The sequence below is a fragment of the Eubacterium sp. ER2 genome, assembly GCF_000765215.1.
GTDB classification, from domain to species: Bacteria; Bacillota; Clostridia; order Lachnospirales; family Lachnospiraceae; genus Claveliimonas; species Claveliimonas intestinigallinarum.
This window is the reverse complement of record NZ_JPJE01000008.1, coordinates 1-57671: the sequence shown is the minus strand read 5'-3', so window position 1 is coordinate 57671 and position 57671 is coordinate 1. Positions and strand designations below refer to the sequence as shown.

Genomic DNA, 57671 nt, shown 5'->3' with positions numbered 1-57671 from the left:
GGCCCCACAGGGCGATCCCCCGATGGCTGCAGGCGTTGAGGAAGCGCTCCGGCGAGTATCCCTCCACACGTATCAGAAGGTATCCCTTTATATATCGGATCATGGACCTGATCAACTGCACATCCTCCCATCTGTCATTTATATTCAATACTGCTGATCAGCCCGGTGATCTTCATCTCTGTGTTCGTGTAATACTCTATGGACAGCCGCTTCCCGGTCAGCCGGATCTGGCCGCTCCTCGTGTTGATACGGATCAGCTCCTGGGTGTACTCCTGTATGCCCCGGTAATTTTCCACCCGAATCTCCTGCCTTCCCGTGGCAGTCAGGACCGGAAGGGACAAAAGCAGCTCCCTGGGCACCCCCGCCGCATCCGCTATGCGGCTGCGAAGCAGCATATCCTCATCCTTTTGCTCTCTTTTCATGCCGAAATGCCCCACATAGCTTTATACCTAGTCTATGCGGGGCATTTCTCCTCTATGCGCTCTCCGGTCAGATCTTCTCAAAATCCGCTGCCCCGTGCTTGCAGACAGGACAGATGAAGTCAGCGGGCAGCTCCTCTCCCTCGTAGATGTAGCCGCAGATCTTACATCTCCAGCCTGTCTTCTTCTCCTTTGCAGGGGCGGGCTTGATACTGGAGTGGTAGTAAGCGTAGGTAGCTGAAGCCGCGCCATCCAGCACCTCCCCGTCTGTCACGTCCGCCAGGAACAGAGTGTGGGTGCCCAGATCCATAGTGTCCACCACCTTTGCGGAAAGGTAGGCGTTGGTCCCCTCTGTGATGTAGTACAGCCCGTTGGCGGAGCGCTCTGCCGCAGCGTAGTCTGCGAACTTGTCCACGTCTCTTCCGCTCTGGAAGCCGAAATGCTTAAAGGTGTCAAAGGACGCCTTCTCAGACAGGATAGACACATTGAACACACCGGTGCGCAGGATCATATCATGAGTGTAGTTTCCCTTGTTCACAGTCAGCGTGATCCGATTTGGCGTGTCTGTTACCTGCCCCGCTGTGTTGGTGATGCAGCCGTTGTCCTTCTCCCCCTCCTTTGCGGTCACTACAAAAAGCCCGTAGCTCAGTTTAAACATTGCAGTCATATCCATCTTCCTTTTCCTCCTACTACTGTTCTATCTTTTATTTTTTGCAAATGACTATTCCCGTATGCGTCCCTTTTCCACATTGGGATCGATCCAGTTTTTCCTTGCGTACTCCCAGAGCTCCTCCGAGCCGGCGTGGGTGTTTCTGTTCCTTCCCAGGATCTGAGACAGCTCCACCTGGTGCTCCACCCAGGCCTTTCCGTCTGTGGCGGCGTTGAGCATCATGGGCTGTAGGTTGTCCATACAGCGGGCAAACCTGGCCTCCGGCGTCTCGCATGCCTCGAATTCCTCCCACAGCGCCTTCAGCCTCTCCCCCTGGTCAGAGGGCAGCAGCCCGTAGATCCTCTCCGCGGCCTTCCGCTCCCTGTCCTTCTGGGTCTTTTTCGCCTCCTCATCGTAGGCGTAGGTGTCCCCCGCGTCAATCTCCACAATATCGTGGATGAGAAGCATGGTGACTGTTTTGAGCACATCGATCCTCTCGTTGGCGTACTCCGAGAGGAGGATTGTCATGACGGCCATGTGCCAGGCGTGCTCCGCGTCATTCTCCTTTCTCTTTCCGTCCGACAGATAGGTCTGTCTCCCGATCAATTTTTCCCGGTCTATCTCCCGGATAAAAGAGAACTGCTTCTCTATTCGTTCCTGATCCATGGCAGTCATCCTTCCTTTTTGTCATTTTGTCTTATCGCCGCCGGGCGCCGCGGCCTGCTGTCACTGGGCGTCTTCCTGTAACGGGTTCCACAGCTGTCACTGGGCGTCCTGCCGGGCCGGGTATTCCCGTGCCGCGATCTGGGCCCCGTTCATATCCAGATACCGCACCACTACTGTGGGCTGTTCCACGCCCACCACATCCGTCAGGGAGTCCGCCACAGACTGAAACGCCTCATCCTGCTGATCCATCGCCTGCTCCATCAGAGGCTTCATCTCCTCTGTCATAGCCAGAGTCGTGTAGGTGTACTCGTAGATCAGGCGGTTGCCCTCGCCTTTGAGCGCAAAGTCGATCTCATCCGTCCTGATATCTTCAAGCGTGCTGTTCAGGATGTTCTGCATCAGATCTGAGGCCACATACTCCTCCATGCTGTCGTAGAGATAATAGGGCTCCTGCTCTGCCGCCTCCTGCGCTTCCTCTGCCGCTCTTTCGGCCTCCCGGGCCGCCTTTCGCTCTTCCTCCTCCAGGCGCTTTTCCTCCTGCGCCCGGGCCTGCTCCCTCTCCCGGTCGGCTTTTTCCCCGGCCCCGCAGCCCGCGGAGGAGAAGGCCAGCGCAAGGGCCAGCAGACTGCACAGGAGTCTTCCCGTAATCTTCCTCCTCATAAAGATATTTGTATTCATCTTATAGCAGAAGGGAAATATTGTCAATAAACGGTGTGTTTTTGCTGTAATATTCGGAATTTTTCTCCGTTCTTTCCATTTCAGTATGTATATGATAGACTATTCGGTGACATTCTTAAACAGAGAGGTTATTTGAACATGAACACAAACGAATTTATAGCAAGACCGGTCCGGGAGCTCTTTTTTCACTACCTTGTCCCGGCCATCTGCGGCACCATGGTCACATCCATCTATGTGCTGGCAGACACCATTATCATAGGAAAACGGCTGGGGGAGACAGCCCTCGCGGCCCTCAACATCGCCCTCCCCATCTACAATGTATTTTTCGGCCTGGGCCTTCTGTCCGGGGTGGGTGGGTCTGTCCTCATGTCCATCTGTCGCGGGAAGGGCCGAAGGGAGGAGGGGAACGCCTGCTTTACCGCTGCCCTGCTCCTGAACATAGTCCTGTTCCTTGTCTGCCTCGTCCTGTGTACGGCCTTTATGGAGGACCTGGCCCTGTTCCTGGGCGGCACGGAGGAGACTATGCCCTACATCATGGACTATATTCCCTACATCATCTGGGGCATGGGCACCTACTTCTTCTCCGCCTTTCTCCAGACCTTCATCCGGAACGACGGAGCGCCCAGGCTGGCCATGTGCGGCGTCATCGCAGGCGGCGTGACAAACATTATCCTGGACATTGTCTTCGTCTTTCCCCTGGATATGGGAATGGCGGGAGCCGCTCTGGCCACTGTCACCGGCTCCACGCTGACGGTGCTCATCCTGTGCACACATTTTTTCACAAAGAAAAATCAGCTCAGGTTCACCCTGAAGGGCTTTCGCCCGGTCTTCATGGGCAGGATCTTTGCAAACGGCTTTACCAGCTTCGTCATTGAGGCGGCCTCAGGGTTCACCATTTTCTTCTTCAACCTGCAGCTCATCCGGTATCTGGGCAACACAGGCGTCACGGTATACGGCATCATCAGCAACACAGCCCTGGTAGTGATCTGCCTGTGCAAGGGCATCGAGCAGGCGGCCCAGCCCATCCTGTCCATCAACCACGGGGCGGGCCTTGTGGAGCGTATACAGAAGGTACAGTCCCTGTCCCTGCGCACCTCCCTTGTGATCTGCGCCATCCCTGTGGTCCTGGGGCTTGCCGTGCCGAACCTTTTCACCTACATTTTCCTGAACCCGAGCCGGGAGATCCTGACTCTGGCGGCCCCGGCCGTGCGCATCTATTTTACCGGCTTTCTGTTTCTGGGAGTCAACATGGTGTTCATCTGCTACTTCCAGTCCGTGGCAAAGGCAGGGCGTTCCCTTCTCCTCTGCCTCCTGAGAGGGTGCATCCTGGTCATCGCCTTTGCCTACATCCTGCCCCTCTTTCTGGGCAGCACAGGCATCTGGCTGGCCTTCCCGGCCGCGGAGCTTGTCACCATGGCAGTGGGCATCTGCATCTATCAAAAGGAGCTGTCTTCTTCAAACATATAGAGTTCATGGAGAGCCCGGGTGGCGCAGATATACTTTGCCTGCCCAAGAAGAGGGTTCTCCTTCTTTTTGTCCCACACAGTGAACACCTGATCAAACTCCAGCCCCTTGGCCAGGTAGAAGGTAGTCACTGTCAGCCCCGGCTTAAAGGAGCTGCTGTCCCTGTCAATGTAGGACACGGAAAGTCCCCTCTTTTTCAGAAGCTGGCTGATCTCCCATGCCTCCTCCTCAGTCATGGCCAGCACGGCGGCCGTCTCAAAGCCGTCCTCTCCCTGGAGGCGCAGATTGTCCTCCACACCTGCGAGGAGCTGATCCAGATCCTCAAAGGATGCCTCCACCACCTCTTTTCCATGTCTCTCCAGCAGTCCGGGCACCTGGCTTCCGTTGAGCCGGGCCGCGTAGGAGGCGATCTCCACTGTGTTCCGGTAGCTCTTGTCCATGACGATCTTCCTCACCTTTCTCCCGAACACCTTCGGCAGAAAGGGAAGGACATCCTGCACATGGTCGTCCATAGTCTGGAATTTGTCCCCCAGTATGGTCATGCTGCAGGAGAAGAGCTCCGCCAGGATCAGGTACTGGATGTAAGAATAGTCCTGCATCTCGTCTATGACAAGATGCTTCACCCGCCTGTGGGCCCCTCTGCCAAGAAGCCTGTATTTGAGATACAGCATGGGGAACACGTCCTCATACTCCAGCACTCTCTTTTCACAGGGCACGTCCGCCAGGAGGGGATAGCCGCAGTCCTCCATGAGCCAGTTGTAAATCCTGTAGATGTCCTTTGTCACATACATGCGGTCGAATTTTTCCTGGACATACTCCCTCTCCTCATCGGAGAGATCCCTGTCCCTGAGGGTCTCGAACTCGTCCACAAAGTATTCCATCACTGCGTCCATCCGCTTCAGGAGAGGAATGTCCTGGAATTTAAAATAAAACAGCTGGATGAGCTCATTTTCCGTCTTCTTCAGTCCCTTGAACTCAATGTCCTTAAAGTCCAGCAGGCTGTCCTCCAGAATGGCGAGAAAGCCCTCCATCTGGGCAGCCATCACCTCCGACTGCTTCTCTTTGTAGATCCGCTCCCTCTCCTCATCCGGAAACTTCATGACCCGCTCCAGGTGATGCCACCGGTCCTCGCAGTCAGCGGCTGTACCCTTCAGCTCCTTGTAGGCAAACAGGTCAAAGCTCATCTCCTGCACCGGCTCCTCCCCCAGCTCCGGCAGGATGTGGGAGATATAGTCCGCAAAGACGCTGTTAGGCGACAGGATCAGCACGTCCGATGATTTCAGATTGTCCCTGTCATGATACAGAAGGTAGGCGATCCGGTGGAGTGCCACAGATGTCTTGCCGCTCCCCGCCACGCCCTGGATGGCCAGGATCTTATCCTCCGTGTTGCGGATAATAGCGTTCTGCTCCCGCTGGATCGTGCTGACAATATTTTTCAGCCTCACATCCCCGTTTGTTCCCAGCTCCGCCTTCAGTATCTCGTCGTCTATCTTTGTATCGCTCTCAAAGGCGTAAATAAGCTTTCCCTTCCGGATCTTGTACTGCTTTTTCGCGGTGATCTCGCCCTCCATGACGCCGACCGGCGCCTGGTAGGAGGCAGGCCCCCTGTCATAATCATAGAAAAGGCCGCTGACCGGCGCCCTCCAGTCGTAGATGAGAGGGGTCATGCCCGTGTCCTCGGCAAAGTTTCCTATCCCAATGTAGAAGATCTCCGCCTCGTCCTCGCCCTCGTAGACAAAATCCACTCTCCCGAAAAAGGGGGAGTCCAGCATCCTCCGGAACCGTCTTCTCTTGAGGAGAAGCTCATTGTTGGCGTTGGTCTGGTTCAGGAGGGCCTGCTGGTTATCATAGTCCTCATACCCATACTGGTCCATCTCCGTGTAGTTTTCCCAGTAGTAGTCGTGCATACTCTCAATATCTTTCTGTCCGGCCAGAATGGACTGATCCAGCTTCTCTATTCTGTTTTTCAGCTTTTGCGTAACTTCCTCAAGAAAAGAAATGCCTTCTGTGTATTGTTCGTTTCTGTTCATTACTCCTCTTCTCCGTTAATAGCTGTCATCTCCTCCTGTATCTCCTTCTCGCATGACTTCATGGCCAGGAGCGTCTTCTCAAACAGTTCATTCAGCTCCCACCCGAGCATCTGCGCCCCTTTCCGTATGATATCCCTGGAGCAGCCGGCAGCAAACCGCTTGTCTTTAAACTTCTTTTTTACGCTGGACACCTCCATGTCCGACACACTCTTTGAGGGGCGCATCAGGGCCGCCGCCCAGATCAGTCCCGTCAGCTCATCCGCCGCAAAGAGAACCTTCTCCATCTCGCAGGAGGGCTCCTCGTCCGAGCAGATGCCGTAGCCGTGGGAGCACACAGAGTGGATCATATCCTCCCCCACTCCGGCCTTTCGCAGAAGCTCCGGCGCCTTCTGGCAGTGCTCCTCCGGGTAGAGCTCAAAGTCGATATCGTGGAGAAGCCCTGTGATCCCCCAGTACTCCTCCTCATCGCCGTATCCCAGCTCCCGGGCGTACCAGCGCATCACCTTCTCCACTGTCAGACCGTGCTGAATGTGGAAGGGTTCCTTGTTATATGTCCTCAGAAGCTCCAGCGCTTCCTCTCTTGTCAGATTGCTCTTCATTTGTTCTAGCCTGCCTTTCTTCCATGTAGTCTGGTAAGTTTAAATGTTATTATACCAGATGCCGCCGCTGGTATCCAGATGTATATTATACTCTACATTTATATTGTGCAGGATTTATCCCGCTGGTTATAAGACTTATAATTCATTTTCCGAATTGCCGGTATACCTAACACTCTCAAGGATCGGCACGCACAGCGATCTGTTTTGAGAGCCAAAAAAGGTTGTCCTCAACCAGATGGACAACCTTTCATCTTTTGTAAATGCTGTTTTTCCCTTTTTACATATGCTTTTTGGTGACAAAAGAAAGCTTTAAATCCATCCCCATGCCATCAGCTCATTCTTTTTGCGTTAGATTTTGTGATGTTCTTGCTTCTACAATCGCTCGAATAATGTCAAATTCAGGCTGTAATGCATCATACTCTTTTCGAAATTCATCCTCTTTTAATTGTTGTAAAATTTCATTCAAAAAGTCTTTAAATTCGCTCATTACAACGATTCCTTTCCAGAAATTCTAATCGGTATTGCTTTGCCAATCTGAAACCTCAAAATCCTCCGACTTCATATTGCTGTAATAGCGCCCCTTCTCCGCCGTAAATTTAAGCACGCAGTAGTCCGGGTCTGTCACGCCCTCCTTGTAGAACAGCGTGTCTCCCTCCTGCCAGAGCCGCTCCTTCACCTCCGGATCCTCCAGCACCTCCACTGTGCCGGACAGGCTGACGCCCCTGAAATAGCGCCTGTCCATAAAGTAGATGCTGGCTTTCGGGTTATCCCGGAAGCATTTCACCTTGTTGGAGGATGTGTTGGTGGAAAACCAGAAGATCCTGATGCCCTCCCTCTGCCTTGGCTTCAGCATGGCCTTTGTCACCGGAAATCCCTCACTGTCTATGTAGCTTATAAAGCAGTTTCCCGCCCTGTCCGCCATATTTCCTATCGTCTTTTGGACATCTCTCATCATCTTCCCTCTCCTTTCCATTCCATCTCATACTCTCTTTCTCCGGTCCCCTCATCCAGCCCTTCCTGCCGGATGCGGAACCCGTTTCTCAGATAAAACCTCACGGCCCTCTCATTTTTCTGGTATACCCGGAGGGTGAGAGCGCTGCGGTTCTTCTTTGCGAAATCCAGGAGGGCGGCGCCGATACCGGCTGACCGCTTCTCGTCCCGCACAAAAATCCCCTCGATATAGTCCCCGCTAAGACCTATAAATCCGTCCGGGCGGCCCGCTCCCTCCTCCTCGTACACATAGAGGGCAGCGCCTGGCAGCAGGTCTCTTACAAGCTCCTGGTTGTCCTTCCAGTACCGCTCCGGAATAAAGCTGTGGGCCTGCAGGTTGCCCTCCAGCCAGAGTCCCATGACCGTCTCCAGATCCCTCTCCTCAAATTTTCTGATCATCCTCTCCTCTTGCCCCCCTTCCGCAATCAAAAAAATTCCTCTCTGACACCGTATTATACTGCATCAGAGAGGATTACTCAACCATACTGCCTTATCTATACTTTCTTTATCTATGCTGTCTTTTCCGGGCCGCTTTATCCTTACAGCGCTTCCCGGTAGATCTGGGCCACTTCCTCCTCCGTGAACACCTTGGGGTGGTTCTGGAGTCCGGCCGCGGAGACCTTGAAAGCGTTCTTTGTCATCCACTCCACGTCCTCCGGAAGGACGCCTTCCGCCGAGAGAGTTGTCCGCAGATCCAGGCTGTCCAGGAGCGCCTCGATGACAGCCACGCAGTCCTTCTCATCCGCGCCTCCCAGACATTTTGAGATGACGGCAAATGTCTCCGGAGCCGCCTCTACGGTGCGCCTGTAGATGACCGGAGTGAGGGCTGCCAGGCCCCTGCCGTGGGTGATGTTGCGCATGCCGCTGGCCGGGTGCTCCAGCCCGTGGGGAGCAGTCACCCCGGCCTGGTTAATGACCATGCCGCCGTATGTGCTGGCCAGGCAGACAGCGCTCCAGGCATCCATGTCCATGGCAGCTGGGTCTGTGAGCCCTTTTTTCTTCTCCTCATAGATTTTCACCAGATTTCCGCCGATGAGGCGGATGCCCTCCAGAGCCATGATCTCCGTGATCGGGTCACAGATTTTACTCATATAGGCCTCCATGCAGTGGCAAAGGGCGTCAAATCCAACGGACGCCAGGACATGAGCCGGCATGGTGGTCATCAGCTCCGGGTCAACGATGGACGCCCTGGCGATGACCGCGTTGTCCCGCAAAGATTTTTTGTCCCTTGTCTCGTCCTCTGTGAGCACGGCAAAGCAGTTGCCCTCGCTGCCTGTCCCGCAGGTGGTGGGCACAAGGACAAGAGGCAGCGCGCCGGCGCCTTTCTTCACCCCATAGATATAGTCGAAGATCGGTCCCTCATTGCAGGCCGCAAAGGCCACCGCCTTGCTGCAGTCCATGATGCTTCCCCCTCCAAGACCCACGATCACATCGCAGCCCTTCTCCCTGGCGATGGCGGCGCCTCGCATAGCGGTAGATGCAAGGGGATTGGGCTCCGCCTCGTCAAAGACAGTCACCTCCATCCCCTCTTTTTCAAGCAGCGCTTTCGCCCGATCCAAGAGCCCGGATCTCTTTGTGCTGCCTCTCCCCGTCACGATCATGGCCTTTCGCCCGTATTTCGCGGCCTCCTCTCCCAGTACTTCGGTCTTCCCGGCTCCGAAGATCAGATTGACCGGGAGATAATGGCTGAATATTGTCATCATGATAGCTCTCCATCCTTTCTCTGTTCCATTCTAAACAAATGCGGAAGCAAAAAGGGAGCTGTGATCTCATCTCACAGCTCCCTTGCCATATTTCCGTATTCATTTCCCAACGAGCCTATTATGATAGTTTTTCTTCCATCTGTCAAGACTCCGTCCAAAAAATCTTTCCTGTCACTGTCCAAAAAATCTTTCCTGTCACTTCGCCGCTGAGAAGGCGGCCGCCTCCTCCACCCAGCCGAGCAGCTCCTCATCAATCTCCTCCTCCCGGGACACAAGGACATGGTGGGTCCACCGGTTGGGATAGGGCTCGGTGGCGATGTCGATGCGGGGCGACTCCTTTTTACAGGCCAGCCCAAAGGTAATTACAATATAGACCGGCGGCCGCTCCTTCGCCTTTCTCACCTTCGCGAAGGAGACGCAGGCAAAGACATGTCTGTTGGTGTAGGTGATCTGAGTCTTCTGCACCTTGATGCGCACGTTCTCTACCCGGGAGAGAACCTCTTTCTCGAACTTCACATACAGAGGCAAAGCCTCCGGCATCTGCTCAAAAAACTGCAGCACTCTGTCATCCATCTTCCCGGCTCCTCTTTATTTCAGAAAGGTCTTGTAGTCCTCGTAATTCTTTGCCAGCAGATCCGGCGTATTCAGGCCGTAGGGACATTTGCTCATGCAATGGCCGCAGTGGAGACAATTTTCAATCTTCTTCATCTTCTCCTGCCACTCCTTGGAGAGCCATCCCTCCTGGGGCGCCCGGCGGAGCATCAGGCTCATCCTGGCACAGTTGTTGATCTCAATGCCTGCGGGACAGGGCATGCAGTAGCCGCAGCCTCTGCAGAAATCACCGGAGAGCTGCTTCTTGTCCTTCTCGATCTCTGCGAGGAGGTTCCCGTCAAGCGCAGGCGGACAGACCTGATAGGAGAGAAATTCATCCAGCTCCGACTCCCTCTGCACGCCCCAGATAGGAGCCACGTGGGCGAACTGCGGCTGGGCCATAAAGGCGTAGGCGCAGGCTGAATTGTGGATCAGTCCCCCTGCCAGCCCTTTCATAGCGATAAATCCCATATCCGCCGCCTTACACTCCTCTACGATCTCCAGGTCTGTATCTGACGCCAGATAGGAGAAGGGGAACTGCAATGTCTCATAGAGACCGGACTGGATCGCCTCCTTCGCCACAGCGATCCTGTGGTTTGTGATGCCGATGTGGCGGATCTTTCCCTGCTTTTTTGCCTCCAGAGCCGCATCGTAGAGACCGGACTCATCTCCCGGCTTCGGGCAGAAGGCCGGGTTGTGGAACTGGTAGATGTCTATGTAGTCTGTCTTCAGCTTTGTAAGGCTCTCCTCCAGATCCTTCCACATATCCTCTGCCGTCTGGGCAGCAGTCTTCGTGCTGATGACGATTTTGTCCCTTGTGTACTCAAAGGCAGCGCCCAGCTTCTCCTCGCTGTCCGAGTAGGCCCTGGCGGTATCAAAATAGTTGATCCCGTTGTAAAATGCCTTCTGCAGGAGATAGACAGCCTCCTTCTTCGTGATGCGCTGGATGGGCAGGGCCCCAAATCCGTTCTTGTTGACCTCGATCCCGGTCTTCCCTAAAATCACTTTGTCCATGCTTTGTTTCCTCCGTTTCTATTTGTACTTTTTGTGTTTTCCATAGCTTCTGTTCGCTTATGCTATCTGCTCATTTACCCTCTGCACCGGTAGCGCTCTTCTTTTGATCCAGACTGCGCACAGCCCAGGCGATGAACATGCCCCCGGCCAGATTGCCCGCCGAGACAAAGGCCAGCACCTTCAAAGCCTCCAGCGCGCTGATCCCGAACTGGAGCCAGCAGCAGGACAGGTAAAACATATCCGCCACGATATGCTCAAACCCGCAGAACACAAAGGCGGTGATAAAGAGCCACACATAGAAGATCTGGGCAAAGGAGCCGTTTTCATACCTGGCGCCGATAAGCACTGCAAAGGCCACAAAGAACCCGCAGAACACAGCCAGGATAAAGAGGCTCAAAGGAGCGTCCTGAAGCTTCGTCTCACCGATCCTGGCCAGAGGCTCCCGGATCGTCTCCTTAAATCTTGTACCCTGCACAGCGGCCGCCGCGATCAGCGTCCCTATGCCGTTGCCCGCCCAGGCCACCGCTACATCGCTCCAGTGATATCTTCTGTCATACACCATCAGCGGGCACACCCTTGTCACAAGCATGTTGTGGAGGTTGAGCACAAGGAGAATTCCCACCGCAAAAAACAGGCTTCCCACCAATGTGTTGGGGATTGCGAGATAGGTCATGGCTCCCATGGAAATAAACACACCGGCCATAACGCTGCTCATCCATTTTTCTTTCATGTCATTTTCCTCTTCTGTTCTTTTTTTCTGGTATCTCTTCTATCCAAGGAGGATATCCCTGAGCTTTTTCATGTCCATCCTCTCCAGGACGTGATCCGCCGCGGGGAATGGCTCCTCTGGCGAAATCTCTGTCCGCACGTAGACCGTGGCAAGCCCGGCCCTCTTCGCTCCCTCGATGTCGCACAGCCCGTCATTTCCCGTCATGACCGCCGTCTTCCTGGGAATGGCAAAGGCTGTGAGGAGGGACTCGTAAAAGGCCAGGTCCGGCTTCTTGCAGCCCTGCTCCGAGGAGATGAAAATGCCGTCAAAATACGGAGTGATCCCCAGAGCGTTCATCTCATACTCTGTGAATATTTTCTGGGCATTGGACAAAAGGTAAAGCTTTTTCCCCTTCTCCCGCAGGGCCTGGAGCATCTCCTTCGTCCCCTCGTAGAGCCTCAGATAGTCTATGGAGAGGATGCGGAAAAACTGACCCGCGTGCCGCACCAGAGGCTCGTCCGCCTCTGCCCCCTCCTCCAGGAAAAGCGACCGGAAGACGTCCTCGATCTGTATCTCCGGAAACGCCTCATGGGCGTCCCTCCTGACTCCTCTCTTGCCGGCGCTTTGCTCCTCTGTCAGCCGCCGGTAGGCCGCTCTAAGCTCCCCCGGCGTGTAGGCTGCGCCGTAAAAGGCGTAAAACAGAGCCAGTCTCTCCCACAGCTCCTCCTTTTCTTCGTCCGTGTGTATGTCCACAAGCGTGCCGTACAGGTCAAAAATACAGGTCTCGTACATTCCCGGCCTCCTTTCATTTTATCTTTTTTATTATACCCTCAATCCAGAGGATAGACAATATCTCTTTCTCAGTTCTCCTTCCCAGTTCCTGCTTTCTCAGATCCTTCACCTGCGCTCCTCCGCCTATCCCTCCATGGAGGCTGTCATGTCCCGGATCTCCTCCCTGGAGATGGCGCTGCTCCCAAAGGGGCGCATGGCCAGGGCCATGAGCTTCATAGGATTGTCGTCCGCCGCAATGCGGTTTGAACCGATCTTGCCGCACCGCTGACACCGGTGCAGGATGGCCCACTCCCCGTTCTTTCTCACCCACACGCCGATGGGCTCCATGCGTCCGTGACAGTCCGACGCCCTGTCCCCCGGCTCCTGGTCCAGATGCAGACTGTACAGGCAGTTGGGGCAGTGGTTCCTGTGGCCGCTCCCTGCTCCCGCCGGCACCACCGGCCATCCGCACACCTTGCACGTAAAGGGATCCATACAGGGATGTGTCCTGAAATACTTCTTGTCATATTTGCGCTTTTTATTTTCTCTGTTCATTTTTCCTTCCTCCTCTCCCTGACCTCCCATGATCCTTGTCAGCTCCTCCATTCTCTCAATGGGGAAGGGAGGGGAGGACAGGGGCTTTGACGCGATGGACATGACCTTGATGAGATTGTCCCTGTCTGACATCTCCACAGCAGTCATCTCCCCGCAGAGTCTGCACCGCTCCACGATCTCCCAGGCATCGCTCTCTCTCACCCAGATGCCTACCGGCTCCAGCATGCCCCCGCACTCGCATCCCTCTTCGTCCGTCTCATGTATGCCGGACAGGCAGTTGGGGCAGTGGTCCGGCCAGCTCTCTTTTTCGTCCAGGTTTGATGTCCAGCCACAGCTGGGACAGATATACTTTGTTTCTTCTTTCATGATCTTTCTCCTCCAAGTCGTCGATTTGCACCCTTTTATGCTCGGAACAAACCGGACAGGTCCTCTTCAGAATAAAAAAAGGACAACCCATTGATCCGGGTTATCCGTCTGTCTGCCCTGCTGTATCAGGCTCTGAAAAATCCACACAAAAATTTCGCAGAAAAATCCCGCAGGAAATAGAACTGCCTTTCAATAAAAAGCCAGCCTGATGTTACTATCCGCAGACAGATACAACAAATAAACCCATCTCAATGCTGAAGATGAGACAAAATCCGTTGTTCCTTTTGTTAGCGAATAGCCGACATCAAGCCACCTCCCTTGTTTTGCTCTCCACATCATAGCACAGCCGGCCTGTCTGTACAAGCCCTGAGCCCTCTGTTTTGTGCAGATTTTTTTATTTCTCTGTAAAAATCACAGTTTCACCATATTTTCTCTGTAAAATAAAAAAGGATATTTTAATGAAACGAGGTAAGATCACACTATGAAAAAAGAAAACCGAAAAATGGCACAGCAGCGGAGAGCCCGGGAGCGCCGGAAAAAAGAGCGCATACGGAAGCTCAAAAAACTCCTCATCATTGCCATTCCCTGCCTTGCCGTCATCATTCTCATTACAGCTATCGCTCTCTCCTCCCGGTCCTCATCCGGGGACAACTCCTCTGCCGACACGGCTGCGGAAGACACATCCGCCGCAGATGCGTCAGATACCGGCAGCAGCGATACGGACAGCCCCTCCTACTCAACTGACACCTCTCTCACTGTGGAGAGCGGAGACACTGTCAACATCGACTATGTGGGAACGGTGGACGGCGTGGAGTTTGAGGGAGGCAGCACAAATGGCTCCGGCGCGGATCTGGAGATAGGCTCCGGCTCCTACATCGACGGCTTTGAGGATCAGCTCATTGGCGCCCACCCCGGCGACACAGTGGACGTCACTGTCACCTTCCCGGAGGACTATGGAGTGGATGAGCTGAATGGAAAGGAAGCTGTGTTCACTGTGACAGTCAATGGGATTTACGAATAATATTTCTCCCGCCGCCCCATTTACCTTCCGAGAGCAAAAGCCCAGCCAGAGTGAGGACTGTCCCTGCTCCGGTCATCCACGTAAAGGGCTCCCGCAGGATCACTACTGAAGCCGCCACGGTAATGACGGGAACCAGATAAATGTAAACGCTGGTCTTGACCGCGCCCAGCAGCCTGACCGCGAAATTCCACGTGACAAAGCAGAGCGCGGATGCCCCTAATCCCAGAAAGAGGATGTTCCAAAGATAGACAGGGTTCGCAAACCGATCCAGCTCCAGCCTGAAATCAAACAGGAACAAGGCCGGAACCATGAACAGGATGCCGTAGAAAAAGATCCTTCTCGTTGTCAGGATCGTATTGTATCCGTATCCGCTAATCCTGCGCGTGAGAATGGAATAGCAGGCCCACAAAAAGGCGGCCAGCAGGGCCAGCAGATCCCCTGTCGGATTGAGCTGCAGGGCAGAGCCGTTGAAGCTGATCAATGCAATCCCTGCCATCGCGATGAGAAATCCCACAAAGAAAGCAGCCCCCAGCTTCTCCTCCTTCTTCAGGAGCAGATGGGACAAAATGGCCGTAAAAAACGGAGCCGCGGAAATGATGACCCCCACATTGGAAGCCATTGTATAGGTCAGCGCAATGTTTTCCATCAGGTAGTACAGACATACGCCGCACAGTCCTGCGGCGCCAAATACGATCTCCTGTCTGAGCGTCGTCCCTGTCATCCGGCGGGGGCAGACGATCAGGAGGGCCAGAAGTCCCAGGACAAATCGGAAAAAGAGGATTTCTACAGGCTGGAAATCCACCAGCAATACCTTTGTGGAGATAAAGGTAGTCCCCCAGATCAAAATTGTGAGCAGAGCCGCCAGGTGCCCTCTTGATGCTTTATTTTCCATGCTGTCTGTCCTCCGTTCTGTTCTTTTTCAAAAAAATATCCCGGTAGGCACCGGGCGTAAAGCCGATAAACCGGCTGAAATAATTTGTAAAATGGCTCTGGTCGGAAAATCCTGTCCGCAGGGCTGCCTCTGCCGGAGGCACTCCCTTCTCCAGCAGCTTCTTCGCCGCGCCAATGCGGATATTTTCAAGATAACAGTAGGGCGTGACTCCCTTTGCCCTGACAAATGCCCTCAGCAGCGTGGACTTGCTCAGCCCTGCCTGGCGGCATATCTGGTCCAGACAGATGCGCTCCCCATAATGTCTCTCCATGAACGCACAGGCCCTCTCGATCTCTTCCCGGCACTCCGGGACACATTCCTCAAAGGGCTGTCCGCATCGCCCCAGGAGCAAAGACAGCACAAGGAGAAGATTTTCTTCCTTTCCAAATTCGCGGGAGCCCTCCATGACAAGCCCGTGGAGAGGGCGCAGATAACAGGAGATCTCCTCGTCGCGGAGCACGGTTTCTGAAAATCCCGGAAGACTCCGCCTGCCTGTCACTTCCCCCATCAGATCCAGCATAGTCTCCTTTGAGATGTTAAATCCCCTGTAGTCCAGGGCTCCTCCGTCCACCTGAACACAGGCATGGCTGTCGCCCGGATTGAACAGGACCACATCGCCCCTGCGGATCATGTACTCCCGGTTCCTGCAGGACAGGCGGCGCTCCCCCTCCTCCACAAAGCCGATCACATAGTACTCATGGAAATGGTTGGGAAAGGGCTGGGCTATGCCCTTAAAACGGTAGGCTTCCAGTCCCAGCTCCTCATCGTACACCGCAGTCTTTGTCTCTTTTCTCATAGCCCGCCTCCCATTAACCCCTGTTCAGGATCTTGCATTTTATTCAGCCCTTCTATTGTAGCACAGGGCATGGCCGGAGGGCTTGTAAAATATCTTCAAATCTCTGTCTGCCTCTACAGATACGAAGTTTTCCTGTCCATCCACATAGAGCTCACTCATTTCTTTGTAGTAATTTTTTTCGCGTCAACATGCCGCAGAAGATATGCGTCCATGTCCTCAATACCTGTCATGGTCTGATTTAGCGACACACGCTTATCTTTTGTGTAAAACCTAACCTTTTGTATCATCTCCCAGCCGGAATCCATCTTAACCTTTCGGACAACCCTGGTTATATCGGACGCAGAAAACTGCCAGGTTCTTCCTGCCGCAGGCCTGACCGTTACGACAGCCCCCTCGGCTGTAATCCGGAACCTCCATATCTGAAGCGCCCAGGCAAGGAATGGGCTGGCGAGGAGAACAGTCACAATACCGAAACCTGTGGTAAATCTCAGACTTGCAACATCCAGCACAGCTATGAGCAGAGCAGGAAAAAGCAGGGACACGACCACCACGGCCACGATGACCAGATACGTTTTGGAACAGTATACCTCCGTTTTCAGTCCAAGCTCGTCTTCAAACATCACCTGGCCATCAGAGCTGAAAAAGAGTATTTTTGTGCCAGTGTCTTTTCCATATCGTGTCGCCTGATAACTCAGGTCAATCCTGTCCTGCTCTGTCGCCTCACCGCTGTGCCGGACCCATTCGATCGAGTCAGCCAGTGCGCAAAATTCTCCAAAGCAGACTTCCCCGTCAAATCTTGCGATATTCCCGGCATCATCTTCAATCTGTACGTAGCATTTTGTTCCTGTAACCTTCATATTACAGCGTCCCTTCCTGTGATGCGTCTCTCCTGATATGCTCCTCCGGCATAGGCCAATTCATACGCAGCTGTTGGCATATAACTAATCGAAGATTTTATTGGTTGTCAAGTTTGACATTCCCGGACCATCCCATTCGCAGGGTCTTTCCTTCAAATCCCCTTTTCCTGTATAACATATCTGCTGTTAATATATTTATTCTCACGTCCATATCTAATCTTCAATAGTGGTTAATCTTCTAACTCAAAATCCTCTTCGTTTACAAGGCCAAGGATAAATTTCTCGAAGCTATCTGCCAAAGGAGTGATTTTGTAGTCCCACTCCTGGTCCACATGCACTACTTTGGGTTCCCCGTCTGGACCGCACTCCCGATAATCCAGAAAAATCATATCATGTCCGGCACTGGGGCAGTCACAAATAGCCACTCCGATAGCAGGGTACTCCCATTCTTCAATCATAAACTGACTCCCAAACTCCCCACATAACGAATATGTTTTCTCTCTTCCAATACCGAAAATTCCTGTGATAGCTACATGGTCATCTGCCCAGCTGGTAGGCTCATCAGTAGGGAAACAGGTGTTGACAGGAATACCTCCGTTATGTTGCTTCATCAGCCAAATATAAGAAACTGGCAGCTTGTAGCCCAATTCCTGCTCAACGCTGGCGATCAGTTCATCAGACGGCAATTCGCTGACATATTCTTTCAGCGCGTACTCACTGTCTTCCCAAAAGTTTGTAAAATCAAATCCTTCAAACATTCTCTGCACACCCCCAAATTCCAATCATCGCTCTGAAAGCTCACCACCCATACCATATTACAACCAAATACGAAAAACCGCACTTACTTATGATATGGCTCCCCATTGATAATCCTGTAGCTCCTGTACACCTGCTCCAGCAGGATGACCCGCATGAGTTGGTGGGGAAAGGTCATCTTCGAAAAGCTGAGGGCAAAGTCCGACCTTGCCATCACCTCTCTGGCAAGCCCTATGGAACCGCCGATGACAAAGGCAATGCTGCTCTTGCCGGACAGCCCAAGGGCATTGATCTTGTCCGCCAGCTCCTCGGAGGAGAGCATTTTTCCCGCAATCTCAAGAGTGATCACGTACATGTCTTCTCTTATATGCTTCATGATACGCTCTCCCTCTTTTGCGCGGATACTTTCCTCTGCCGCCTCGCTGGCCTGGTCCGGCGTCTTCTCATCCGCCACCTCTATGATCTCCAGCCTGCAGTAGCGGCCAAGCCGCTTGCTGTACTCGGCGATGGCATCCTTCAGATACTTTTCCTTTATCTTTCCCACTGTGATCACTGTGATCTTCACCTATTCTGTCTCCTCCTGTTCACCCACACAAAATAAAACAAAAAAAGGGAGAGGGCCGGGCTAACCCGAATTCCTCTCCCGATCAGTTCACTTTTCAGTCTATTTCTGTGACAGCAGCTCGTGGATACCCTTGGCTCCTGCCTTTCCTGCGCCCATGGCGAGGATGACCGTGGCAGCTCCTGTGACCGCATCTCCGCCGGCAAATACGCAGGCCTTTGATGTCTGGCCGTTCTCCTCTTCAGCCACGATACATTTTCTCCTGTTTGTCTCCAGCCCCTTTGTGGTGGAAGCGATCAGCGGATTCGGTGTCGTGCCAAGAGCCATGATCACTGTATCCAGCTCGATCTCATACTCGGAGCCCGGGATCTCGATAGGACGGCGTCTTCCGGAGGCGTCCGGCTCTCCAAGCTCCATCTTGATCACCTTCATGCCCTTCACCCATCCGTTCTCATCCACAAGGATCTCCTTCGGGTTGGTCAGCAGGTTGAACACAACGCCCTCTTCCTTTGCGTGGTGAACCTCTTCCACTCTGGCGGGAAGCTCTGCCTCGCTCCGGCGGTATACGATGTGCACGTCAGCGCCGAGCCGCAGTGCTGTTCTGGCCGCATCCATGGCCACGTTTCCGCCGCCTACAACCGCCACCTTCTTACCTGCGGCAATAGGAGTGTCGTAAGAGTCGTCAAAGGCCTTCATCAGGTTGCTTCTTGTCAGATACTCGTTGGCAGAGAAGACGCCGTTGGCCGTCTCTCCCGGGATGCCCATGAACATAGGAAGTCCGGCTCCTGAGCCGATAAACACAGCCTCAAAGTCTTCCTCCTCCATGAGCTGGTCAATGGTAGTGGACTTGCCGATCACAACGTTAGTCTCAAACTTCACGCCCAGCTCCTTGACCTTCTCAATCTCCTTCTTTACCACCTTCTCCTTGGGAAGACGGAATTCAGGGATACCGTATACAAGCACGCCGCCCAGCTCGTGGAGGGCCTCAAACACAGTCACATCGTAGCCCAGCTTGGCAAGGTCGCCGGCGCAGGTAAGACCTGACGGGCCGGAACCGATGACAGCCACCTTGTGGCCGTTCATCTTCTCCGCTTTCTGGGGCTTGATATCATTTTCAAGGGCGTAATCAGCGACAAAGCGCTCCAGCTTTCCGATGGATACAGGCTCACCTTTGATACCCCTGATACATTTGCACTCACACTGGGACTCCTGGGGACATACCCGCCCGCAGATGGCCGGCAGGGCGGAGGACTCTCCGATCACCTTGTAGGCCCCCTCGATATCCCCGTCCTTCACCTTTGCGATAAATCCCGGGATATTGATAGACACCGGACATCCCTGGATACATTTTGCGTTCTTGCAGTTCAGGCAGCGGGATGCCTCCTCCATTGCCTCTTCCTTGTTATATCCATAGCAAACCTCGTCAAAGTTTGTCGCTCTTACCTTTGGATCCTGCTCTCTGACAGGAACTCTCTTTAACATATCTGCCATTATTCGTCACCTCCACAGTTGCCGCATCCGCCATGATGGGTATCGCCTTCCTGTAATTTCAGCAGAGCCCGGCCCTCCTGGGTCTTGTACATCTGCTGTCTCTTCATCGCCTCATCAAAATTCACAAGATGTCCGTCAAATTCCGGTCCGTCCACACAGGCAAACTTGATCTCGTCGCCCACGTGGAGACGACAGGCGCCGCACATGCCGGTTCCGTCCACCATGATAGGGTTCATGCTGACAACAGTCGGGATGCCCAGCTTCTTTGTGAGCAGACAGGTAAACTTCATCATGATCACCGGTCCGATGGCCACGCACAGGTCATATTTCTTTCCCTCGTTTACCAGCTCCTCGACCATGGTCGTAACCATACCCGCATGGCCGTATGTACCATCGTCTGTACAGGGGTAGTAGTTTCCGGCCACAGCTCTCATCTCATCCTCCAGGATGAGCATATCCTTTGTCTTGGCGCCGATGATGACATCCGCGTCAACACCGTGCTCCTTCAGCCATTTTACCTGGGGATAAACAGGAGCGGATCCAACGCCGCCTCCCACAAAGAGGATCTTTTTCTGCTTCAGGCTCTCTATATCTTCATGGACCAGCTCTGAGGGACATCCGAGAGGTCCTGTGAAATCCTGGAACGCATCTCCCGCCTTCAGGGCTGCAAACTTCTCTGTAGACGCGCCAACTGTCTGGAACACGATGGTGATAGTTCCTTCCTCCCTGTCATAGTCACAGATCGTCAGAGGAATTCGCTCTCCCTTTTCGTCCAACTTCACTATCACAAACTGCCCTGGCTCACAGTGCCTTGCGACACGCGGTGCTTCCACATCCATAAGATAGATCTTATCAGCCAGTTTTTCAGCTTTCCGTATCTTATACATCTTGCATCCTCCTAATCATCAAACTTATTTTATAATAATCCAAACATAGAGAAATAGCAATAATTTATCACTGAATTTGTTTTAATTTGTTTTAATAATCTGAAATGAGACAGGCGCCTTTTAATGGGCGCCCGTCCGCTTGATCCTGCGATCCGCTGTAAGATTTTTTAGAAATCAACCTCTGTTCCATAGTATGTACAGGTGAGAAGCTTCTCCATTGTAGCCGGGTCGATGGCACGCGGGTTGGAGCCTGTGCACGCGTCTCCCACTGCCAGCTCCGCAATCTTCGCAACCTTCTCCTTAAACTCATCCTCGTTGATACCGAAGTCCTTCAGCGTCTTCGGGATGTTCAGTCTCACGTTGAACTCATCAATCTTCTCGCAGAGGCTGTTGATGAGCGCCTTCTCTGATGTTCCCGGAAGTCCCATTCTGCGGGCGATCTCCGCATACCTCTTGGCCGCCGTCTCATCCTTCGCATTGTATTTGATTACGTAGGGCAGATAGATGGCGTTTGCGCAGCCGTGGGGAATATGTCCTGTTGAGAAGGCGGCGCCTGTCTTGTGTGCCATGGAGTGGACAATGCCCAGGAGAGCGTTGGAAAATGCCATTCCGGCCAGGCACTGCGCATAGTGCATCTGCTCTCTCGCCTCCATGTTGCAGTTGTAAGATGCAGGCAGATAGTCCAGCACCATCTCAATGGCCTGCAGGGCAAGAGGATCTGTAAATGGTCCGTGAAGCGTGGACACATAGGCCTCAATGGCGTGTGTCAGCGCGTCCATTCCTGTATAGGCAACCTGTTTTACAGGAAGCCCGGCTACGAGATCCGGGTCGACAATGGCGATGTCCGGTGTGATGTTAAAGTCAGCAAGCGGATATTTTACGCCGGTCTGATAGTTTGTGATAACGGAAAATGCTGTAACCTCTGTAGCTGTTCCCGATGTGGAGGGGATCGCCGCAAATTTCGCTTTCTGTCTCAGCTCCGGGAAATTAAAGGGGATGCACAGATCCTCGAAGGTTGTATCCGGATACTCGTAGAAAGCCCACATTGCCTTGGCAGCGTCGATAGGTGAGCCTCCGCCCATGGCAACGATCCAGTCTGGCTCAAAGGCTCTCATGGCCTCAGCGCCTCTCATGACAGTCTCAACAGACGGATCAGGCTCCACGCCCTCAAACGTCTGCACCTCCATGCCGGCCTCCTTCAGATAATTGACTGCCTTGTCCAGAAATCCCTGGCGCTTCATGGAGCCGCCGCCCACTACAAGGATCGCCTTTTTGCCCTTCAGGTTTTTCAGCTCCTCCAGGCTTCCCTTTCCATGATAAATGTCTCTTGGTAAACAAAATCTGCTCATTGCTGCTGCATCTCCTTTTTGTGATATTGATCGGGCAAAGCCGACCTTGTTAATTATTTATCAATATTATAGCTCTCTTTCTGTGCACATGCAATAACTTTCACAGAATTTGGAGATTTTTTTTTAAGAAATGCAACAAGGCCGACAGTCCTCAAAACTGTCGGCCTCTCTTACTGTTATTCTGACTTTTCTTTTTACATCAGGAATGGCGCAGCATGCTGGGAGTGATGGTCCCCTCGATGCCTGCCTTGGCGGCATAGCCCTTCAGGATCTTCCAAAAGCCCTGTCTGCTCATCTTTCTGCCGCTGATATTCGGGAAAAGCACGTCCGATCCATGTCCCTTGAGCAGCGGCTCCCGTCCGTTCTTCAGATACGCCTTCATAGCTTTCAGCGCCTGCTTGTCGATCGGGTACGCGTTCTGATTACCTGGAAAATGGCATTGCAGATAGCCCATCTCCAGATTGACATCCTGTATCTTGAGACTTACAAGCTCCTCCACCATGATTCCTGTGGAATACAAAAGCTCGATCATAGCCTTGTCCCGGAGCAGCTTTGGCGTCTTTCCATTTGGAATGGCAAGAACCTTCTCCACATCCTCCTTGGAGGCGCTCTTCGGCTCCCTGCGCTCGATCTTTGGACTGGTCAGCCCCTCTGACACATCCTCTTTGATATATTTCTTTTTGAAGAGATAGTTAAAAAATCCCTTGATTGAAGCCACATTTCTGGATATAGTCGTATTGGTCAGCTTCTGTTTCTCCATGTGAAGCATATAGGAGTTGAGGTTTGTCGCCGTGATCTGCGCCACTTCATGAATTCCCTGAGAGTCCAGATAACGCACGAGCTTCATAAGATCACGCCTGTACGCCATCTCTGTGTTCAGAGAAATCCCCTTCACTTCTTTTAAATACTCTACATACTCTAACACTATTTTTTCCATACTCTTTATCTCCCATCGTATACTCTAAATTATACGAAGAAATAACGAAAAAATCAAATTGTTTTTAGAAATATTTTCAGAAAAATTGGATTTAAATAACTTTCCGATATAATTCCAACTCCAATCGTCAGAATAGTACCCACTGTTTTGGCCGAATTCCACGATGCCCTGGGGAAAGAATAGAAATACCAGAGGACGATTCCGTACCCGGCGATATAGAAAAGCGCCTGAGGGATAATAGCAGCCAGACAGAACAGGATCCCCACAGGTCCCAGCTTGATCACAGCGGCGGTAAAAAAGAGTCCGCCCAGGAAGCCTGTCCAGACGAGCACAGCAGCCACGATCCATCTGCGGAGCTTCTTCATCTGCCCCATCAGGGCGATAACCCCCAGCAGTCCGGCGCGGACCGACAGGATGTACCAGAAATAGTCCTGCGTCTGGATCTCCGCCTGGGTGTACTGCTCCAGAAAATAATCGCTGAAAATGCCCGCCGCCAGTATATGATCCCGGGCCCCTGTGTTGGCGTACAGAATTCCTCCTACAAAGCCCGCCAGGCACAGGGCCAGGAATATTTTCCCATAACTGCGCATATCCACTCTTCCTCCCGCCGCAAAGATACTTCATTATATGCCGGCCAAGAGGAAATATGCCCTCTGTCCTTACTCTTTTCCCCTTCCCTTTACTCCTTGCCGTATTTTACCGCGTAGGCCAGGATGGCCGCCACGGTCTTGGAGTCCTGAATCTCCCCGCTGAAGATCTTCTCCTTCAATTCCGCCAGGGTACAGGCCTGCAGGTCGATATATTCATCCTCATCCAGATGCTGATGGGAGGGGATCAGGTCCCTGGCCGCAAACACCTCTATCCTCTCATTGCAGAATGCGACTGTGGTTCTGAGGACAAGAAGAGGCTCCAGATGCTCACAGCGGTAGCCCGTCTCCTCCTCCAGCTCACGGGACGCACAGGCAATCCCCTCCTCCTTCGGGTCATCCAGCTTACCTGCGGGTATTTCCAATGTAAATCTGTCCAGCGCGTTTCTGTACTGCTTTACCATCAGGATCCTGCCGTCCGGGAGCACCGGTATCACCGCCGCAGCTCCGTCGTGATGGATATAATCCCATTTTGCCGTGTGTCCGTCCGGGAACTGGACTGTATCCTGGTAGACATTGATCACAGCTCCCTCATATGCCAGCTTTCTGTCTATCCTCTTGATCTCATTGCTCATGTTTTCTTCCCTTTCTTTTCAATATAAAAGACCAGCCTGTTACGGCTGGTCTTCTGCTTTCGGTTTACATTTATTTGGCGTAGTCTGTTACCCTGGATTCCCTGATAACATTTACCTTTATCTGCCCCGGATATTCCAGCTCATATTCAATCTGCTTGGAAATATCTCTGGCCAGTAATACCATATCTGCGTCAGATACTTGCTCTGGAACTACCATAATACGAATCTCTCTACCTGCCTGAATAGCAAAAGATTTTTCAACACCCTTGAACTGGTTGCTGATATCTTCTAATTGTTTTAATCTGTTTGTGTATGTCTCAATCGTCTCTCTTCTCGCGCCCGGTCTTGCAGCGGAGATCGTGTCTGCCGCCTGAACGATACATGCGATCAGAGACTCTGGCTCAACATCGCCGTGATGTGCTTCCACTGCATTGATGACGGTCGGTGACTCCTTGTACTTTCTGCACAATTCAACACCAATCTGGATATGTGATCCTTCCACATCGTGGTCGATGGATTTGCCGATATCATGTAAAAGGCCTGCCCGCTTCGCAAGACGGACATCCAGTCCGATCTCCCCTGCGAGAAGTCCCGACAGCTGTGCCACCTCAATTGAGTGCTTCAGCGCATTCTGACCATAGCTGGTCCGGAATTTCATTCTTCCCAGAAGTCGTATCAGTTCCGGATGAATTCCATGCACGCCGACCTCGAGTGCCGCTGCCTCTCCTTCCTCACGGATCACTGCCTCTACTTCTTTCTGGGCCTTTTCCACCATCTCCTCAATTCTTGCCGGATGGATACGACCGTCCACGATCAGCTTCTCCAGAGCGATCCTTGCGACTTCACGCCTGATGGGATCAAACCCTGATAATACAACCGCTTCGGGTGTATCGTCGATGATCAGCTCTACTCCTGTGAGAGTTTCCAGCGTACGGATGTTTCTTCCTTCACGTCCGATGATCCGTCCCTTCATCTCATCACTTGGAAGCTGAACGACTGAAATCGTAGTTTCTGCCACATGATCAGCAGCGCATCTCTGAATGGCGGTGACAACATATTCCTTTGCCTTCTTGTCCGCCTCTTCCTTGGCCTGCGCTTCCATCTCCTTGATCATTTTTGCAGTGTCATGTTTAACATCTTCTTCAACAGTTTTTAACAGATATTCTTTTGCCTGTTCGGAGGTTAGTCCTGAGATTCTTTCTAGTTCCTGTACTCTTTGTCTGCTCAGCTCATCCACTTTCGCTTCACGAGCCTTAAGCTGCTCTTCCTTTGCTGTAAACCCTGCTTCCCGCTTTTCCATAGCATCGGACCGTTTGTCCAAAGCTTCCTCCTTGGAGAGGACTCTCTTTTCATAACGCTGTAACTCTGCTCTTCTCTCTTTTGTTTCTTTCTCGAGCTCATTCTTTGTTCTGATAGATTCTTCCTTAATTTCCAAGAGGGATTCCTTTTTCTTGGCCTCCGCTGTCTTCACCGCATCATCAATGATCTCGCGGGCCTTTGTCTCCGCACTTCCAATCTTTGACTCGGCATTCTTCTTCAGATTGGAGACTGTCACGAAATGACTGATAACCGCTGCTGCTATCACGAGAACCACAGCCACAGCAATGATTATAACATTCGGCACAGGAGCACCTCCTTATTAAATTTTCATTGTACAAATACAACAGTTAAATTTTATACTGTTTTCACAAAGATGTCAAGTATTCCAGTCGGAAACTTGTATCACTTGACGGACGTCCTCATAGCGGTATCCTTTCCGCAGAAAATAGGCGCATAACTTCTGCTTTTCCTGGAGTGTGGCACGCTCCGGATCAAAGTGTTTTTTCTCTGCCAGACGGCGGATCGCCTCCTGTGCGTCCTCCCGGGTGTAAGATTTTTCCAGAGCCTCCTCCGCCTGCTCGCGGGAAAGCCCTTTCCGAAGAAGATAGGCCTGCAGCTCCGCCCTGCTCTTCTGCCCTTTGCGGCTGTCCACAATGTTCTCCGCCAGGCGCCTGTCGTCCAGGTAGCCGAAAGACTTCACATAGTCCATCGCATTCTCCACAATGCTCTGCGGATACCCGCCCTCAGAGAGCTTCCTGCGCAGCGCCTCCTCGGACCGGTCGGATATCTCCAGCAGCTTCATAGCCCGTACTCTGGCGCGCTTTATGAGCAGCTCCCGGATCTCACTGTACTCCTTCTCCCCCAGGGGCTGTCCCTCCCTGATATGATAGCGGGACAGCTCGCCCCTGTACAGAACAAAGGCGGGCTGTCCGTCAAGGTACACTCTGTATCTGGACCTGGACCCAAACATGGCTTCTATCTGTGTGACTGTCATCTTCTATTCCTCTGCCTCAGCGTTCTCCTGCGTCTCTTCCTCGCTTCCGTCAATGTGGTAGTAGGCTCTCACCTTGGCCTCCAGCTCCTCCATCACCTCAGGGTGCTCTGCTAGATAGCTCTTGGCGTTCTCTCTTCCCTGTCCGATCTTGTCGCCGTTGTAGGCATACCAGGCGCCGCTCTTGTTGACAAGGTTGATGCCGGTGGCCAGATCCAGTATATCTCCCTCACGGGAAATACCCTTTCCGAACATGATGTCGAACTCCGCCTCCTTGAAAGGAGGAGCAATCTTGTTCTTCACGATCTTCACACGCACATGGTTTCCAACGATCTCTCCGCCCTGCTTCAGGGTCTCCGTCCTTCTCACGTCCATCCGCACGGAAGCGTAGAACTTCAGCGCCCGCCCGCCGGTGGTTGTCTCCGGATTGCCGAACATGACGCCCACCTTCTCGCGGAGCTGGTTGATAAAGATCACAACGCAGTTGGACTTGCTGATGACAGGGGTCAGCTTTCTCAGGGCCTGGGACATGAGTCTTGCCTGCAGTCCCACATGGCTGTCTCCCATGTCGCCCTCAATCTCCTGTCTGGGCACAAGAGCCGCCACGGAGTCGATGACAATGATATCCATAGCTCCGGAGCGGACCATCGTCTCCGCGATCTCCAGCGCCTGGTCACCGCTGTCCGGCTGGGATATGTAGAGCTCATCGATATCCACGCCGATATTCTTTGCGTACACCGGGTCAAGGGCATGCTCGGCGTCGATAAAGCCTGCAATACCTCCCCGCTTCTGCACCTCGGCGATCATGTGCAGGGCCACCGTCGTCTTACCGCTGGACTCCGGTCCGTAGACCTCCACCACGCGGCCTCTTGGCACGCCGCCCAGCCCCAGCGCCAGATCCAGGCTTAAGGAGCCTGTGGGAATGGTCTCCACATGGACATGGGCCTTGGGATCTCCCAGCTTCATGACGGTGCCTTTTCCAAAATCCTTTTCCAGTTTTGCAATCGCGGCATCCAATGCCTTCTTCTTATCTTCACTTGCCATAATCTCTTTCTCCTTATCAAGCACGAACGGATGTTCGCTCCTATGTACAATATAGTATTATAGTTGCCCTCAAATGTCAATAAAGTTTTAACATTTTCTTTTTCGGGGATGCCCCTCTCTGTCCTGTCTCTGCCCTGGGATATTCGCCGCATGATCACGCACAGAAGACGCGGCAGTGCACTGCCTGATCGAAATTTATAGGTCGCCGGAATGAACTTCCGGCTGAATTGTAGGTAAAGTATATCACGGTATTCTTTATATGTCAACTCATTTCTTTTTTATTTTATTGGCAATCCTTTTCCTTTTATGGATGGATACCTTCTTGATCAGGACCGGTCGGCGGGGGATTTTCCCCGCCGACCGGTCCCGCGTCTTTAGTGGGAGTTGATCCAGGACTGCCAGGCGGATACCGTCTTTGGCCCCATGCTGCCGTCCTGGGCAACGCCAAGGAAAGCCTGCATGTGGAGCACCGTATCCCGGCCGGCCCATCCGTCCACCGCCGCGCCGAACCTTCTCTGCATGGCCCGGACCATATCTGAACCGGGGCCATACCCGGTCTTCAGGAACTGCCAGCAGCCGGCATAGGCCGAGTAGAGGTACTTCCGGTTGGACTCCGGCTGGTAGCTGACAATCCCGTCCACCACCGTTCCAAAGTAGGCCTGCGTCCGCCTGACCGTAGCCGGGCCAAAGGAACCGTCCACTGCCAGCTTCTCCGGGGCTGCGGGAGGCGCCGTCACAGGGACGGAGGGCTCATCCGCCCCGCCGCCCGGATTGGCATACCGATCCCAGGCCGCCCCGTCCATATAGGCGATGTTTAGATCCAGATTGCCGTCGTAGCCGTCAAGCCGCCCGGTGGAGCTGTACTGGTAAATGGCCATCCCGGGGAAGGCGCCCGTGCCGCCGTCATCGGTCCAGGGAGACGCCTGGTAGCCGGTGGGACTGCTGTCCGCGTACTGGGCACACCACAGCCCGTAGTCACCGGCGGCGACGCCGCTCCAGTCGTAGGCCCTGCACACACTCTTGCTCATGTAGATCAGAGCCTTTACTCCTGTCAGCTCTCTTAGGCGGTCCAGAAAAGCCAGCGCGTAGGCCGGGCCCTGTTCCACAGCGCCGCCCTCCCAGTCCAGAGCCAAAAGGGAGGTGCCTACATATCCCTTGATATTCGCGTAAAAGTATTCTGCCTCCGCCTTCCCGGAGCTTTGCCCTGTGGCGTAATGGTACACCCCCGTCTTTCTTCCCAGACCTGCCGCGGTCCGGATAAAACCATCGCAGTATCTGTCCACAAATCCGGTTCCCTCTGTGGCCTTGCAGATCACAAAGTCAAAGGGAACCCGCGCAAGATCGATGCCTGCCTGGTGGTTGCTGATGTCAATGCCGTTCATGCTCATATGATCAGCTCACTTTTTGTCTCGTCACCTTATCTTATGCAGTTTCGCCTGTTTTTGACAAATACTGCCGGACAGGCCGGGCAAAGGGCGCAAAAAGACGGCGGCTCCGGCTTCTTACCGCCTTCGCCGCCGTCCTATCTAGTTCAGCACCAGCTCGTAGTTTCTTGTGGTGACTCCTGTCAGCCTGCCCTTCCCGTTGACCAGCACCGCCTTGAAGATGGTGTTGCCCTCCGGCATGTCGATGGGGCCTGTATACTTAGTAGAGGCCTCCGTGGGATCGCTCTTATCCATCGTATAGTAGGCCGTATAGCCGTCCGGCACCTGGATCACGATCTGCGTAGGCTGCTCATACTGACCTGTGGAGGGAGTCACTGCCGGCGCGTCCTCCACAGGGAACTCCACCGTGTACTCCTTCGTCACAGGGAGGCTGGGTATACCGGCCTCATTCACGGAGATCGCTGATACTGTGGTCGTCCCCTCCTCGATCTGGATGGGGTCAGTGTACTTCTGGCTGGAGGTGTCCGGCTCGCTTCCGTCCGTAGTGTAGTAGATAGCCTCCCCGTCAGACTCCAGTGACAGCTGCTGCACATCGTCAAAGACCTCGCTGTCATCCAGGCTGAAGCTGGGCCCCTCTGACACGTACTTGCTCAGCTCAGAGCGGACATCATCGGGGGCGTCCTCCAGGATCACAGATACCTCCTGGGGCTGCTCTGTATCTATATAGAACGCAATACAGGCCTCATAGATGGGCACCTCATCCGGGTAGGACTCCAGAGCATCCAGAAACATCTGTTCTGCACTGTCCTGGTCATCCTTTGCCAGATACACCTTGGCGAGGGCCGTGTAGGCCTCCCCTCTCTTCGGCGCCTTCCCGATGGCATTGTTAAAATAGCCCGCAGCCTGGTCATAGTTTCCCTCGGAAAAGGCCCGATTTCCCTGCCCGATCTGTCCTGCATAGGAATTGCGGTACAGGAAAAAGACCGCAGCGGCCACCGCCGCGATCAGGATAATAAATCCGAGGATGATCCTCCTTCTCAGCTTCTTTTTCTTCTCCCGCTTTTTCTCAGCCATTTTGCGGCGGCGCTCCGGGTCCACAGTCCCCGTCATGCGGGAAGTGCCGCCCCTCTTTCCGCCGTTCCCGGTATTTCGGGAAACCCGTCCGGTTCCGGTGCTGCGGGAAACACGCCCGGTACCGGAGGTGCGGGAGGTCCTGCCTCCCGCGGCGGATGTACCGCGCATGGTCCGGGTCTCGTCCCTTCTCCTTCGCTCCGCTCTCTGCCCTTCTCCCCTGCGCAGATCCGAAGTGTAGGATTTCTCATAGTCATAATCATCCAGAGGCCTGTCGCCTCCGTCTATTCCTCCCTTTACCTGTGCCGCCAGCACATCGTCGAGAGGATTGTAATCCGGCACAATGCGGACTTCCTTTCCGCACCTTTTACAGTATAACTGGCCTTCTGGTATCTCGCTTCCACAGTTTGTGCATCTCATCGCCCGATACCCCCTATTATTATGCCGCTTTCCCTCTGGGGCATTTTCTATCTCTCCTTAAAACAGTCCTGTGATGTGCCCGTCCTCCGATACGTCGATTCCGTTCGCGGCAGGTACCTTCGGAAGTCCCGGCATGGTCATAACCGCTCCTGTGAGAGCCACCACGAACCCGGCGCCCGCATTGACATAGACCTCCCGGATATGGATGTCGAAATTCTCCGGCCGGCCCAGCCTTGTGGCGTCGTCGGACAGAGAGTACTGGTTCTTCGCCATACAGACAGGGAAGCTTCCAAAGCCCATGCCCTCGATCTTGGCCAGCTGCTTTTCCGCTGCCGGCTCGTAGACCACGCCTCTCGCGCCGTAAATTTCCTTTGAGATAGTCTCAATCTTTGCCTTCAGGCAGAGGTTGTCCTCATACAACGGATGGAAATGGCTCTCTTTGTTCTCCAGAGTCTCCAGAACCTTCTCAGCCAGGGCAATGCCGCCCTCTCCGCCTTTCTCCCATACCTCTGACAGGGCGAACTCGCATCCCCTCTCCTCGCAGAAGCTGCGGACATAGGCAATCTCCGCCTCTGTGTCTGTGACAAAGGAGTTGAGCGTCACAACGACAGGTACATCATATTTCTGTACATTTTCTATATGTTTTTCAAGATTTACAATTCCTTTTGCGAGGGCGTCCAGGTTCTCCTCGGAGAGCTGATCCTTCGCAACTCCTCCATTATACTTCAAAGCGCGGACAGTTGCAACCAAAACTACTGCATCCGGTTTAAATCCTGCCATGCGGCACTTGATATCCATGAATTTCTCAGCTCCCAGATCCGCTCCAAAGCCCGCCTCTGTGATCGTGATATCGCTCAGCTTCAGAGCCATCCTTGTGGCCCGCACGCTGTTACAGCCGTGGGCGATGTTGGCAAAGGGGCCGCCGTGGACCAGAGCCGGTGTGTGCTCCAGTGTCTGGATGAGATTTGGCTTGATGGCGTCCTTGAGAAGAGCCGCCATGGCTCCTGTGGCGTGGAGATCATCCGCAGTCACAGGCTCCCCTTTGAAATTGTAGGCCACAATGATCCTGCCCAGTCTCTCCTTCAGGTCCTTCATATCGTCCGCCAGGCAGAGGATAGCCATGATCTCGGAGGCAACGGTGATGACAAAGTGATCCTCCCTGACCATGCCGTCGGCCTTTCTTCCCAGTCCGATGACAATATTCCGAAGGCTCCTGTCGTTCATGTCCAGGCAGCGCTTCCAGACAACCTGCCTCGGGTCGATGCCCAGCTCATTTCCCTGCTGGATGTGATTGTCCAGAAGTGCGGCCAGGAGGTTGTTTGCGGAGGTGATGGCATGGAAATCCCCTGTGAAATGCAGGTTCAGATCCTCCATGGGTACCACCTGGGCATAGCCTCCGCCGGCAGCGCCGCCCTTGATACCGAAGCAGGGTCCAAGAGAGGGCTCTCTGAGGGCGATGATCGCCTTCTGCCCCAGCTTGGCCATGGCCTGACCGAGCCCCACCGTGGTGGTCGTCTTTCCCTCTCCTGCGGGGGTGGGGTTGATGGCTGTCACAAGGACCAGCTTTCCATCCTTCCTGTCCCTGATCTTCTCCCAGAGCTCATCGGAGAGCTTTGCCTTGTACTTTCCGTAGAATTCCAGGTCCTCCTCCGGGATGCCGGCAGAGGCTGCCACGTCCCTGATGTGCATCATTTCTGCTTCCTGCGCGATCTGAATATCTGATTTCATACTTATCCATTCCTTTCCTTTTGTATTTTTATTTTCAAAGACGCTCCCGCGTCTTCTCTCACATATTTTCTTCCAGGTATTTTTCAAATTCCTCCATAGACATCAGCACCTTCCTGGGCTTTGTCCCCTCCTCGGGGCCCACCACCCCGGCCTCGCAGAGCTGGTCCATGATCCGGGCCGCCCGGTTGAAGCCGATCCGGAACATGCGCTGCAGCATGCCGATAGAGGCCTTCTCCTTCTCTATGATGAATTTGCCGGCCTCGGCAAAGTAGGCGTCCCGTCCGCCGCTGTCGCCGGAAGACTCACCGGCAGAGCCGCTTCCCAGCCCGGAGGCGGTGGAGTTGACCTCGCTGACGATCTCCTCGCTGTAGGAGGCCTCGCCGTTTTGCTTCTTCAGGTATTCCACCACAGCCTGAACCTCCTTGTCCGAGACAAAGGCTCCCTGGACGCGGGCCGGCTTCTGATAGCCGGAAGGGTAAAAGAGCATATCTCCCTTTCCCAGCAGCTTCTCCGCCCCGTTCATGTCGATGATGGTCCGCGAGTCCACGCCCGAGGTGACGGAAAAGGCGATCCTGGATGGCATGTTCGCCTTGATGAGACCTGTGATGACGTTCACGGAGGGCCTCTGGGTGGCCACTACCAGGTGGATGCCCGCCGCCCTGGCAAGCTGTGCCAGACGGCAGATGGCCTCCTCCACCTCGCCGGGAGCCACCATCATCAGATCCGCCAGCTCGTCCACGATGATGACGATCTGGGGCATTTTCCCGGGCTTTCCCTCCCTCTCCTCGGGAGTCATGCTCTCGGTCTTCTCGTTAAAGCCCTTGATGTCCCTGACATTGTATTTGGCGAAGAGCTCGTACCGCTTCATCATCTCCGACACCGCCCAGTTCAGGGCTCCGGCCGCTTTCTTCGGGTCTGTCACCACCGGGATCATGAGGTGGGGAATTCCGTTGTAGACGCTCAGCTCCACCACCTTGGGGTCGATCATGATGAGCTTCACATCCTCCGGCGATGCCTTGTAGAGGATGCTGATGATCATGGTGTTAATGCAGACAGATTTTCCCGAGCCGGTGGCGCCCGCTACCAGAAGGTGGGGCATCTTGGCGATGTCCGCCACCACCGGCTTGCCGGCGATGTCCCGGCCCGCCGCAAAGGCGATGGCCGAGGAGCTGTTTTTAAACTCTCCCGACTCCAGCAGATCCCGCAGGTGGACCACCGCGTTCTCCTTGTTGGGCACCTCGATTCCCACTGCCGCCTTCCCGGGGATGGGGGCTTCGATACGGATGTCCGCCGCCGCCAGGTTCAGCTTGATATCGTCTGTCAGTCCCACGATCTTGCTGACCTTCACACCCTGCTCAGGCTGCAGCTCATACCGGGTCACCGCAGGGCCGCAGCTGACATTGGTGATGGTCACGTTGACACCGAAATTGTGGAGCGTCTCCTGCAGCTTTCTGGCCGTCTCCCGCAGGTGGGCATCGGAGTCTCCGCCCGCCTTCTTTCCCTTTGTCAGAAGGGAGAGCGGAGGGGTCCTGTACTCCTTCTTCGGGGCCGCGTCCGTCTGGGCGGCCATCTGCTCCACCTGGGCTGCCTCCATGGCCACAGCCTCGGCTCCCATCTTTGTGGCCCTGCGGGATTTCTTCTCATCCCCGGCCGGCTCACCGGGGAGCTCCTCCTCAATTCGCTCCGGCTGCTGCGCCTCCTCCGCTTCCGGCTCCTCCAAAGCCTGGGCACGGTTGATGACAAAGGATGGCTCCTCCTGGGGCGCGAAGAGCTCCTCCATATCGGGGGAGGTGAGCTCCTTCACCTCGGGAGACTTTCCTTTTTCGCCCAGAGTGGTGTCGAAGGAGACGCCGGAGACATGCCGGTCCTTGCGCCGGCCTCTGGCCTTTTCCTCTTTCTCCAGAGCCTGGGCTTCCTTCTTTGCCTCCTCCAGCTCCTTCTTCGCCTCCTGCTGGCGGATGAGCCTTCTTGTCTCAGCCAGCTCCCTGCGCCTGGCCGCGTCCTCCCTGGCCCTTCCGTAGGCCTGGCCGCCTCTCTCCCTGACGCCCTTGATTGCCGATTTACCGGTGATGATAACCGCGCATATGATCATCAAAATCACCACCACCACGTAGGTACCCGCAGTTCCTATAGATGGGACGAGGATGCCTGTCACCGCTCCTCCCAGCAGTCCCCCCTCCTCCAGAAGGAGCTCCAGGAAGGTGGTGATGAGGACAAACAGCAGGAGGGCCGCCCCCGTCTTCACATAGGCCGCTCTGTTTCCTCTGTTGGATATGAGAAAGGTCACCGCCCCGAAAAGCAGGAACGGGACGAGATATGTACTGTAGCCGAAGAGATCTGACAGGAGAGCTGACACAGCGCTTCCGGCCGCTCCCCCGAGCCCGAAAGCGCTGAGGAGGAGAAGAATGCTCACCGCCAGCGTCAGCCAGATGGTGATCTCATCTGCCACAAAGCTCTGCTGGGCGCCTGTCTTCTTTCTCCCCGTCTTCTTTTTTCTTCTTCCGGTCCCTGACCTAGATGCCATTTTATTTCCCCCTTATTGTTTCTTACCTGTAAACCCTGCTGACGCTAACTCCCTTGCGCACGTCAGCAGCAGAAAAAGCCGGGCCGCTCTTTCAGGCGGCCGACTATATAAGCATATACAATATTAGTATACCATTTTCAAAAAAAACTGTCATCAGCTATTTTCATGGTTTTTGTCAGCGTTTTATGCCAGCCGGTGTATGTTGGCTTTGTCCGCCAATGCGCCGCGCGTCGATCATCTCGTGCAGCTTCCCAAGAGCGTCAGAGAGTCCTCCTACCTGGTCGATAAGCCCTTCCCTCACAGCCTCCTCTCCCTCCAGGAGGGTCCCCACATCCTTCACCAGCTGGGTGGAGTTGAGCATCAGCTCCTCGATCCTCTCCTGGCTCATGTGGGAGTGCCTGGCCAGAAATCCGGTGATCCGATCCTGGGTTCTCTCCATATTCCGGAAGCTCTGCATGACGCCGATGAACATGCCGTTTGACCTCACCGGGTGGATGATCATGGTGCCGCTGGGCACGATAAAGGAGTAGTCCGCCGCCACAGCCAGGGGCCCCCCGATAGAGTGGCTGCCTCCCAGTACGAGGGAGACTGTGGGCTTACTTAGGGAGGCGATCACCTCCGCGATGGAGAGCCCTGCCTCCACGTCCCCTCCCAGAGTATTCAGAAGGATGAGGAGCCCGTCGATGGCCGGACTGTCCTCAATCTCCGCCAGCATGGGCAGCAGATGTTCGTATTTCGTGGCCTTTGTACTGCCTGACACTGCCTCGTGGCCCTCGATCTCCCCAATGATGGTGATGAGCTTGATCCTGTGGGGAGTGCCCTCCCGGCCGCCGCCCTCCTCCAGGTCCATGGTCCCCATCTCCCTGATCTCCTCCTGCTTCTCTTCCTGGCTCTTCTCCGGTTCGCCTTCCTGTCTTTTCATCTCCATAAAAAAGCACCTCCATAGTGTTAGTATGGAAGTGCCTCTGTCTTTTTATGCATTAAATCTGAGCGAGAGCCTGCTCGATGTCCGCGATGATATCCTCCGCGTTCTCAATTCCCACGCTGAACCGGATCAGCTCAGGCTGTACGCCGGCCTCACGCAGCTCCTGGTCGTTCATCTGGCGGTGTGTGTGGCTGGCCGGGTGAAGGACGCAGGTCCTGGCGTCTGCCACGTGGGTCACAATGGCCGCCAGCTTCAGGTGATCCATCATCTTCTCCGCCGCGGCTCTTCCGCCCTTCAGGCCAAAGGTGATGACGCCGCAGGTGCCCTTCGGCATATATTTCTGTGCCAGCTCATAGTAGGAATCTCCCTCCAGAGACGGGCAGTGCACCCAGTCCACCTTCTCATGTCCCTTCAGGTAGCGGGCCACCTTCAGGGCGTTCTCGCAGTGTCTGGGCATCCGCAGGTGCAGCGTCTCCAGCCCAATGTTCAGAAGGAACGCGTTCTGGGGAGCCTGAATGGATCCCAGGTCCCGCATAAGCTGAGCGGTGGCCTTTGTGATGTAGGCGCCCTTTCCGAATTTCTGGGTGTACACGATGCCGTGGTATGTCTCATCAGGGGTGGTAAGTCCCGGGAATTTCTCCGCATGGGCTTCCCAGTCAAAATTGCCGCTGTCAATGATAGCCCCGCCCACACAGGAGGCATGTCCGTCCATATACTTGGTAGTGGAGTGAGTCACAATGTCGGCTCCCCACTCAAAGGGCCGGCAGTTGATGGGGGTGGCAAAGGTGTTGTCCACAATCAGCGGCACCCCGTGGGCGTGGGCCGCCTTTGCGAACTTCTCGATATCAAGGACAACAAGGGCCGGATTGGCAATAGTCTCTCCAAAGACCGCCTTTGTGTTGTCGCGGAACGCCGCGTTCAGCTCCTCCTCGCTGCAGTCCGGATCCACGAAGGTGGCGTCCACGCCCATCTTCTTGATGGTGTGGGCGTACAGATTGTATGTACCGCCGTAGAGAGCGGAGGCGCACACGATATGGTCTCCCTCCTGGGCAATGTTCATGACCGCATAGAAGTTAGCCGCCTGTCCGGAGGAGGTCAGCATACCGGCATATCCGCCCTCCAGGTCACAGATCTTGGCCGCCACGGCATCGTTTGTCGGGTTCTGGAGGCGTGTGTAGAAATAGCCTGACTCCTCCAGATCAAAAAGCCGTCCCATCTGCTCGCTTGTCTCGTATTTGAATGTTGTGCTCTGGTAAATGGGAAGAACCCTGGGTTCCCCGTTCTTCGGTGTGTATCCGGACTGGATACATTTTGTCTCTATCCTGTAATCGCTCATGTTTCCTTCCTTTCCTGCTCGTTTATGAGAACAAATATTTTTTCTCCAGATCCTCCACCATGGACGCGTACACTTCCCTGCACTCCTCCAGCCTGTCCGCCTGGATCAGTTCAATGCAGCGCCGCAGATAGGAGCTGTAGATGTCGTCGTATATCCGGGACGCATCCGCCTCTTTGTTAATGCGGTTGACGATAGTGGGGGCTACATTGTAGTACTCCTCCACGATCCGCTCCCCCTCCTTCGTGGAAATCAGGTAGTGATCCCTGTAATCCCGCAGGAGGTTCAGCTCATAGCAGTTGTCCCCCTGGTTCCTGCTGGCACAGACGGCGGTGGTGATATAGCAGGGATGGGACTTAAAGCCGTCCTTCAGGCTCTCAAAATCAGACCGGCTGATCTTCATGGTCACCGGCGGCTCGTTCCACCGCTCCACCATCCGGTCGATGATCCGGCTGCAGTGCTCATTTTTGTCGTAGCCCAGCACAGGCATGACAAAGGTGACCATGGCCATATTGTAGTCGATCATCAGGCCTTCTCTTTTATTCTTGCTCTTTACCGCCTCGATCTGCCTGTGGGCGTAGTCCGGGATAGCGCCTGCCAGCGCCTCCACCGTCTTCTCCTCGTCCTCAGCCTGTTCGCAGGCCTCGCTCAGGGCTGCCACCAGCTCCCGGTTCTTCTCCCAGCATTTCATAAAAGCATCCGCATAGAGCTTTCTCTTAAAAAACTGGCGGTAATCCTGCATTTCCACAAACAAATCGATCAGCTTCTGCTGTAATGCTTCCAATTCCATAGCATATCCCGCCTACATATCCCAGTTGTGGTAGACGTTCTGCACGTCGTCATCGTCGTCCAGCAGATCCAGCGTCTTCTGGATGTTCTGGATATCCTTCTCGTCAGAGAGCTCCACCCATGTCTGGGGGATCATGGTCACCTCCGCCTGAGCCATGGGGATGCCTGCCTCCTCCAGAGCAAGGCGCACGTTGCTGAAGTCATCCGGGTCTGTGATGATCTCGTAGCTGTCCTCCTCCTCGGCAAAGTCCTCGGCGCCTGCGTCCAGAGCCTGCATCATCAGCTCGTCCGGATCCCCCTCGTACTCCTCCTTGGCCACCAGGATCTGTCCTTTCCTGTCAAACATGAAGGACACACAGCCCGGGGTTCCCACATTTCCGCTTCCCTTTGTAAAGGCGCTCTTCACATTGGAGGCGGTGCGGTTCTTGTTGTCCGTCAGCGTCTCCACGATGATGGCCGTTCCTCCGGGGCCGTATCCCTCGTATGTAATGTGCTCGTAGTTGGAGGCGTCCGCGTCGCCCGCCGCCTTCTTTATATTTCTCTCGATGGTGTCGTTGGGCATATTGTTGGCCTTCGCCTTGGCGATTACGTCACGCAGCCTGCTGTTGTTGGCCGGGTCCGCGCTGCCTCCCTCCTTGATGGCAACCACAAGCTCTTTCCCTATCTTTGTAAAGATCTTTCCTTTTGCCGCGTCATTTTTCTCTTTCTTATGCTTGATATTGGCAAATTTTGAATGTCCTGACATTTTCCTCTCTCCTTGTATCTTCTATATTCACACTTTTTCTATTCTATCACTCCCCGCCCATTTTTTCAATCCTGACTGACTGGATAGCGTTGTTGTCCACCTTCAGCACGGTAAATCTGTAGCCCCCGAACTCCACCACGCAGTGCTCATCCTCCCCGGGGATCCGGTCAAGCTGCCCTGTCAGGAAGCCGTTTAGAGTCTCATATTCCTCTGTGTCCATGGAAATGCCCAGCATCTCCTCCAGATCCTCCAGGTCCGTAAAGCCGCTGGCCGTCACAGAGCCGTCAGCCTGTCTGACGATGGTCTCCTCCTCTTCGTCGTACTCGTCCAGGATATTGCCCATGATCTCCTCCAGGATATCCTCCATAGCCACAAGCCCTGATGTCTGGCCGTACTCGTCCAGCACGATGACCACGTGCTTCTTTTTCGCCTGCATCTCCTTGAAGAGAGTGTCAATGCTCTTGGACTCCGGTATGAAGGTGACCGGGCGTATGTACTCCTTCAACTCTCTGACCGGCTTTTCGCGCAGCTCCTCGTTCATGTAGCAGACCATGGCCTCCCGCAGATGCATGGTGCCGATGATCTCGTCAATATCCTCGTGGTAAATGGGAAATCGGGAGTGGTTCTCCTCCAGCATGAACTTCAGCGCATCCTCCAATGTCTCCTCCCCGTCAATGGCCACAATGTCTCTTCTGTGGGTCATGATGTCCCTGGCGTCCTTGTCCATGTACCGGAAAATATTTCGGATGAGCTCTGTGGCCTCCTGGCCGAGCTCGGGCTTTTCCCTCAGGTCCTCATCCTCCTGAAACATCTGTTTCATCCTCTGAAACAAGCTTCCTTCTTCCATAATCTCTCCTCTATCGCTCCTTTTTTGTATCTATGTATGAAGCTCAAAGCTGACCTTGAGCGCTTCATCTACTTTATCCATCAGTTCCCTGTCCAGGTGGCAGACCATGTCCTTCAGCCTCCGCTTGTCGATGGTGCGGATCTGCTCCAGCAAAATGACAGAGTTCTTTACAATCCTGTATCTGCTAGCATCGATCTCCACATGGGTGGGCAGCTTTGCCTTATTCATGCGGGATGTGATGGCCGCGCAGATGACTGTGGGGCTGTGCCTGTTCCCGATATTGTTCTGAATGATCAGCACCGGGCGCACGCCGCCCTGCTCAGACCCCACTACAGGGCTTAAATCTGCATAATAAATATCACCGCGTTTTACCTGCACTTTTTGTCACACTCCGATTTACTCAAGATACTGATAGTATTGCCAGCTTTCTCGGATGTATTCCAAATCGTGCGTGGATGCTATTCAAAATAGTCCATCTGCTCTGCGACCTGACCATTCCGGATGTACTCTCTGGGCACGCGTTTGCTGATATCGCAGACAAACTCGTAATTAAACCTGCCGGACAGATCTGCCAGGGTGTCTATGGAGACCCCTGTGCCCTTCTCCTCCCCCGCCAGGATGATCCGGTCGCCAAACTGTACGTCCTCTATATCTGTTGCGTCCACCATAAACTGATCCATGCACACCCGCCCCAGGATGGGGGCTTTTTTCCCATGTATCAGCACATATCCTTTACCTGACAGGCTTCTTGGATAGCCGTCCCCGTATCCCACAGGCACTGTGACGATCTTTGTCCTCCGTTCTGTGACATAGGTTCCCCCGTAGCTGACGAAGGTTCCCGGCTCCACCCATTTGACGTGGGACACATGGCTTATGAGCTCCATGGCGGGCTTTAAGGGCACCAGTTCCTTTTGCACCTCCCCGGAGGGGTACAGCCCATACATGGCGATGCCTGCCCGGACAAGATCCATGGCCGCCTCCGGCATGTCGATGATGCCGGCGCTGTTGGAGCAGTGGCACAGTTTAAACGCAACGCCCCTGTCCGCAAGCCGGGCCTTCATCCACAGGTATTTCTCCATCTGGCCCCGGGTAAATGCTTTATCCGTCTCATCTGCCTTGGAGAAGTGGGTAAACATCCCCTCCGCCTCAATGCCGGGAAGTCCGGCAGCCCGGGCAATGGCGTCCGCGCTCTCCTCGCTGATGAGAAAGCCCAGTCTGGACATACCGGTGTCCAGCTTGATGTGGATGTAAGCGGTCTTTCCCAGCCTTCCGGCCCTCTCGGAGACGTCCCGGGCCATCTCCTCCGTGTAGCAGGTCATGCGGATCTCCTGCCGGATCATCTCGTCTCTTTGCTCCGGGAAGGTGCACCCCAGCACAAGGATGGGCTTTTGTATCCCCTTCTTCCTGAGCAGCGCCGCCTCGTCGGGCGTGGCGGCCGCGTAGCCCCAGATGTAGTTCTTCTCCTCCATAACGTACTTCGCGATCTGGGCCGCCCCGTGGCCGTAGCCGTCCATCTTGATGACGCCGATCATCTTCGTGTCAGAAGGGAGTCTCCTTCTCATCATCTCCAGATTGTACTCGATCGCATCCAGGTCGATCCTGGCACAGATCCTGGTGTATTTCTTCATGCTCTATTCCTCCAGTCTTTTCAATACCGTCCCTACCGCGTCTGCCAGATCTCTTGCCAGCACACTGTATATGCCCTTCTCCTCCCGGGCCGCGTCCCCCGCAAGCCCGTGCAGGTATACGCCCAGAACCGCGCTGTCAAAGCAGGACATCCCCTGGGCCAGGAGCCCTGTGATGACTCCCGCCAGCACATCGCCGCTTCCGGCCTTTGCCATCGCCGCGTTGCCGGACAGGTTCACAAAGGGGTGCTCCCCCTGCCTGCACACGCAGGTCCTGGCGTCCTTCAGCACACAGGTGACACGGTACTCTCCCGTGAACTGGGCCAGCACATCCAATCGGTTCCTCTTCAGCTCCTCCACCGGCCTTCTTGTGACTCTTGACATTTCCTTCATGTGGGGCGTGAATACGAAATTTTCGTGGGGCAGCTTTCCCAGATAGCGGGTGTGCTCCGCCAGCAGGTTCAGGCCGTCCGCATCCACCACGCAGGGAACCTGCACGTTCTCCAGCGTAGTCTGCAGGATGCGCCTTGCCTTGTCACTTGTGCCAAGTCCGGACCCGATGCTGACTACGTCCGCCCAGCTAAGGAGCCTTAGGAGCTCCCTCTCGTCAAAGAAGTCATAGCAGCGGATGATGGCCTCCGGCAGCAGGGTCTGCAGGATGGTCCGGTTGTCCTCCGGCGTGTAGATCTGCACAAGCCCCGCCCCTGTCCTGTAGGCTGCCAGGGCTGCCAGATAAGCGGCCCCCGCCATGCCCTGGCTCCCGGCTATGATAAGGGCTTTCCCGTAATCCCCCTTGTGGGAGTCGGGCCGTCTCCTGGGAAGCATGCTCCCCGCGTCCTTCTCCTCCAGGGCGTAGGCCACCTTGCTGTCTCCCTCCAGGCCCGAGGTATCGACACCGATATCCCTCACGACCAACTCCCCGGCGTAATCCCGGCCGGGATCCAGGGTACATCCCAGCTTGGCGCACTGGAAGGTCACTGTCAGATCCGCCTTAAAAGCGCTCGTGGCCACTTCCCCGTTGGTGGTGGAGACGCCGGAGGGAACATCCACCGCGATCTTCACGCCTCCGGACCGGTTCATAGCCTGGATACAGGCGAGATAGCTCCCCTCCACCCGGCGGCTTAAGCCGGCTCCGAAAATGGCGTCTATCAGTATACTATATTCTCCTTCTTCGAAAGAGTTTCCCAGGACGCCTCCGGCCTCCTTGAAAAGCTCGATCTGCCTCTTTGTCTCCTCTGTGCAGTGGTCCGGATTTCCCACCATCACCGCAGTCACTCCGGCCCCCTTCTCAAGCAGCAGCCTTGCGATGGCAAAGCCGTCTCCCCCGTTGTTGCCGGAGCCGCACACCACGCACACGCAGGACAGGTCAAAGCCTCTGTCCATGACCGTCTCCACAAACGTGCGGGCCGCACGCTCCATCAGGATCAGCGACGGGATCTTTTTCTCCCGTATGGTATAGCTGTCCGCCGCCTTCATCTGTCTTCCGTCTGGCAGAAATAGCATAAAATCACCCTCCCTTTCCCTGCGCCACAGGCAGGTTTGTTTTTGAAGCCGCCGTCCTGCTGCGCTCAGACAGGTCCACGGCAACGCAAAAGACGTGTAAAGAAGGCCTGTCTCACACACGCCGGCTTTACACGTCTCAAAGTCCTGTTACTTCTCTGATTTTTTCTGTTCCTCTTTGTAACGGCTGATATTGTAGGACAGCCGCATCAGGCTCTCTGACAGGTGGACATTTTCAACGATCACATCATCCGGAAGATTCAGATCCGTATGTGCGAAGTTCCATATCGCCTTCACTCCGTACGACACCAACTGGTTGGCAACCTCAATCGCCTTTGCCTTCGGGATCGTCAGAATACCGATCTCTATGTCATTGTTCTTAACAAAGTCCTCCAGCTCGTCCATCATATGGATGGGCACGCCCCGGATCGTCATCCCCTTCAGTGTGGGATTGACATCAAAGATACCCTTGAGCACAAATCCCCGTTTTTCAAACGCCGCATAGTTCGCCAGCGCATGTCCCAGATTACCGGCCCCGATGATGACCATGTCATGATCCTCCTCCAGGCCAAGTATCTTTCCTATCTCTGTGTAGAGATATTTTACATTATATCCATACCCCTGCTGGCCAAAGCCGCCGAAGTTGTTCAGATCCTGCCGTATCTGGGATGCTGTCACATGCATTTTCTTGCTCAGGTCGTTGGAGGAAATGCGCTCCACGCCGTTCTCCAGCAGCTCCCCTAAATAGCGGTAATATCTTGGAAGTCTACGTATGACTGCCTGCGAAATTTCTCTGCCTTCCACTTTATCCACCTTCCATTTCAGTTTCTCAGATTTTATTATATAGAATTGTTACAATAAAGTCAATTTATTGTTCTCAAAAGTTCCTCAAATCAGCGCTGACAGCCTTCTGGAAATTGACACGCCGCAGGTTCCCCGATATAATAGTTAAGGCTTTAAAATGCACGGTTTTTACGCAGGAGGTACACCATGATACTGGCATGTCACAATATAGAAAAATCATTTGGGGAGGAGGTCATCGTGCGCGACGGCTCTTTCCATATAGAAGACCACGAGAAGGCAGCCCTGGTGGGAAGCAATGGGGCCGGGAAATCCACCATCCTCAAGATGATCGTGGGGGAGCTGCCTCTGGACGGCGGCTCAGTCACCCTGGCAAAGGGCCGCACCCTGGGCTATCTGGCCCAGCACCAGGACCTGACAGGGGGAAACACGATCTACGAGGAGGTGAAGACCGCCAAGGCGCAGATCATCGCCATCGAGAGGGAGATCCGGCAGATCGAGGAGGAGCTGCCCTCCCTCCAGGGGGATGCCCTGACAGAGCGGCTGAACACCTATCACCGGCTGACGGAGCAGTTTGAGCGGGAGAACGGCTACGCCTACGAGAGCGAGATCACCGGCGTTCTGAAGGGACTGGGCTTTGGGGAGGAGGATTTCTCCAAGGCTGTGGACACCCTCTCCGGAGGACAGAAGACCCGGGTCTCCCTGGGGAAGCTGCTCCTCACCAGACCGGATGTGCTGCTCCTTGACGAGCCCACCAACCACCTGGACTTAAACTCCATCTCCTGGCTGGAGACCTATCTTCTGAACTACCCCGGGGCTGTGCTCATCGTGTCCCATGACCGGTATTTTCTGAACCGGGTAGTGACAAAGGTGGTCGAGATCGAGCAGGGGAAGCTGACCACCTACATGGGCAACTACTCCGCCTACGCGGAGAAGAAAAAGCAGGTCCGGGAGGCACGCCTGAAGGAGTACATGAACCAGCAGCTGGAGATCCGCCACCAGGAGGCGGTCATCGAGAAGCTCCGCTCCTTCAACCGTGAAAAGTCCATCAAGCGGGCGGAGAGCCGGGAGAAAATGCTGGACAAGATGGAGCGGATCGAGAAGCCGGCGGAGCTGAAGACAGACATCCACCTGACGCTGGAGCCCTCCTGTGTCAGCGGAAACGATGTTCTCTCGGTAGAACACCTGAGCAAAGCCTTCCCGGATCAGACGCTCTTCACTGATGTCAGCTTCGACATCCGCCGGGGCGAGCACGTGGCCGTCATCGGCGACAACGGGACGGGAAAGACCACTCTCCTCAAGATCCTGAACGACGTGCTCCCCGCAGACAGCGGCAGCTTCACCCTGGGGGCCAACGTCCACGTGGGCTACTACGACCAGGAGCACCACGTGCTCCACATGGAGAAGACTGTGTTCGAGGAGATCTCGGACGACTACCCGGATCTGACGGGCACCCAGATCCGCAACATGCTGGCCGCTTTCCTCTTCACGGGGGACGATGTGTTCAAGCGGATCGGAGATTTAAGCGGAGGCGAGCGGGGCCGGGTATCCCTGGCAAAGCTGATGCTCTCAGAGGCCAATTTCCTGATCCTGGACGAGCCCACCAACCATCTGGACATCGCCTCAAAGGAGATACTGGAAAACGCCCTGAACAATTATACCGGCACGGTCCTCTATGTATCCCACGACCGGTATTTTATCAACCAGACGGCCACCCGCATCCTGGAGCTGGTGAACCACACCTTTGTGAACTACATCGGCAACTACGATTACTACCTGGAAAAGCGGGAGGAGCTGACCGCCGCCTACGCGTCCTCCTCTTCCGCACCCGCTTCAGCGAAGACCGGGAAAGCCGCACCCGCTGAGACAGTGTCCGAGGCCAAGCTGAGCTGGCAGGAGCAAAAGGAGGCCCAGGCCAGGGAGCGCAAAAGACAGAACGACCTGAAGAAGACAGAGGATCTGATCACCAGTCTGGAGGAGCGGGACGCACAGATTGACGAGCTCATGGCCACAGAGGAGGTGTACACCAACTCTGTGAAATGCCAGGAGCTGGCAAAGGAAAAGGCGGACATAGCCGCCCGGCTGGAGGAGCTGTACGAAAAATGGGAGGAGCTTGCGTAAGGCAGGCTCCTCCCTCTTTTGTAATGCAGGCGCATATTTTATGGCATTTTTTCTCTATAATATTTTCTTCTTCTTGAAGATCAGAATACAGACAATGATGACGATCAGGCTCAGCACGATAACCCCGGGATAGCCGTTCTGCAGCTCAGGCATATCCTTAAAATTCATGCCGTACCAGCCCGTGATCAAAGTCAGCGGAAAGAAGATGGTGGACAGGACGGTGAGGAACTGCATGTTGCTGTTCTGCCTTGCATCCACCTGAGCCTGGTACACGTCCCGCACCTGCTGGGCGTACTCCAGCAGGTGGGAGGTGCGGCTCATGAGTCGGTCTGCCCGGTCTGAGAGTGTCCCGAAGTATTTGAGCTGCTTTTTGGCGAAAAAGCCGTTCTCATTTTCCTCCAGCTCTCTCCCCATATCCATCATCTCGTCGTAATAGCTGCGCAGGTTCAGAAGCTTTCTCCTGATGGGCATCAGCTCCTGCTGGAAATTCTCGATCTTCCCCTGCATGGCGTCCTCCTCCATGTGCATCAGCGTCTTCTCGTACTGCATCAGCAGCTCCTGGTCCCTGCTCATGAACTCGGCAATGTAATTGTAGATAAACCGCTCCTTTGTCTCTCCCTGGTGAGCCTTTTTGCTCTTGATCCTGCGGATCAGCCGCATGGAGAAATCCTCGTCGTCCACCAGCACCACATGATTCTGGTTGATGAAAAAATAGATCCGGTAGCGGCTTCCCAGCACATCCAACAGCTTGGGGATACACAGGGTCCCAACCAGGCACTCCTGCTGTGTCTCCAGCTTGCAGAAGCCGATCTGTCCCAGCTGGATATCATTTTCATACTGGATGCCGGACAGGTCGAGAACCCGCCTGGAGTTCCGGGAGTCGGTGAGGAAGACCGCGGGGCACTGCTCCAGCCTCCACGCCTCCTCGTCCATTTTTTCCAGCCTCTCTCCCATCTTCCATATCATGCTTCTCAACACCTTTTCTCTCTATGTTATGCGCTTTCCGATTTTATGCTTTTCCGATTTTATGCCTTCCCCGCCTTCTCGTAGGCCTCCTGGTAAAAATACTCCTGGGCGTTCAGGGGCTCCTCCCCCTCCTTCTGGGCCACATGTCTGTACTCCCCGTCGCTGCAGGCCTCCCTGGCCTTCTGATTGTCTCTCAGCATAGTGTCAAAAATGGACTGCAGGCGCTCCTTTAAGTCCTCCTGGAGGACAGGGGCAGCCACCTCCACTCTGCGCACCGTGTTTCTCGTCATAAAGTCCGCAGAGGCGATGTAGTACTTTGCCCGCTGGCCCCTTCCAAAGATGTAGATCCTGGAGTGCTCCAGAAATCTGCCCACAATACTGATGATCCGGATGTTCTCCGTGCTGCCCTCCACGCCTGGGATGAGACAGGCAATGCCCCGGATGATCATGTCGATCTTCACGCCGGCACAGGAGGCCTCGATCAGCTTGTCGATGATCTTCTTGTCTGTCAGGGAGTTCAGCTTCAGCCCGATGTAGGCTTCCTCCCCGTTCTGAGCCCGGCTGATCTCCCCGTCGATCATATCCAGCACTCTGTTCTGGAGGCACTTGGGCGCCACCAGGAGCTTATCGGACTTCTCCACCACCTCGCCCTTGGAAAGAGCCTGGAACACAGCTGACGCCTCCAGCCCGATATCCACATTTGCTGTCATGAGCGACAGATCCGTGTAGAGGCGGGACGTCTTCTCATTGTAGTTTCCGGTTCCGATCTGGGTGATGTACTCTACCCGGCCCTCAGCCTTTCTGGTGATCAGGCAGAGCTTGGAGTGGACCTTGTAGCCCTCCAAACCGTAGATTACCTGGCAGCCGGCCGCCTCAAGCCGTCTGGACCACTCGATATTGTTTTCCTCGTCAAAGCGTGCACGCAGCTCCACAAGGACCACGACCTCTTTTCCGTTCTCAGCCGCCTCTATGAGAGCCTCAACCACCTTGCTCTGCTTTGCCAGACGGTAGAGGGTCATTTTAATGGAGATGACGTTCTCGTCCTCAGCCGCCTCGCTGAGCAGGCGGAGGAAGGGCCGGATGGACTCATAGGGATAGGACAGCATCTTGTCCTCCTCCTTGATCTGCTCTATGAGGCTTCTTCCCTCCTGGAAGGCGGGGGATTTCTGAGGCACTCTCTTCTCAAAGAAGAGCTCCGGATTTTTCCGCAGGATGTCCTGTATCTGGAAGAGGAAGGACAGATCCAGGGGCGCCTGGCTCCGGAACACGTGGGTAGAGTCCAGATCCAGATATTTGCAGAGTGTCTCCACCACATCCCCATCCATCTCCCTGGAGAGCTCCAGGCGGACCGGGGAGAGCTTTTTTCTCCTCTTGATCAGGTCTGCCATGAACTCCCGGTAGTCCAGGTCCTCATCGTAGAGGGCGTCCGCGTCAATGTCCGCATTCCTTGTTACACGGATCAGAGATTTGGCCTTGATCTGGTAGCCGTCGAACACTCTGGGAATATAGTGGAGGATCAGCTCTTCTGCCAGCATGTAACAGCCCTCCTGCCCCCGCACTGGGATCAGCCTCTCCACCATGGTGTTGGTGCAGGGGATAATGCCAAGTCTCTCCTTTTTGTTCTTCGTCTCAAGGACAGCCACCGCGTAGATCTCCTTGTTGCGCAGGAAGGGGAAGGGCTGTCTCTTTCCAACCACTGTGGGGGAGATCAGGGGGGCGATCTCCATCTGGAAAAATCTGGACAGGCTGTCCTTCTCCTCCTCGGAGAGACGGCCAAAATCTGTCAGCCGCACACCGCAGGGCTCCAACTTCTCCATCAGGGTGTTGTAGGCCCTGTCCCTTCTCCCGCTGAGCTCACGCACTTTTTTCAGGATCTCTCTGATCTGCTCCGCCGAGGTCATATGGGTCTTATTGTCCCGGATCTTTTTTCCCAGCAGCATCTGGTCCTGCAGGGAGCCCACGCGGACCATGAAAAATTCATCCAGGTTGCTCTGGTAGATGGACGCAAAGCTGAGCCGCTCGCACAGGGGCACCCGCTCGTCCTCCGCCTCCTCAAGCACCCGCTCGTTGAATTTCAGCCAGGACAGCTCTCTGTTCATAAACACCTGTTTTTTTGCCTTTTCTTTCTCCATCGTATCCTCCTCTTTTATTATTCCTTTGTATCTGCCCACTCGGCAATGTCGCCTCTGTAGATGTCCGCCAGCATGTCCGCGCTCAGGTCGTCAAGGGGATTGGACGCCTGCACGATGATCCGGATGCCGTCCTTTGCCACCGGGACCGGATCCAGCACATTTTTCTCGTAATCATACAGCTCTCTGGAAACCATAGCCATATCGCAGTCTCCTGTCAGGGTGTCTGTGATCCCCTGGGAGGAGTCTGATGCCGTCACCTGGATGTCCGCGCCCGGGTTTGCCTCCTCGTAGGCCTCAGCCAGCGCCTCCATCACCGGAGCCAGACTGGTGGATCCGTGGATCCGAAGTGTCCCGGCCGGCTGCGAGGAGAGGAACACATCCTTTCCCTCCCCGGCAGGTACAAAGAACTCTCCCACGATTTCCTGTCCCTTTCCTGTCACAAAAGTCAGGAAATCCTCCTTCAGCGCATTCTGATCGTCCGCACTGGCAAGGTAGAGGGTCCGGTCCAGCGGGTACTTACCGCTCTCAATAGTCTGGTCGTCCGCCTTCACGCCGTCCACCGCCAGCTCCTTCACGCTGTCGTCCCCGGAAATATCTGTGCCCCAGCTCACATAGCCGATGGCGCTCTTATCGCTTCCCACCGCCGCGATCACATCCTGGCCGGAGGTCGCAGTCTTTGCCGTCTCCAGAATATAGTCCCTGTCGTCCACGCCCTCCTCGTTAAGGCCCAGGGCCTGGGCAAGGCTGCTGCGGGTGCCGGACCCGCTCTCTCTGGTGATCACCTTGATCTGTCCGAGGGCTGTCAGCTCCTCAGCCTGCCTGTCGCCACCATCCGCCGGCTCGCTGCCGCTGCAGGCTCCTAGAAGGCAGGCCGCACCCGCTGCCGCCGCAATCGCTGTAATTGCTGTCATACGTCTCCATTTTTTCATTCGCATACATTCCTGTCCTTTTTATAATACATATTCTTCCCTATTATAAATGGTTTTCATGAATTTGTAATCCGAATTTATGTTAAATCTATGTAAAATTGACGCCGGGACATGCAAACTCGCCCAGCGCCATTTCAATCGTATCAATATCTTTCAAAATATCCCCTGTTGTACTGATAATATAGGTGAATATTCCCGGAAGGGCCGCAGTAGCAGTAATTGTGCCGGCATCCCGGCACAATTGCGCACCAGTTACGTTAATTGCAGACGTAATACTTTTGCAAAGTATTACGTCTGCAATTAAACTACGCCAGTTTTTCTGCAATTGCCAGAATAAATTCTTCGCTGTTGAGCACAGTGGGGTTCTCCATTGTGGTGATCAGCGCCAGGTCCTTTGTCATTTTTCCTTCCTCGATGGTGTCGATGGTGGCCTTCTCCAGCTTGTCCGCAAAGGCCATCAGCTCCTTGTTGCCGTCCAGCTCGCCGCGCTTTCTCAGGGCGCCGGTCCAGGCGAAGATGGTTGCCACAGAGTTGGTGGATGTCTCCTCGCCCTTCAGGTACTTGTAGTAGTGGCGCTGCACAGTCCCGTGAGCCGCCTCGTACTCGTAATAGCCCTCCGGGGATACGAGAACAGAGGTCATCATGGCCAGGGAGCCGAAGGCGGAGGACACCATGTCGCTCATGACATCTCCGTCGTAGTTCTTGCAGGCCCAGATGTAGCCTCCCTCGGATTTCATGACGCGGGCCACCGCGTCGTCGATGAGGGTGTAGAAGTATACGATGCCCGCCTTCTCGAACCTCTCGGCGTACTCTTTATCGTAGATCTCCTGGAAAATGTCCTTGAATGTGTGGTCATACTTCTTGGAGATGGTGTCCTTTGTGGCAAACCACAGATCCTGCTTTGTATCCAGGGCATAGTTGAAGCAGCTCCTTGCAAAGCTTGCGATGGAGTCGTTGACATTGTGCATACCCTGCACGATACCCGCCCCTGTGAAGCTGTGCACAAGCTCTCTCTCCTCGTGTCCGTCCTCAGCTGTGTAGACGAGCTCCACCTTGCCGGCTCCCGGGATCTTCATCTCAGTTCCCTTGTACACATCCCCGTAGGCGTGCCTTGCGATGGTGATGGGCTTCTTCCAGTTCTTCACACAGGGCTCGATCCCCTTCACAACGATGGGCGCCCGGAACACAGTCCCGTCCAGGATGGCACGGATCGTTCCGTTGGGGCTCTTCCACATCTCCTTCAGATCATACTCAGTCATGCGGGCCGCATTGGGAGTAATGGTGGCGCATTTCACTGCCACCTTGTATTTCTTTGTGGCGTTGGCGGAGTCAATGGTCACCTGGTCATTGGTCTCGTTGCGGTGCTCCAGTCCCAGATCATAGTACTCTGTGTTGAGCTCGATAAACGGCTCCAGAAGATGCTCTTTGATCATCTTCCAGAGGATTCTTGTCATCTCGTCTCCGTCCATCTCCACGATCGGGGTGGTCATCTTGATCTTTTCCATGTTCGTATTCTCCTTTTCTTTAAATAAATTATTTGGATCAGCGTTTTTATTCTTCTATATGAAGATTTTTCATCACCTTCATGATGTGTTCGTTGGCAAGTCGCTCTGCCAGATCCTCGTCTCTGGACTTGATGGCCTCCAGGATAGAGCGGTGCTCCTCGATGGATTTCTCAGCCCGGCTCTCCTCCTCCACGGACATGGTCCTGGCCATCTTCACATATTTGTGAAAATCTGACAGTACATGTTCCAGTATACGACTATTGGAGGCGTGATACAAGACCTTGTGGAATTTTCCGTCCAGCTCTGACACCTGCTGTGCCTTTTCTGCACCCTTTTTGTCCGCACTCTTTCTCTTCAGATGGAACTCAGACAGAAGGATCACCTCCTCCAGCTCCTCGATCTGCTCCTCCGTGATATACCTGGTGGCCCATCTGGCGCAGAGTCCCTCCAGCATGGACCGGATCATGTAAATATCGTGCACGTCCTTCAGGGAAATGCCGGTCACGTAGGCTCCCTTGTTGGGGATGATGGACACAAGGCCCTCCAGCTCCAGCTGGCGCAGCGCCTCCCGCACCGGAGTCCTGCTGACCCCCAGCTCCTCCCCGATGGCGGCCTCCCGGAGCTCATCATTTTCCTTGTAGACACCGGAGAGGATGTCCTCCCGCAGTCTGCGGAACACCCTTCCCCGGAGAGATTGGTCCTGGTACTCTTCCATTGCCTTTAGTCCTCCTGCGCTGTCAGCGTCACGCCTGTCCTGCGGCACGCGTCGTCAATGACCTTTAAGAGCTCCTCGTCTGTCAGCACCGTGACGCGTCCGCTCTCGTACTCCTGGTCTACCCAGTCCTTGACGATAGACACAAGCTCTGTGTTTTTGTCCACCTGTTTCCCCTCCGGCAGATGGAAGTAGGTGTTGATCCAGTGGGCAATGCCCGCCAGCCCGGAGGTGTTGGACACAGCCACAAGGGGCGGTCTGTTCAGGAATTTGTCCGTGTCAAATATATTGTAGATCTCCTCGTTCTTCAAAAGGCCGTCCGCGTGGATGCCGGCTCTCGTGACGTTAAAATTCTTTCCCACAAAGGGCGTTCTGGAGGGAATGTGGTAACCGATCTCCTTCTCGTAATATTCGGCCAGCTCTGTGATCACGGTGGTGTCCATGCCGTCCAGGGTACCCCTCAGCTGGGCGTACTCAAAGACCATGGCCTCAAGAGGCGTGTTTCCTGTCCTCTCCCCGATGCCGAAGATGGAGCAGTTCACGCCGCTTGCCCCGTAGAGCCAGGCTGTGGAGGAATTGCTGACCGCCTTGTAAAAATCATTGTGTCCGTGGAACTCAATGAGCTCGCTGGGCACGCCCGCGTGGACCCTAAGCCCGTAAATGATGCCCGGGATGGACCTTGGGATCACGGCTCCGGGGTAGTTGACGCCATATCCCATCGTGTCGCAGACGCGGATCTTCACCGGGATCTGGTACTCCTTCATCAGGTTCATGAGCTCCAGGCAGAAGGGAATGACAAACCCGTAAATGTCTGACCTGGTGATGTCCTCCAGATGACACCTGGGGCTGACGCCGGTCTCCAGACACTCCCTTATAACGGAGAGATAGTGCTCCATGGCCTGCCTTCTCGTCATTTTCAGCTTATAGAAAATATGGTAGTCCGAGCAGCTCACAAGGATACCCGTCTCCTTCATGCCGATCTCCTTCACCAGCTCAAAATCCTTCTTGCTGGCCCGGATCCAGCTCGTGATCTCCGGAAACTGGTAGCCCTTCTCCATACACTGGTACACGGCGTCCCTGTCCTTTTTGCTGTACAGGAAAAATTCGCACTGGCGGATCTTGCCCTTCGGCCCGCCCAGCCTGTGAAAATAGTCGTAAATGTCCACGATCTGCTTCGTGCTGTAGGGCGCCCTGGACTGCTGTCCGTCGCGGAACGTGGTGTCTGTGATCCAGATCTCGTCCGGCATGCTGTGGGGCACGATCCTGTCGTTAAATGCAATCTTCGGTATCTCGTCGTAGTGGAAAAGATTTCTGAATACGTTCGGCTCTTTTACGTCCACGAGGGGATACATATGCTCCTCAAGCTGAAGCAGATTTGTGTGTTCATCAAGGTAAACCTTCCTGTCCTGCATGTGTCATCTCTCCTTTAGATTATTCTTGTATAATTGTATACAATCATACAATTGATGTCAATAACAATTTCCGATAACTTGTAATAATAGATGATATTGCAGTTGCCAGTATACATATTACGTGTTATAATATAATAAATATAATTCACTATTGCTATACAACACATTATTCTTTTGAATCAATACACGCATTTCTTTTGAATAATACTGTCTTTTCAGTTTATAATTTTAATAATCCTTGAACTTGCCTAAATAATAAGATGAGAAAGAAGGGGTAAATATGGTTGTTTTATTTACTGTTTTATTATTTCTCTTTTTTATATTTCTTTTCTTGTGTTTTGTCTGTGCTGCCGCTTCAAAAAGAAATGGGCAGCAGGATAGTTCCGACCAGGAGCAGGAAAAATATATTCGGCTTCACAGAAAGGGCTGACCCTGCTATGCTGATGGCTCAAGATTTATACAGACGATTTCCGATGTATTATTAATTCTTGGAACTATATTTCCACTTCCCAGTCCCCTGGACAAGATCAATGTATGGCCGTTTTCTGTAAATATTCCCTCTGTATATTCAGGAAAGAAACCTTCATCCTGACTGTAAAGCCCACCTATTCCCGGAACGATAATCTGTCCTCCATGTTCATGTCCGGAAAGGACCAGATCAACATTCCACAGCTCCAGGCCTCTCCATAGAAGCATGCCTGCTGGTATGTGACACAAAAGGAGTTTAAAATCATCTGATTCTTCATACTGCTTTAAAAACTGATATTCATCTCCGTCGCCCCTCGGTTCGATCATACCATATTGGGACGCTCCGCCTATATTTATCATTGTATTGCCAATCACTGTCTCTATAAATTCATTGTCTAATACAGTTGCTCCTGCTTTTTCTATTTTGTCTCGTATGGATGTCTGATAATAATCTTCATAGTCTTCTTCATGGTTCCCATAAGAGAAATAGACTGGTGCCATATCAGATAACTGTTTAACAAGATTTTCAACAACATCCAGAGACTCTTCGTTCCTGTTGAGCATATCTCCTGTCATACAGATGATGTCCGGAGTCAGCTCCTCTACCATTTTAATCAGCTTCTCATTATCTTTTCCAAAGCTTCGATTGTGCAGATCTGAGAGCTGTACGACTCGGATAGTCTCTTGAATCTTGGGTGAAATAACTGTATACTTCTCTACAACCAGCTGATATTGCGATAGATAAATCCAGATACAGACGCCAACGATTACTGTCAGGTATAAAATTCTGCTATATATCCAAAGCTTGTTTTTCTTCTTTCTAATTTTTCTAATCATAAAATCCTCCTGCTCTTCACACATTCTAATGTCTGTTATGCTTGTTATACTGTCTTTTATCCTATATAATAATAGATAACAAAACAGAAAATATTGAAAAGGAAATCTTTAATAATGAAATTAATCGAATTATATCAAAAGAAAATATATCCAAATCTTCAATACCTGTTCACAAAATTTGACTCTGTTAAATACAGAAATTATGTTGTCTCTCTTCCGGAAAACTTTGCCTCTGATATCAGTCAAAAATACCAGAAAGTTATGCGCATTTGCGAAGGAGAGTACGAGTATGAATATTTCAACTTCTGCTACCTTAATAATGTCCTGTCGCTTGTCATCTTCTGCCTGCGCAGTGGGTTCCTGCCCTCTATAGAAATCAATCACTCAAAATCCTCTCAAATCCAGTGGACTTGGTATTTCGAGCAGCCTTTCCATATAGAACCGACTATCCCATGTCAGGAGGAAATCTGCCCTCGACGCAGTGCTTCCTTCCAGCCCCATTTTGAAGATATATATAATCCGGAAATGATAAAGCTCTGGGGAAAGATATACAACCAGTGTATGTGCTTCAACACGAGTACATACTCTTATATTCAAGAAGAATACCGCTCTCTTATATCCCCCTACAAACGAGTGCTGGGAATCATCTGTAGGGGGACAGACTACACCTCTCTTCATCCGCCTGGCCATCCGGTTCAGCCTTCCGTCCAAGAAGTGATTTCCTATTGCCAAGAGCATATGAAGAATACACCTTATGATGCCATCTATCTAGCCACAGAGGAAAGAAAAATACGAGACGCCTTTGCAGCAGCATTTCCTGGTAAAATACTTGAAAATAAAAGAAAATATTATGATGATATCTATTATAGCGACAACTCCATTCAATATATAAAAGATGTACATTTCCAAAGAGAAAATGATGACTATTTATCCGGACTTGAGTACCTTTCTTCTATCACTCTCCTCTCCAGATGCACATCACTGGTAGGCGGAAACTGTACAGGGACAATGGCCGCTGTCTTTCTGAACAGCGGCAGATATGAACATGTCCACATTTTCGACTATGGACTTTATCCCTTTAAGGAATAGTCAGGAATCACTCCCAGCACAGAGATGTCCAGATATCTTTGGACATCTCCCTTATCATTAATTTTTCTCTGGCCAGATGTAACGATAATAAGAAAGAAAAACAGCAAAGCGGCGGACAAAGCAACAGACTGAAGGACAGACCGCCACAAAACAGGGTAGGCTTGTCTACGGGGCAAATTGGGTTTGTCAGAGACGACAGCCCACGGCACACCTGTCGCCTCCTCAGCCTTTTCTACCGCATGAAAGCAGAGTTTTTCTGCAATCTGCTGTGTCTGGGATGGCTCCGTTCCAGCCACCAAAATGTGAACGATTCTGCTCTGATAATCTGACGACACATAGATCAAGTCCTGAAGCGCCTTGGCGTTAAGAATATCTTCCATACCCATGTCTGTAATCACATTCTCCAACACCGATCTACTTTGCATAATCTCAATAAAATCCTGTGTAAGCTGCTGGCTGGCATTCAAATCATCCGAAAGGATTTCTCCATCTGCCCGGATAGGTCGCACATAGATTTCTGCTGAAGAATAATATACTTTCTGTGTCATAAATCCGGCTATGATTCCTCCTGTTATACTTGCCAGAACAATCCACAGTAAAACAACTCTTTTATATTTTTTTATATATTCTACAATTTCTTTTATCTGTAGAATCAGTTCATCCTTTTCCCTCAATTCTCACACCTCCTTTGCTCTACATGCCAAAGGCAGAAAGATAAAACCAGACATACCGTCAATACAAGGCTGAAAACAGCCGTCTCTCCAACATTCCAGGCGGCAGGCATCAGCTTCCAGATTATTTCCAAAAGCAGCGGGTGCATGCCATAGACAACAATGGACGTCTCCCTGCAAAAGCTCCCTACTCTTTCCCATTTACAGGCAGGTCTTTGCAACGCAAGCATCAAGATCGTACATACAAGAGGCATAAGGGAGAAAGAGAGCGTTGTTCCTCTATCTGCTCCTATAAAGAGAGCCAGACCTGTTTCAGCTGTATTCACAACAAGCCACCATGGGCAGCATAGCAAAGACCTGCTTCTTTTGACTGTCTGCCACTGTATTTGAGTGTGCCAGATTACGGCACCCATCATAGTAAAAGGTATAGCATCGCATAGAAAACGCCGCAGATAATCAAAATAAAAATTTTCCTCCAGTGTTTCCAGGACAGGAAGCAGACTGACAGCCGCCACATTCCATGTGTAGGTCAACGCTCCCCCTGCAAAGAAAAGCAGGGAGACAGCCGCCACATATTTCCATATTTTTCTCTTTTCACATATATATAGCACACACAGAGATGCAATCGCACTGGGGAAATACCATAAGTGGTAGTAAGCGCCATAAAATAGAATCCGCTGGATCAAAAGCTTTGCCAATTCCGCTGCGCTGAAATCAGCATAGCTTCCTTTTAAAGCATCCCATAATATATAAAAAACAGAAAAAACGGCATAGTATCTCATTAGACCACAGACTGCTTTTCCCAGATACCTTTTTTCGCCTTTCCATTTAGACGCGAAAAAATAGCCTGACACCGCAAAGAAAAAAGGGACCGCAATTCTGGAAAGTATTTCTGTCAGAAAGATCCCCGCACTCTCCGACAGATCAAAGAGCGGTTTGATATGAATAGACACAACCAGGCAGGCGCAGACTAGTTTAATCATATCTATAGAATTGTTTCTTTTGATTTTTTTCTGTTCATCATTTTCCACTTTAACCATTTTCTTCCTGCCTTCTTTCGGATTCCATTTTTAGAAGCCATTTCTATGCTTTTTTCCAGAGAATACCGACCGGTATACTTGAAAAAAAGATTCCTAGAATACAGATCCCAGGGGGAAACTGTATAACTGCTGTTATATGTTGTCACGTCATCTATCCTGATTTCGTCCCAGCAGCCCAGAGGCCAGATTTTCTCCAGAAGCTTTTCCCCCTTTTTACTGTGCACGATCACAACCGAATACCCTCGATCATCCCGCCATTTCTCTGCAAGATATTCACATCCCCAGAAATCGCCCCCCGTAAAATCACTAATCCTGTTCTTTTCTCTGAATCTGCAAAAGAAACAAGATGGACGGAGATTTAGGTTTCTGAGGAAAGACTGCAGGTATACATCCTTTTTCATGGATCTTGCATACACCTCTCCGCTTTGAAAGGAAATGCGCATAGAGAACTCCCGCCATCCCAACGCCTTATTTCGAAACTCTACCCGTTCCACCTCCTGTGTACCTGCTGTTTTCCGGAGATATTTTTTAAAAATCTCCGGAGAGCTGACTCCATGGCAAATAAAATCAAAGGTGATCAGCCCGTCATATTCTCTCCCTAGAAATCGGTATAGTGCGGCTACCTGACAGGGCGTTCCAGAAAAAAGGACTGGCCTACCTGCTTCCAAAAAACTCTTTACGCTGGAGTAACAATGGCCTGTATCAGCCTGCAGATATTTTGACCCCTG

55 protein-coding genes and 2 pseudogenes (1 of these 57 running past the window's edge) are annotated in these 57671 nt (G+C 53.4%); 4 read left to right on the top strand and 53 right to left on the bottom strand.

All coding sequences use genetic code 11. From position 1 onward, the window contains the following. From NI21_RS0103615 to NI21_RS0103595, 5 genes are all read right to left on the bottom strand, one after another. A protein-coding gene (locus NI21_RS0103615) for a sporulation protein YqfD (RefSeq protein ID WP_242842806.1) crosses the window boundary here: on the bottom strand, positions 1-121 show its beginning. It extends 1187 nt beyond the left edge of the window; the window shows 121 of its 1308 coding nt (coding positions 1-121); its start codon is at positions 119-121; the stop codon falls past the left edge of the window. Positions 122-134: 13 nt separating this feature from the next. Further along, positions 135-422: a YabP/YqfC family sporulation protein gene (locus NI21_RS0103610; protein WP_052083894.1), complete on the bottom strand. Its 288-nt coding sequence runs from the start codon at positions 420-422 to the stop codon at positions 135-137. Between the two features lie 67 nt (positions 423-489). Further along, complete coding sequence (locus tag NI21_RS0103605; protein ID WP_033124880.1) at positions 490-1092, bottom strand: flavin reductase; 603 nt, start codon at positions 1090-1092, stop codon at positions 490-492. A 48-nt stretch (positions 1093-1140) separates the two neighbouring features. Next, a complete protein-coding gene (locus NI21_RS0103600; protein ID WP_033124879.1) occupies positions 1141-1734 on the bottom strand; it encodes an HD domain-containing protein in 594 nt (197 codons plus the stop codon). 96 nt (positions 1735-1830) lie between these two features. Next, the gene (locus NI21_RS0103595) at positions 1831-2394 is read right to left on the bottom strand and encodes a DUF4854 domain-containing protein (RefSeq protein WP_138303044.1); all 564 of its coding nucleotides are present in this window, start codon (positions 2392-2394) and stop codon (positions 1831-1833) included. 156 nt (positions 2395-2550) lie between these two features. Between NI21_RS0103595 and NI21_RS0103590 the strand changes: the two genes are divergently transcribed. Continuing rightward, on the top strand, positions 2551-3879 hold the full coding sequence (locus NI21_RS0103590; RefSeq protein WP_033124877.1) for an MATE family efflux transporter: 1329 nt from the start codon (positions 2551-2553) through the stop codon (positions 3877-3879). Here the strand turns inward: NI21_RS0103590 and NI21_RS0103585 are convergent. The 11 genes and pseudogenes from NI21_RS0103585 to NI21_RS17215 all read right to left on the bottom strand — a co-directional run bounded on the left by NI21_RS0103585 (position 3849) and on the right by NI21_RS17215 (position 13204). Then, a complete protein-coding gene (locus NI21_RS0103585) occupies positions 3849-5906 on the bottom strand; it encodes a UvrD-helicase domain-containing protein (protein WP_033124876.1) in 2058 nt (685 codons plus the stop codon). The genes NI21_RS0103590 and NI21_RS0103585 overlap by 31 nt on opposite strands. Next, entirely contained in the window at positions 5906-6505 is a 600-nt protein-coding gene (locus tag NI21_RS0103580) for an HD domain-containing protein (protein WP_033124875.1), read from the bottom strand. Before NI21_RS0103580 ends, NI21_RS0103585 begins: the two co-directional genes overlap by 1 nt. A 334-nt stretch (positions 6506-6839) precedes the next feature. Next, the gene (locus NI21_RS16275; RefSeq protein ID WP_369792762.1) at positions 6840-6992 is read right to left on the bottom strand and encodes a hypothetical protein; all 153 of its coding nucleotides are present in this window, start codon (positions 6990-6992) and stop codon (positions 6840-6842) included. 24 nt (positions 6993-7016) lie between these two features. Then, on the bottom strand, positions 7017-7457 hold the full coding sequence (locus NI21_RS0103575; RefSeq protein ID WP_033124930.1) for a pyridoxamine 5'-phosphate oxidase family protein: 441 nt from the start codon (positions 7455-7457) through the stop codon (positions 7017-7019). Beyond that, positions 7457-7894 carry a GNAT family N-acetyltransferase gene (locus NI21_RS0103570; RefSeq protein ID WP_033124874.1) on the bottom strand — a complete coding sequence of 146 codons (438 nt, stop codon included), beginning with the start codon at positions 7892-7894 and terminating at the stop codon, positions 7457-7459. The genes NI21_RS0103575 and NI21_RS0103570 overlap by 1 nt, the downstream gene beginning before the upstream one ends. 140 nt (positions 7895-8034) lie before the next feature. Then, positions 8035-9195, bottom strand: coding sequence for an iron-containing alcohol dehydrogenase (locus tag NI21_RS0103565; RefSeq protein ID WP_033124929.1), 1161 nt, complete (start codon positions 9193-9195; stop codon positions 8035-8037). A 198-nt stretch (positions 9196-9393) separates the two neighbouring features. Then, the gene (locus tag NI21_RS0103560) at positions 9394-9771 is read right to left on the bottom strand and encodes a DUF5655 domain-containing protein (RefSeq protein ID WP_033124873.1); all 378 of its coding nucleotides are present in this window, start codon (positions 9769-9771) and stop codon (positions 9394-9396) included. A 15-nt stretch (positions 9772-9786) separates the two neighbouring features. Beyond that, positions 9787-10803 (bottom strand): aldo/keto reductase, encoded by a 1017-nt coding sequence (locus NI21_RS0103555; RefSeq protein ID WP_033124872.1) that lies wholly within the window; start codon positions 10801-10803, stop codon positions 9787-9789. 70 nt (positions 10804-10873) lie between these two features. Further along, positions 10874-11536 (bottom strand): annotated as a pseudogene (locus NI21_RS0103550) (formate/nitrite transporter family protein); the annotation flags it as partial. Between the two features lie 36 nt (positions 11537-11572). Further along, positions 11573-12304, bottom strand: coding sequence for an HAD family hydrolase (locus NI21_RS0103545; protein WP_033124870.1), 732 nt, complete (start codon positions 12302-12304; stop codon positions 11573-11575). Positions 12305-12427: 123 nt separating this feature from the next. Further along, positions 12428-13204 (bottom strand): RNHCP domain-containing protein, encoded by a 777-nt coding sequence (locus NI21_RS17215; protein WP_081957956.1) that lies wholly within the window; start codon positions 13202-13204, stop codon positions 12428-12430. 754 nt (positions 13205-13958) lie between these two features. On the opposite strand from NI21_RS17215, the pseudogene NI21_RS16975 reads away from it, so the two are divergent. Next, positions 13959-14210: pseudogene (locus tag NI21_RS16975) on the top strand (FKBP-type peptidyl-prolyl cis-trans isomerase); the annotation flags it as partial. On the opposite strand, the gene NI21_RS0103530 reads toward NI21_RS16975, so the two are convergent. From NI21_RS0103530 to NI21_RS0103400, 27 genes are all read right to left on the bottom strand, one after another. After that, a complete protein-coding gene (locus tag NI21_RS0103530; RefSeq protein ID WP_033124868.1) occupies positions 14206-15117 on the bottom strand; it encodes a DMT family transporter in 912 nt (303 codons plus the stop codon). The pseudogene NI21_RS16975 and the gene NI21_RS0103530 sit on opposite strands and share 5 nt — an antisense overlap. Continuing rightward, a complete protein-coding gene (locus tag NI21_RS0103525) occupies positions 15107-15952 on the bottom strand; it encodes an AraC family transcriptional regulator (RefSeq protein ID WP_033124867.1) in 846 nt (281 codons plus the stop codon). The genes NI21_RS0103530 and NI21_RS0103525 overlap by 11 nt, the downstream gene beginning before the upstream one ends. A gap of 155 nt (positions 15953-16107) precedes the next feature. Then, positions 16108-16809, bottom strand: a complete 702-nt coding sequence (locus NI21_RS0103520; protein ID WP_033124866.1) for a hypothetical protein — start codon at positions 16807-16809, stop codon at positions 16108-16110. Positions 16810-17039: 230 nt separating this feature from the next. After that, positions 17040-17567: an SMI1/KNR4 family protein gene (locus NI21_RS0103515; RefSeq protein ID WP_347562474.1), complete on the bottom strand. Its 528-nt coding sequence runs from the start codon at positions 17565-17567 to the stop codon at positions 17040-17042. A gap of 83 nt (positions 17568-17650) precedes the next feature. Next, the gene (rlmH, locus tag NI21_RS0103510; protein ID WP_033124864.1) at positions 17651-18130 is read right to left on the bottom strand and encodes a 23S rRNA (pseudouridine(1915)-N(3))-methyltransferase RlmH; all 480 of its coding nucleotides are present in this window, start codon (positions 18128-18130) and stop codon (positions 17651-17653) included. A gap of 99 nt (positions 18131-18229) precedes the next feature. Next, entirely contained in the window at positions 18230-19618 is a 1389-nt protein-coding gene (gene gltA, locus NI21_RS0103505; RefSeq protein ID WP_033124863.1) for an NADPH-dependent glutamate synthase, read from the bottom strand. Beyond that, on the bottom strand, positions 19618-20505 hold the full coding sequence (locus NI21_RS0103500) for a sulfide/dihydroorotate dehydrogenase-like FAD/NAD-binding protein (protein ID WP_033124862.1): 888 nt from the start codon (positions 20503-20505) through the stop codon (positions 19618-19620). The genes gltA and NI21_RS0103500 overlap by 1 nt, the downstream gene beginning before the upstream one ends. Positions 20506-20672: 167 nt before the next feature. Beyond that, a complete protein-coding gene (locus NI21_RS0103495; RefSeq protein ID WP_033124861.1) occupies positions 20673-21854 on the bottom strand; it encodes an iron-containing alcohol dehydrogenase in 1182 nt (393 codons plus the stop codon). Positions 21855-22053: 199 nt separating this feature from the next. Next, positions 22054-22791, bottom strand: coding sequence for a tyrosine-type recombinase/integrase (locus NI21_RS0103490; RefSeq protein WP_033124927.1), 738 nt, complete (start codon positions 22789-22791; stop codon positions 22054-22056). Positions 22792-22844: 53 nt separating this feature from the next. After that, positions 22845-23381, bottom strand: a complete 537-nt coding sequence (locus NI21_RS0103485) for a hypothetical protein (protein WP_033124860.1) — start codon at positions 23379-23381, stop codon at positions 22845-22847. Positions 23382-23470: 89 nt separating this feature from the next. After that, entirely contained in the window at positions 23471-24013 is a 543-nt protein-coding gene (locus tag NI21_RS0103480) for an NUDIX domain-containing protein (protein WP_033124859.1), read from the bottom strand. A 70-nt stretch (positions 24014-24083) separates the two neighbouring features. Next, the gene (gene rny / locus NI21_RS0103475; protein WP_033124858.1) at positions 24084-25637 is read right to left on the bottom strand and encodes a ribonuclease Y; all 1554 of its coding nucleotides are present in this window, start codon (positions 25635-25637) and stop codon (positions 24084-24086) included. A 72-nt stretch (positions 25638-25709) separates the two neighbouring features. Beyond that, positions 25710-26327: a regulatory protein RecX gene (locus tag NI21_RS0103470; RefSeq protein WP_033124857.1), complete on the bottom strand. Its 618-nt coding sequence runs from the start codon at positions 26325-26327 to the stop codon at positions 25710-25712. A 3-nt stretch (positions 26328-26330) separates the two neighbouring features. Continuing rightward, complete coding sequence (gene recA, locus NI21_RS0103465) at positions 26331-27368, bottom strand: recombinase RecA (RefSeq protein ID WP_033124856.1); 1038 nt, start codon at positions 27366-27368, stop codon at positions 26331-26333. Between the two features lie 374 nt (positions 27369-27742). Next, the gene (locus NI21_RS15985) at positions 27743-28756 is read right to left on the bottom strand and encodes a GH25 family lysozyme (protein WP_052083877.1); all 1014 of its coding nucleotides are present in this window, start codon (positions 28754-28756) and stop codon (positions 27743-27745) included. Positions 28757-28894: 138 nt separating this feature from the next. Beyond that, positions 28895-30244 carry a chitobiase/beta-hexosaminidase C-terminal domain-containing protein gene (locus NI21_RS0103455; RefSeq protein WP_033124855.1) on the bottom strand — a complete coding sequence of 450 codons (1350 nt, stop codon included), beginning with the start codon at positions 30242-30244 and terminating at the stop codon, positions 28895-28897. A 57-nt stretch (positions 30245-30301) separates the two neighbouring features. Next, positions 30302-31972, bottom strand: coding sequence for a formate--tetrahydrofolate ligase (locus NI21_RS0103450; RefSeq protein ID WP_033124925.1), 1671 nt, complete (start codon positions 31970-31972; stop codon positions 30302-30304). A gap of 58 nt (positions 31973-32030) precedes the next feature. Then, positions 32031-34496: a DNA translocase FtsK gene (locus NI21_RS0103445; RefSeq protein WP_033124854.1), complete on the bottom strand. Its 2466-nt coding sequence runs from the start codon at positions 34494-34496 to the stop codon at positions 32031-32033. 175 nt (positions 34497-34671) lie between these two features. Beyond that, positions 34672-35424, bottom strand: a complete 753-nt coding sequence (locus NI21_RS0103440) for a ClpP family protease (RefSeq protein WP_242842804.1) — start codon at positions 35422-35424, stop codon at positions 34672-34674. Between the two features lie 52 nt (positions 35425-35476). After that, a complete protein-coding gene (locus tag NI21_RS0103435; RefSeq protein WP_033124853.1) occupies positions 35477-36757 on the bottom strand; it encodes an O-acetylhomoserine aminocarboxypropyltransferase/cysteine synthase family protein in 1281 nt (426 codons plus the stop codon). 22 nt (positions 36758-36779) lie between these two features. Next, a complete protein-coding gene (locus tag NI21_RS0103430; protein WP_052083874.1) occupies positions 36780-37544 on the bottom strand; it encodes a CFI-box-CTERM domain-containing protein in 765 nt (254 codons plus the stop codon). A gap of 12 nt (positions 37545-37556) precedes the next feature. Next, positions 37557-38288 (bottom strand): YebC/PmpR family DNA-binding transcriptional regulator, encoded by a 732-nt coding sequence (locus NI21_RS0103425; protein WP_033124852.1) that lies wholly within the window; start codon positions 38286-38288, stop codon positions 37557-37559. A gap of 46 nt (positions 38289-38334) precedes the next feature. Further along, the gene (locus NI21_RS0103420) at positions 38335-39135 is read right to left on the bottom strand and encodes a hemolysin family protein (protein WP_033124851.1); all 801 of its coding nucleotides are present in this window, start codon (positions 39133-39135) and stop codon (positions 38335-38337) included. A gap of 30 nt (positions 39136-39165) precedes the next feature. Further along, a complete protein-coding gene (locus NI21_RS0103415; protein ID WP_033124850.1) occupies positions 39166-39513 on the bottom strand; it encodes a type II toxin-antitoxin system PemK/MazF family toxin in 348 nt (115 codons plus the stop codon). A gap of 80 nt (positions 39514-39593) precedes the next feature. Next, a complete protein-coding gene (gene alr / locus NI21_RS0103410) occupies positions 39594-40763 on the bottom strand; it encodes an alanine racemase (RefSeq protein WP_033124849.1) in 1170 nt (389 codons plus the stop codon). Positions 40764-40766: 3 nt separating this feature from the next. Then, the gene (locus NI21_RS0103405) at positions 40767-42263 is read right to left on the bottom strand and encodes a bifunctional ADP-dependent NAD(P)H-hydrate dehydratase/NAD(P)H-hydrate epimerase (protein ID WP_033124848.1); all 1497 of its coding nucleotides are present in this window, start codon (positions 42261-42263) and stop codon (positions 40767-40769) included. A gap of 147 nt (positions 42264-42410) precedes the next feature. Further along, positions 42411-43064, bottom strand: a complete 654-nt coding sequence (locus NI21_RS0103400) for a redox-sensing transcriptional repressor Rex (protein ID WP_033124847.1) — start codon at positions 43062-43064, stop codon at positions 42411-42413. Between the two features lie 186 nt (positions 43065-43250). Here NI21_RS0103400 and NI21_RS0103395 point away from each other — a divergent pair, with 186 nt between their 5' ends. After that, a complete protein-coding gene (locus NI21_RS0103395) occupies positions 43251-45182 on the top strand; it encodes an ABC-F family ATP-binding cassette domain-containing protein (RefSeq protein WP_033124846.1) in 1932 nt (643 codons plus the stop codon). A 54-nt stretch (positions 45183-45236) separates the two neighbouring features. Here NI21_RS0103395 and NI21_RS0103390 read toward each other — a convergent pair whose 3' ends face one another. From NI21_RS0103390 to NI21_RS0103360, 7 genes are all read right to left on the bottom strand, one after another. Next, positions 45237-46148, bottom strand: a complete 912-nt coding sequence (locus tag NI21_RS0103390; protein ID WP_033124845.1) for a CorA family divalent cation transporter — start codon at positions 46146-46148, stop codon at positions 45237-45239. A 59-nt stretch (positions 46149-46207) separates the two neighbouring features. Beyond that, positions 46208-48319, bottom strand: a complete 2112-nt coding sequence (ppk1, locus tag NI21_RS0103385; RefSeq protein WP_330635873.1) for a polyphosphate kinase 1 — start codon at positions 48317-48319, stop codon at positions 46208-46210. Continuing rightward, the gene (locus NI21_RS0103380; RefSeq protein WP_052083871.1) at positions 48298-49209 is read right to left on the bottom strand and encodes a substrate-binding domain-containing protein; all 912 of its coding nucleotides are present in this window, start codon (positions 49207-49209) and stop codon (positions 48298-48300) included. Before NI21_RS0103380 ends, ppk1 begins: the two co-directional genes overlap by 22 nt. A gap of 305 nt (positions 49210-49514) precedes the next feature. Beyond that, a complete protein-coding gene (locus tag NI21_RS0103375; protein WP_033124843.1) occupies positions 49515-50714 on the bottom strand; it encodes an NADP-dependent isocitrate dehydrogenase in 1200 nt (399 codons plus the stop codon). 46 nt (positions 50715-50760) lie between these two features. After that, complete coding sequence (locus tag NI21_RS0103370) at positions 50761-51429, bottom strand: GntR family transcriptional regulator (RefSeq protein WP_033124842.1); 669 nt, start codon at positions 51427-51429, stop codon at positions 50761-50763. A 5-nt stretch (positions 51430-51434) separates the two neighbouring features. After that, the gene (locus NI21_RS0103365; protein WP_033124841.1) at positions 51435-52838 is read right to left on the bottom strand and encodes a 2-isopropylmalate synthase; all 1404 of its coding nucleotides are present in this window, start codon (positions 52836-52838) and stop codon (positions 51435-51437) included. A 435-nt stretch (positions 52839-53273) separates the two neighbouring features. Then, positions 53274-54143, bottom strand: coding sequence for a metallophosphoesterase (locus NI21_RS0103360; RefSeq protein ID WP_033124840.1), 870 nt, complete (start codon positions 54141-54143; stop codon positions 53274-53276). Between the two features lie 114 nt (positions 54144-54257). Here NI21_RS0103360 and NI21_RS0103355 point away from each other — a divergent pair, with 114 nt between their 5' ends. Further along, positions 54258-55232 carry a hypothetical protein gene (locus NI21_RS0103355; protein ID WP_033124839.1) on the top strand — a complete coding sequence of 325 codons (975 nt, stop codon included), beginning with the start codon at positions 54258-54260 and terminating at the stop codon, positions 55230-55232. Here NI21_RS0103355 and NI21_RS0103350 read toward each other — a convergent pair. The 3 genes from NI21_RS0103350 to NI21_RS0103340 form a co-directional block, all read right to left on the bottom strand. Next, positions 55214-55906, bottom strand: a complete 693-nt coding sequence (locus NI21_RS0103350) for a YveK family protein (protein WP_033124838.1) — start codon at positions 55904-55906, stop codon at positions 55214-55216. The two genes, NI21_RS0103355 and NI21_RS0103350, sit on opposite strands and share 19 nt — an antisense overlap. After that, on the bottom strand, positions 55903-56943 hold the full coding sequence (locus tag NI21_RS0103345) for an acyltransferase family protein (RefSeq protein WP_081957953.1): 1041 nt from the start codon (positions 56941-56943) through the stop codon (positions 55903-55905). The genes NI21_RS0103350 and NI21_RS0103345 overlap by 4 nt, the downstream gene beginning before the upstream one ends. Beyond that, on the bottom strand, positions 56889-57671 hold a 783-nt coding region (locus NI21_RS0103340), incomplete at its 5' end, for a Coenzyme F420 hydrogenase/dehydrogenase, beta subunit C-terminal domain (RefSeq protein WP_052083869.1). The genes NI21_RS0103345 and NI21_RS0103340, both read right to left, overlap by 55 nt.

Bases quoted from the DNA above. Each gene is read 5' to 3' on its own strand.
- NI21_RS0103605 (WP_033124880.1), bottom strand. From the start codon at position 1,092: ATGGATATGACTGCAATGTTTAAACTGAGCTACGGGCTTTTTGTAGTG.
- NI21_RS0103470 (WP_033124857.1), bottom strand. From the start codon at position 26,327: ATGACAGTCACACAGATAGAAGCCATGTTTGGGTCCAGGTCCAGATAC.
- NI21_RS0103430 (WP_052083874.1), bottom strand. From the start codon at position 37,544: ATGGAATTGGAAGCATTACAGCAGAAGCTGATCGATTTGTTTGTGGAA.
- NI21_RS0103435 (WP_033124853.1), bottom strand. From the start codon at position 36,757: ATGAGCGATTACAGGATAGAGACAAAATGTATCCAGTCCGGATACACA.
- NI21_RS0103575 (WP_033124930.1), bottom strand. From the start codon at position 7,457: ATGAGAGATGTCCAAAAGACGATAGGAAATATGGCGGACAGGGCGGGA.
- NI21_RS0103500 (WP_033124862.1), bottom strand. From the start codon at position 20,505: ATGTATAAGATACGGAAAGCTGAAAAACTGGCTGATAAGATCTATCTT.
- NI21_RS17215 (WP_081957956.1), bottom strand. From the start codon at position 13,204: ATGAAAGAAGAAACAAAGTATATCTGTCCCAGCTGTGGCTGGACATCA.
- NI21_RS0103355 (WP_033124839.1), top strand. From the start codon at position 54,258: ATGAAATTAATCGAATTATATCAAAAGAAAATATATCCAAATCTTCAA.
- NI21_RS0103405 (WP_033124848.1), bottom strand. From the start codon at position 42,263: ATGCTATTTCTGCCAGACGGAAGACAGATGAAGGCGGCGGACAGCTAT.
- NI21_RS0103390 (WP_033124845.1), bottom strand. From the start codon at position 46,148: ATGATATGGAAGATGGGAGAGAGGCTGGAAAAAATGGACGAGGAGGCG.
- NI21_RS0103525 (WP_033124867.1), bottom strand. From the start codon at position 15,952: ATGAGAAAAGAGACAAAGACTGCGGTGTACGATGAGGAGCTGGGACTG.
- alr (WP_033124849.1), bottom strand. From the start codon at position 40,763: ATGAAGAAATACACCAGGATCTGTGCCAGGATCGACCTGGATGCGATC.
- NI21_RS0103565 (WP_033124929.1), bottom strand. From the start codon at position 9,195: ATGACAATATTCAGCCATTATCTCCCGGTCAATCTGATCTTCGGAGCC.
- NI21_RS0103555 (WP_033124872.1), bottom strand. From the start codon at position 10,803: ATGGACAAAGTGATTTTAGGGAAGACCGGGATCGAGGTCAACAAGAAC.
- NI21_RS0103600 (WP_033124879.1), bottom strand. From the start codon at position 1,734: ATGGATCAGGAACGAATAGAGAAGCAGTTCTCTTTTATCCGGGAGATA.
- NI21_RS0103375 (WP_033124843.1), bottom strand. From the start codon at position 50,714: ATGGAAAAGATCAAGATGACCACCCCGATCGTGGAGATGGACGGAGAC.
- NI21_RS0103345 (WP_081957953.1), bottom strand. From the start codon at position 56,943: ATGGTTAAAGTGGAAAATGATGAACAGAAAAAAATCAAAAGAAACAAT.
- NI21_RS0103360 (WP_033124840.1), bottom strand. From the start codon at position 54,143: ATGATTAGAAAAATTAGAAAGAAGAAAAACAAGCTTTGGATATATAGC.
- NI21_RS0103545 (WP_033124870.1), bottom strand. From the start codon at position 12,304: ATGTACGAGACCTGTATTTTTGACCTGTACGGCACGCTTGTGGACATA.
- NI21_RS0103520 (WP_033124866.1), bottom strand. From the start codon at position 16,809: ATGAAGGTTACAGGAACAAAATGCTACGTACAGATTGAAGATGATGCC.
- NI21_RS0103570 (WP_033124874.1), bottom strand. From the start codon at position 7,894: ATGATCAGAAAATTTGAGGAGAGGGATCTGGAGACGGTCATGGGACTC.
- NI21_RS0103440 (WP_242842804.1), bottom strand. From the start codon at position 35,424: ATGGAGATGAAAAGACAGGAAGGCGAACCGGAGAAGAGCCAGGAAGAG.
- NI21_RS0103370 (WP_033124842.1), bottom strand. From the start codon at position 51,429: ATGGAAGAGTACCAGGACCAATCTCTCCGGGGAAGGGTGTTCCGCAGA.
- NI21_RS0103395 (WP_033124846.1), top strand. From the start codon at position 43,251: ATGATACTGGCATGTCACAATATAGAAAAATCATTTGGGGAGGAGGTC.
- NI21_RS15985 (WP_052083877.1), bottom strand. From the start codon at position 28,756: ATGAGCATGAACGGCATTGACATCAGCAACCACCAGGCAGGCATCGAT.
- NI21_RS0103495 (WP_033124861.1), bottom strand. From the start codon at position 21,854: ATGAGCAGATTTTGTTTACCAAGAGACATTTATCATGGAAAGGGAAGC.
- NI21_RS0103480 (WP_033124859.1), bottom strand. From the start codon at position 24,013: ATGAGCAATGAGATCAAGAGGATAGACAGAAAGCTGGCATATGAGGGA.
- recA (WP_033124856.1), bottom strand. From the start codon at position 27,368: ATGGCAAGTGAAGATAAGAAGAAGGCATTGGATGCCGCGATTGCAAAA.
- NI21_RS0103515 (WP_347562474.1), bottom strand. From the start codon at position 17,567: ATGTTTGAAGGATTTGATTTTACAAACTTTTGGGAAGACAGTGAGTAC.
- gltA (WP_033124863.1), bottom strand. From the start codon at position 19,618: ATGGCAGATATGTTAAAGAGAGTTCCTGTCAGAGAGCAGGATCCAAAG.
- NI21_RS0103590 (WP_033124877.1), top strand. From the start codon at position 2,551: ATGAACACAAACGAATTTATAGCAAGACCGGTCCGGGAGCTCTTTTTT.
- NI21_RS0103530 (WP_033124868.1), bottom strand. From the start codon at position 15,117: ATGGAAAATAAAGCATCAAGAGGGCACCTGGCGGCTCTGCTCACAATT.
- NI21_RS0103455 (WP_033124855.1), bottom strand. From the start codon at position 30,244: ATGAGATGCACAAACTGTGGAAGCGAGATACCAGAAGGCCAGTTATAC.
- NI21_RS0103450 (WP_033124925.1), bottom strand. From the start codon at position 31,972: ATGAAATCAGATATTCAGATCGCGCAGGAAGCAGAAATGATGCACATC.
- NI21_RS0103445 (WP_033124854.1), bottom strand. From the start codon at position 34,496: ATGGCATCTAGGTCAGGGACCGGAAGAAGAAAAAAGAAGACGGGGAGA.
- NI21_RS0103585 (WP_033124876.1), bottom strand. From the start codon at position 5,906: ATGAACAGAAACGAACAATACACAGAAGGCATTTCTTTTCTTGAGGAA.
- NI21_RS0103365 (WP_033124841.1), bottom strand. From the start codon at position 52,838: ATGCAGGACAGGAAGGTTTACCTTGATGAACACACAAATCTGCTTCAG.
- NI21_RS0103580 (WP_033124875.1), bottom strand. From the start codon at position 6,505: ATGAAGAGCAATCTGACAAGAGAGGAAGCGCTGGAGCTTCTGAGGACA.
- NI21_RS0103490 (WP_033124927.1), bottom strand. From the start codon at position 22,791: ATGGAAAAAATAGTGTTAGAGTATGTAGAGTATTTAAAAGAAGTGAAG.
- NI21_RS0103380 (WP_052083871.1), bottom strand. From the start codon at position 49,209: ATGAAAAAATGGAGACGTATGACAGCAATTACAGCGATTGCGGCGGCA.
- NI21_RS16275 (WP_369792762.1), bottom strand. From the start codon at position 6,992: ATGAGCGAATTTAAAGACTTTTTGAATGAAATTTTACAACAATTAAAA.
- NI21_RS0103420 (WP_033124851.1), bottom strand. From the start codon at position 39,135: ATGGAAGAAGGAAGCTTGTTTCAGAGGATGAAACAGATGTTTCAGGAG.
- NI21_RS0103560 (WP_033124873.1), bottom strand. From the start codon at position 9,771: ATGGATGACAGAGTGCTGCAGTTTTTTGAGCAGATGCCGGAGGCTTTG.
- NI21_RS0103610 (WP_052083894.1), bottom strand. From the start codon at position 422: ATGAAAAGAGAGCAAAAGGATGAGGATATGCTGCTTCGCAGCCGCATA.
- NI21_RS0103595 (WP_138303044.1), bottom strand. From the start codon at position 2,394: ATGAGGAGGAAGATTACGGGAAGACTCCTGTGCAGTCTGCTGGCCCTT.
- NI21_RS0103425 (WP_033124852.1), bottom strand. From the start codon at position 38,288: ATGTCAGGACATTCAAAATTTGCCAATATCAAGCATAAGAAAGAGAAA.
- NI21_RS0103485 (WP_033124860.1), bottom strand. From the start codon at position 23,381: ATGCGCAGTTATGGGAAAATATTCCTGGCCCTGTGCCTGGCGGGCTTT.